Here is a 57154-nt window from a genome sequence, read left to right as displayed (position 1 = left end):
GTGACAGCGCGGTCAAGCCCGAGATCACCGCTCCGGGTGTCGGCATTCTCGCCGCCCTCTCGCGGCACGCCGGCGGAGGCGGTGACTATATGAAGATGAGCGGCACCTCGATGGCGACTCCGCATGTCGCCGGCGCTGCCGCGCTGCTGGCCGCCGAACACCCCGACTGGACCGGGCAGCAGCTGAAGGACGCCCTGGTCAGCACCTCCAAGCCGACCCCGGGCTACACCGTCTTCCAGGCAGGGGCCGGCCGGGTCGACGTCGCGGCGGCAACCAAGGCCACGCTGTTCGCCACTGGCACGGTCTCTCTGGGCGAGCACGCCTGGCCCGCCGAGCCCGGCGCGAAAGTCAACAAGACGGTGACGTACACCAACACCGGCAATGCTCCGGTGGCATTGGACCTCGCGGTCTCGTCGTCGAAGGCCCCGGCCGGCCTGTTCACCCTGTCGCAGAACAAGGTCACCGTCCCGGCGCACGGCACCAGCAGGGTGACCGTGACCGCGAACGTCGACAAGTCAGCCGCCGGAAAGGGTTACGACGCACGTATCGACGCCTCGGCGGCGGGCACCCGTCTCGCCCACACTGCCGTCGGCTTCGCCACGGCCAACCAGACCTTCAAGCTCACGGTCGTACCCAAGGACCGGGCGGGCGAGATCTACAAGAACGTCGGAACCCTGACCGGGGTCTCCGACCAGGAATCCCACCCCTACCTGAGTAATTGGAATATCGACTTCGAGGACTGGAACAACCCCGGCGTCTTCACCCTTGAACTGCCGGCCGGCACTTGGTCGCTGGCCTACTGGATGCAGGTCCAGGGCTCTCAGGGTCCGCAGTCCCGCGGACGCGCCCTGCTCACGGCGCCGCAGATCGAACTCGACCGTGACATGACCGTCGAGTTCGATGCCACCAAGGCTCGCCAGATCAAGCTGTTGACGCCCCGGGAGTCCGAGACGACCGCGCTCAGGGTCGACTACAAGCGGACCTTCTCCGGCGTGAGCGAACAGTACTGGTCCTTCCTCCCGTCGCGCACGGAGAACAGCATCTGGGCGGTGCCGACGCCGAAGGTGACCGACGGAACCTTCGAAGTCCGCACCCGCTGGCGCAATGAGCAGCCCGCGCTGAAGATCTCCGCGGGTGTCGAGACCTACCGCGACCTGCTGGTGCGGCGCGGGACGAAGCCCCTGTCCAAGGGGTCGCACCGGATGGCGGCCGTGTACGTGGAACAGGGCGCCGAAGCGGACTACAAGGGGCGTGACGTCCGTGGCAAGGCCGTCGTGGTCGACCGCAACGACACGGTTCCGCTGTCCTCCCAGGCCGCGACCGCAGCTGCAGCCGGTGCCGGGCTGCTGCTCGTCGTCAACGACGGCCCCGGCCGCGTGGAGCCGCTGGCCTTCGACATTGTCGCGCCGCTGACCATCGCGACGCTGAACTACGAGGAAGGCCGCCGCCTGATCTCCCAGGTCACCAAGGCCGCGAAGTCACTGCACGTGTATTCCAACCCGACCACCGAGTACCTGTACGACGTGGTGGGGAAGTACCACAACAAGATCCCGACGGATCTCGCCTACCGCCCGCGTACCAGCGACCTCGCCCGGGTCGACATGTCCTTCCGCAACTATCGCCCAGCCCAGGCGACGGACTTCCGCTACGACGTGTGGGCGGAGAACGACTGGTGGGCCGTCGGATGGCCGGAGCTTCCGGGGCAGGGCCAAGGCAATCGCACCGACTACGTGTCCCCCGACGTGCAGTACCGGGAGAGCGCAATGGTCATCGGCGAAACCCGGGTCGTCGCCGCGGACAAGCACTACGGTGCGGGAAGCCGCACAGCGCAGAACTGGTTCTCCCCGATCCAGCGCCCGCGCGTCTCGTACGGCAGCTCGATGCTCGGCCGCTTCAGCAACTTCATGACTGCGTGGGTCGACGCCGGATGGGGCGACGCGGGCGCCGACCGCGAGGGATACACAAACCACCCGGGCGCCCGGGCGAGCACCTCGATCTACCAGGGCGACACCCTGCTCGAGCAGGCGCCAACCTATTGGGCCACCGCGGTGGGGCTGAAGCCCGAGCGACTGCCGTACCGGATCGTCTCGGAACAGTCCCGCGGCACCTGGGCGAGCCCCTACTCCACCAGCACCCGGACGGTATGGGACTTCACCTCGGCGGCGGGTGCGCCGCACGACATGGAGCCCCTGCCGCTGGTCCAGCTGGACTACGACGTCGACACGGACTTCTCGGGCAAGGCGCACCACGGTGCAAAGATCACCGTCAAGCCTGCCATGCCGGGCCAGTGGCCGACCGCGTACGCGGAGCTGCCCCCGGTCGCCTTCCAGAACGTGACCCTGCAGTTGTCCTACGACGACGGCGCCACTTGGCATCGAACGTCCTTGAAGCGGACCTCCGACGGCCGCGGCTGGCGGACGGAGCTGGACGCCCCCAAGGGCGCCAAGTTCGTCACCCTGAAGGCAGGCGCTCGTGACGCCGACGGCAATGCCGTGGAGCAAACCATCACCCGGGCCTTCGGCCTGAAGTAGCGTCAGCGAACCTCCGCTGAGAGCAGAGCGAAGTCGGGGGGCGGGACCATGCCACGGTCCCGCCCCCGTTCGATGGGCCGGCACGACCGGATGCCATGGCGTCGCTGCCGGGACTGGGCACCGATGATGGCGAGCAACCAGGTCGCGGTGCCGGCGTAGGACCGTGTCCGGCCGATGTCAGCGACCTTTCATCAGCCGGTTTCGGGTCGCCGAGGGCACGTACCCCAGGTCGAACAGGTAGCGACACCGTGATCCCAGCGGTTGTCGTCGGCATGGACGCCGGCCGTCGGGCGCTGACGGGACGCGGAGTCTGGAGACGCGGCAGAGGCGGTGCCCCCGCGCCGAGAACGACAGCGACCACCACGGAGGAGGCGACACCTGGTTCGCCTTGAACGCCGACGACTGGAATACCAAGCTGCCACGGCGGGAACAGCCGGTCCGGCCGGTAGGTTGCATCGACCGAGGGACCGGTGCCGCACGGTCGGGGAACACGGAGACCGTGAGGTCGTCCGCCCCACCAGGTTCCGGCCCCAGGATCGCGGTACGACCGCCGCGCATTCGGACCAAGACGTATTTCTGCAGGAGGATTGTTTCATGACTGGCCGGCCCTTGACGCTCATGGCGGTACACGCCCACCCCGACGACGAGGCCACCGGAACCGGAGGGGTCCTCGCGCGGTACGCGGCGGAAGGCATCCGCACGGTTCTCGTGACGTGTACCGACGGCGGTTGCGGTGACGGACCCGGGGGTGTCAAGCCGGGGGATCCCGGGCACGATCCGGCGGCGGTCGCCTTGATGCGACGTCAAGAACTCGAGGTGAGCTGTGATGTCCTGAAGGTCAGCGATCTGGAGGTGCTGGACTATGCCGACTCCGGGATGACGGGCTGGCCGAGCAACGACGCCCCCGGATCCTTCTGGCAGACCCCCGTGCAGGAGGGCGCGGCCCGACTCGCGGAACTCATGCGGCACTACCGACCTGATGTGGTCGTCACCTACGACGAGAACGGCTTCTACGGCCACCCCGACCACATCCAGGCCCACCGCATCACGATGGCGGCGCTGGAGATGACCGCGCTGACACCGAAGGTGTACTGGACCACGATGCCTCGCTCGATGATGCAGCGGTTCGGCGAGATCATGCGCGAGTTTCATGAGGACATGCCGGAGCCGGATCCTGCCGAGGCCGCCGCGATGGCCGAGATCGGCCTCCCCGACGATGAGATCACCACGTGGGTGGACACCACCGCGTTCAGCGGTCAGAAGTTCGACGCGTTGGCCGCGCACGCCAGTCAGGGCGAGAACATCTTCTTCCTCAAGATGGGCAAGGAGAGGTTCGGCGAGTTGATGGGTATGGAGACCTTCGTACGTGTCCAGGACGCCACCGGCGCGACCGTACCCGAGAGCGATCTCTTCGCCGGACTGCGCTGACCCGCCCATCCGGCCCCGCCGGGGGAAATCCATCGACCGCAGTGCGCGACCGAGTGGGTCGCACACCCAGAGGCTCATAGGTCGGCCCATTAGGGTCGGGGCATGACACAACCCCTTGCCGGCAGTGCCTTCGACTCGCTCCGCCTCGACGCCGTGACCGATCAGGAGGCGCTGCGTCGGGCATACGAACTCCCCAAGGCCACGGCATTGCGCAAGCAGATGGACGAACTCACCGATCAGACGCGACGGTTGATCGGCTGTTCATCGCTGGTTCTGGTCGCCAGTGCGGACGCCGAGGGCAACTGTGACGTTTCCCCGCGCGGCGGCCCCGCCGGGTTCGTCGCCGTCCTGGACACACGGACGGTGGCGATACCGGACGCGACAGGCAACAAGCGTCTGGACACCCTGCAGAACGTCGTCGCCACCGGACGGGCCGGGCTGCTGTTCATCATCCCGGGGCGCACCACGACGCTCAGGCTGAACGGCCGGGCGTGCGTCTCCACCCGCCCGGACCTGCTGTCGCAACTGACCGCCGTGGGCAAGCCGCCGGCCAGTGCGCTGGTGGTGGGGATCGAGGAAGTCTACCCGCACTGCCCCAAGTCGCTCCTGCGCAGCGGGGCCTGGAAGCCGGAGCAGTGGCTGCCGGCAGACGCCCAGCCGACATCGGCCGAGGTGACGCTGGCCCAGCTCCGGATGCCGGAGCTGACGATCGCCGGCATCGAGCAGGCGGAGGCGGATTCGCTGAAGTATCGGTACGAGTAACGGGCGACCTGCACTTGCCGAACCACCAGCCCGCCGGCCCCGGACCAGCACGCCCCACGATCAATCGCGGGTCAGCCCGTTACTCTCCTGTCATGACCGACCACTCCCTGCGCTCCGTCACCGTCGAACGGACCGGCCCCGGAAACTTCCACGCCACCAATGCCCGCGGTGGCACGATCGTCTTCGGCGGCAGCGCCCTCGATGAGGGCACCGAGTTCACGCCGGTCGAGCTGCTGCTGGCTGCGCTCGGCGGCTGTACGGCCGTGGACGTCGACGTCGCTACCGCCCGGCACAGCGAGCCCACTGGGTTCACCGTCACCGTGACCGGCCACAAGGTCAGCGACGAACTGGGCAACCGGATGACCGATCTCGAGCTGGTCTTCGCTGTCACGTTCCCGGAAGGCGAAGCCGGGGACCGGGCCCGCGCCATCCTCCCGCGAGCGGTCAAGGTCTCCCACGACAAGCTCTGCACCGTCAGCCGCACCGTGGAAATCGGCACCCCCGTTACGGCGAAGGTCACGTAGAACTGACCCACGCGGCTCGGACTCCCCCGGACGTACCGAACGTCATCGACAACACGGCAGACACAGCTCCAGGGGGCCCGGGGGCCCGGACACCACAACCGGCGGCGCCTTCCGTCCGGTTGTCTGTGATGCCCGCCGTCGAGAGGTTCACCGACGCCTACCGGAGCAGGGCACTGTCCCCCGGAGCCGACCCAGCCCCGAGCTGGCTCTGCTCGGCCAAGGGTGCGCTCCCACGTCACGGGAACCATGTGATGGCGACACCGGTGCCGCCGGTGACCGGGTCTATTTCACCAGTCGTGGTTCTGGCTCCACTTCTGTGGTCCGTAACTGTGAGTCACAGCTCAGATCTCGAAGAGAGCTTCCTCTTGTAGCGGGATCGGAGGGTCGAGGACGTCGCGGAGGCGGGTGATGCCACGGCGCCACTTCGGGCCGTCCGGGGCTTCGCCCCACAGCTCGGCGAGTTCAGACAGCTCGGCGACCACTTGGTCCAGGGCGTCGACGGCGAGCGTTCGGAGGTCTGCGGGGAACTCGGGTAGCGGTTCCGACGGGCCGTAGTTCGAACACGCCGGCTCGCCGGCAGGGTGCTGTGCAACAACCAGGGCTGCCGCGGCCACGGCTCGCTCGGCATCGGGAGTGTCCAGGTAGTCCGCAGGGTTCGCGGCGCGCTTGAGTACACCGCGGATCATGGATTCGCGTTCATCCGATGCTGCCTCGTCCAGGTCGCCCGCGAAGTCGGCGGCGGTGTCGTTGTCGAAGGGGCCGATATCCCAAGTGCCCATGCTGATCTCCTTGCGTAGCTTCGACAGGATCCTCGCATCAGCCACCGACAACACATCTGAGGGGCGAGCAGGACTCGCTTGCGTAGGAGTGGAAAGCCTGCGCGGCCGAACATCTGGCGCTTGAGCATCTTGATGCGGTTGACATGGCATTCTACGACGCCGGAGTTCCAGGGAGGGGGTGAGGCCGGCGATGACGGCTTCGCGGTCGCGATGCGCGCGGCGAGAGTGTGAAGGCTGGGGAGAGCGTCCTGCCTGCCGGCGGCGAGCCAGTTCGGCAGGTGCCCGCCCTGACGCTCGGTGAGCATGGTCGCGAAGGACCGGACGTGCCCTGGGGTGAGCGTCGATTTCTGGGCAGTTGGCCCGGACGTTCTTCAGGTGGAGGTGTTCGCTCACAGAGAGGGCTCCGGGCGGCGACGGACCCATCCAGCGACGGTCCGAAGCGAGAGTGGCCGGGCTGTCACGGAGCGCGGCGAGGTGGGCTTCTGGCACCTTCACGACGTGATCCATCAGGTGGCAGGACGGTCCTGTTGCTTCGTATCGGAGTCGTGGACCAGTTCGGCAAGTTGGATGAGGAAACCGTACGCCGCCAGACGATTCCGGAGGCGAAGGAAGTAGGACCTGCTGGAGCACATGAAGATCTCGCGGCGGCGCACCTTCCACAGACCGTGCTCGTATGTGTGCGCCGCCCGCAGGAGAGCCGCTTCCGCCTCTTCCGCGCTTCCTTCGAACTCCGCGATGGTCCGTCCGTCACGACCTGCGTCCGACACGCCGCTGACGGGCACGGCCAGAACTATCCATTGAGGCATCTCGCGATCAGTTCCTTACCCCCTCGACGTCGCATGCCGCGACGCGTACGGCGTCAGTGTGGCAGGGGCGGTGGCAGCGTCGGGCTGCCTGCCGCAGAAGTCGAGCCAGAGCTATCTCGTGAACATTTGCGAGAGCGAGACTCCGCACCAGGCGGAGTGCACAGCAGGCCGGCCGACGGGCCGCGCTCGGGATCGGCCGGGTGGCGTCGCGACGGGGCAGAGGAACCCGCGGGCGGGAGATGCGCGATGCACTGTCAGTCCTGCGTGCAAGGGTGTTCCACATGGCTCTCAAGACGCTGGACATCCCCGCCCCTGCTCAACTCCGTCCGCGGTGGGCCGCCTTCGCAGCCGTGCTCGCGGCACGCGGCTGGGGAGACGGCTGCCGCGCCGACGACGCCCGCTGGCACTACGACGACGGTGGCGGCAACTGGCTCGACCTGCACCACTTCGAGGACGGGCGGGCCCTCATCGTCGGCCACGACCACGAGTACAGCAACACGTACTACGGCCCCGCCGCCGAGTACTTCCAGGAGGAGGAGACCGACCTCCTGGCCGGCACTCCCGCCTGGTGGGAGCCGCCCGTACGGGTCGTACAGGACGCCGGGCAGTGGGTGGGCTTCGTCTACGGCTTCGAGGACGGACGCTGGCAGTGCGCACCGTACGAGCCCGACGACGGCTTCGGCAGCGTCGGCCTACCCGCACTCAACGCGGAGATGACCGTGGAATTCGTCACCGAGTACACCAAGGAATCTCCAGGCAGGCAGGCACGGCCGACGACGGCAGCGATCGAGGCGCTGATCGCAGCGGACTGTCTGATCACGGAAGACCTGCTGACCGCCGTCATCGGCCCCCAACCCGCGACACCCACAGCATGGAACCCGTCAGCCGGCGTAGCCGCAGCACGCGCATTCCGCGCGTGGCCGCGCCACCGACAGTAACGAGCGACCAGTTGCAGACCAGCATCCACCCCTCGGTCTCGACTTCGGCTCGTCCCGTCCGCCGGTGGTCAGCCGCTCGTCACATTCGCCGCCCTCGCGCAGAGCCCTCGGTCTGCATCACTCTTGCTCCGGATGCTGAGCTGTGGCTGACTGGCAGCGGCGCCGAGAGGGAGTGGGCATGGGCAACTGGGTCGTGATCGCGGAGTACTACAGCGACGTGTACAGGACCGAGTTCATCTGCCGTGGGCAGGAAACGAAGGACCAGGCGTTGAAGACACTCCGTGCTGCCCTCCACACGTACGTACCCAGCAAGAATATCGTCGAGAAGTGGCGCCACGTGTACCGCTTCGCCGACCAGGAGTCATACCTGGTGGTGATCAAAGGCAAGCTGACACAGTGGGAGTGCACCCTGCGCATCGCGGAGCTGGTCTCGGACTCGACCGACCCGGACGTGGCCAAGCGAGCGCAGATGGAGGACGGCGCGGCAGAGGTGGCTGACGGTCCGCAGGACCGGATCCCGCCCGGCTACTGAGCCGAGCATCTGCAAGGTCGGCATCGAACGGCTCGGCCTTCGCCACCGCCACCCGGGGTACGACGGTGGGTGTTGGCGACACGAGCCCCGTGCACTGGGGCACCTGGTGCCGCCATTGAGGTCGTAGGGTCGCGGCATGCGCATCGTCTCCCTGCTGCCTGCCGCGACCGACATGGTGGCCGAGCTCGGTCTGTCCGAGCAGCTCGTCGGCCGCACCCACGAATGCGACTGGCCACCGCGGGACGTTGCGTCCGTCCCCGTGGTCACGGGCGCCGACCTGGACCAGGACCAGCTCACCAGCCGGGAAATCTCCGACGCCGTCGGCGGATCGGCGCACTCCGGATCCTCGCTCTACACCCTGGACACCGAGGCGCTCGCAGCCTTGCGCCCCGACTTCGTCCTCACCCAGGACCTGTGCGACGTGTGCGCGGTCTCCTACGAGAAGGTCAGCCGGAGCGTACGCCTCCTCAACGCCGACACCCGCGTCTTGAGCCTGGAGCCCCGCACGCTGGACGACGTACTGGCCTGTCTGGTCACGGTCGGAACCGTGCTCGGCGTAAGGGAACGCGCCGAGCAGCGCCGGGCCGACCTGGCCGTCCGCCTCGACAGGGTCCGCGCTGCGGTCGCGGGCCGTGCCCGTCCCCGGGTGATGGCGATCGAATGGCTGGACCCGCTGTGGCCCGCCGGACACTGGGTGCCCGAGCAGATCACGGCAGCCGGCGGCGAGCCCCTCCTCGCCGCGCCCGGCGAGCACACGAAACCGGTGTCGTGGGACGTGGTATGCGCCGCACGTCCGGATGTGCTGCTCGTCCTGCCGTGCGGCTTTCCACCGGAACGGACGCTGCGGGAGCGGGAGTTGCTCACCAGGCTGCCCGGGTGGGAGGACCTGCCCGCCGTGCGCGCCGACCAGGTATGGGTCCTGGACGGCCCGTCCTACTTCAACCGTCCAGGGCCCCGAGTGGTACGCGGAGCGGAGGTTCTGGCTCATGTCCTGCACGCCGTACGGGCCGGAGCGCCGGTCACGCCGGCCGAGGCACGCCATCTGTGAGCGGACCGGTCAGAACGCCGTCTTCGCTCGCGACCGGCTCCGGCAGCGCGGCCAGGTCTGCCTCGATCCCCACCTGATCCGCCTCCCGATGGAGGTCGGGCTCCACCAGCAAGCCGGTCAGTGAGAAGAGAACGTCCAGTGATGTCACGGGGAAACAGCGGTCCATGTTGCCGAGGAGTTGCGGCTCATGCGTGAAGACGCCAGCGTCTGCTCAGCTTCACGCACGGCCTTCAGCCGTCGCTTCCGGCACCGCGGTCAGGTGCGCTCATGTCCCCCGTCGCGGGCGTGCCGTCGGCGAGGCCGTATCGCAGGTACACGGTGCCCTTCGGGCCGGCTACCGGTGGCGCGAGGAGCGTGACGTTGGAAGGCACCGCGCCATCGTCGAACACCTTCTTTCCGACGCCGAGCACGATCGGATGCAGCCAGAGGTCAAGGCGGTCGAAGAGCTTCTCGCGCAGAAGGGTCTGCACGAGGTTCAGGCTCCCGACGACCTTCACGTGCTCGTGCCGGTCTCGGATTTCGCGCACCGCACGGGCGAGGTCCGGGCCGAGCTGCGTGGACCCGGCCCACGAGAGGTCGGGCCTGCCGCGAGAGGCCACGTACTTCGGGACACGGTTGAAGAGTGTGGCGATCTCGTTGTCCTCGCCATCCTCCTGGTGAGGCCAGTAGGCGGCGAAGATGTCGTACGTCCGCCGGCCGAGCAGAAGGGCGTCCGTGCCCTCGTACGCGGCACTGACCTGCGCGCCTGAGACCTCGTCCAGCAACGGCGCCTGCCAGCCACCGAACGGGAACCCCACCGGGTCCTCGTCCGGGCCGCCGGGCGCCTGCCCGACAAGGTCGAGGGTCGCGAACATCTCGATGTCGATGAGGCCCATGGCGTGCTCCCGATGAGTTGGTTGTCTCCCTCAAGAGATAGACCTGCGGACGCCCGCAGACTCATCGCCACGACCTAACCGCTTTCCGCCGGCTGGGTGAGAATGGCCATGCCGACGCACCCATCCCCCTCACCGGGCCCCCTGAGAGGCGATACCCCCAACGGGTAGCCCCGTGGCCGACACTCGGTAGCACCACACGGCCTCTCAGTAACGGACTGTCTCAGCTGGGTCGAGCCCCGTCGATGCCGTGTGGATCCATTGATGTGTTACGGCGTCGGCCGGCGTGGCGCTCGACGTCGTTCGCTTCGGACCCGGTTGCCTTTTGAGGGGGGGCAGGCCCTTGGAAAACAATCACGAACACGCCACATTCGACGTCTGCGTGAGAACACGTCGTCACAGTGAATTCGCGATCCGGGCTGCTGTGCTGCTTCCGTCGACCGTTTCCGATCTTGCTCCGGGTTCGGGGCGTTTGTGAGAATCCGATCATCGCGAGCTCAGGAGCTTGAGTCTCCAGCAGGGGGAGACCTGAAGGTGGGGACATGAATGGCCATACGCTCTACTCCATCGGCGAGCTGGCGCGACGGACTGGTGCCACGGTAAAGACTGTCCGGTTCTACTCCGACTGCGGACTCGTACCCCCCGCTGACCGCAGCCCGGCCGGCTATCGCCTCTACGACAACGGTGCCGTCGCCCGCCTGGATTTTGTGCGAACCCTGCGCGACCTGGGCCTGGACCTGGCGGCCATCCGGAAGGTCCTGGACCGGGAACTCGCCCTGTCGGAGGTTGCCGAGGCGCATGCCGACGCGTTGGACGTGCAGATCCGAATCCTGCGGCTGCGGCGTGCAGTGCTGACCGCCATGGCGAGGCGCGGGGCGACCCCTGAGGAGGCAACTCTGATGCACCACCTGGCCCAGCTCTCCGAAGTCGAGCGCCAACGGCTGGTCGGTGAATTCCTCGACGCTGCCTTCAGCGGTGTGGGTACTGGCTCCATGCTTGCGGGGATCATGCGCTCAATGACTCCGGAACTGCCGGACAACCCCGATACGGAGCAGGTTCAGGCGTGGGTGGAACTGGCGGAGCTGTCCCAGGACCCGAACTTTCGCGCCCTTCTGCGGCACATGGCCGAGGAAGAGTTGGCTGGGCACATCCACGGTGCTACCCCCGCGCTGCACAGCGACTTGACTGCGATCGTCCGTGACCAGATCGCGCCGGCGCTGGCAGCGGGTATCGAACCGGCCTCGCTGCAGGCCGATCCGATCGTCGCGGTCCTCATGACCCGCTGCGCACATCTCCTCGACTGCGGTGACGACGCCGGGGCGCGGTGCCGGCTCCTGGTCCGGCTGGAACGCGTGAACGACCCACGCAGAGAGCGGTACTTGTCGTTGCTTGCGGTGATCAACGGCTGGCCGGAGCCCGAGAGCCTGCGGCCGGTGCTCGATTGGGCCGTCCATGCTCTGCGGGCTCGGATACACGGATGATGGGGCCGCCGCGGGGCGACACAGACCAGCCAGCGCCGAGGTCAGGGCGAACCCATGGTGCGTATGGTCCGGCCGGAAACGCTCCCGTCGTGCTCAAGGCTCCGTGCAAGGTGCAGGGTGCAGGGTGCAGGCGAGGTAGCGGCGTGCGTGCCCGGGCCGCCGCGAGCACGTTCGGTGTCAGCGCGGGGATTCCTACTGCTCAGTTCACGTAGCCTCGCGCAATATGAAGCTCACAGCAACGGTGTCGGGCCGCTCGTGGCTCGGGTGGTCCAGTACTGGCGTCTCCCGTGCTCAGAAGGTGGTCCTCAACCGCATCCAGGATCTGTTGCAGGCGGGCCGGTACGAGGAAGCCGAGGCCGAGGCTCGTGCGGCCGAGGCGCGGCGAGGCCGCAAGAGCCTCATGTGGGTATGGCTCACCAAGTCCATGACCCTGGCAGCAGGCATCGCTCACGGTCGCGGGGCGGAATTGGAGGCCGAGCTCGACGCGTTGATCGCGGAACTGGACCAGGCAGAGGGGGCCGGCAGAAGTCTGCTGCTGGCGGTCCGCACAATCCGTGCGGCGCTACTCGTCGACCAGGGACAGTATCCGCAGGCAGAGGCCGAGGCGCGGCACATCCTGCGCGGGGCGACCCGTCTCGCGCACCTCACCGAGGTATGGGACGTCGAGTTGTCGGCTTTGGACAGCCTGGCAGATGCGTTGTGTGGGCAGGGCCGCTACGAAGAGTCAGAGGCCATAGCCCGCGGCAACATGTCCCGGGCGGAGGGACACCGTGCGGCGGGGTTTCAGTGTGCCTTGGTGCGCAGCTTGAACGGACAGGGCCGCTTTGAGGAGGCTCTGGCCGAGACCCGTCTGATGACGCAGGATGGGCCCCGCGCCGGCTGTGGAATTCAGGACATGGTCACCGCCACCACCCTTCACGGTCTGGGCCGGCGCACCGAGGCGGAAGCCACAGCCCGTCACGCGCTGAGCGCCTGCGAGCAGTTCCTCCACCCCAATCACCCCCGCATCGGGGAAGCCCGCACGCTGCTGGCCCACGTCACCGCCGAGGACCCACGCCTTTGAAGAGCCCCCACGATCTTGTCTGGGATCTGCCGCGGACGTGGCCTGACGGGGCGGGTTCGCGGCCCGCATCTGGGCTTGGGACGGCGTGATGGAGAGCCCGGGTTGTCCTCGAAGACGACGCCCGTGCGTAGCCGCGAGTCTCTGACCGCGCGGCCGGACCGAGGACTTCCTCATCCCATCGGGCGGGGACAGGATCGATGCCGCGATCATCCGTCAGGTCATCGGTCGAGGCCGTCATGCGGGTCGTTGAACCCAAACCAGCCGGGTTGTTGATGTCGAACGGCCGCTCGCGACGCGGCCCCAAGGGCACATCGTGGTCGTGCGACGGGCAGTTCACGGACGGGGGTGAGGGGGTCATGAGGTGTCACCCTCCCGCGGGTGCGCCTGACCATGCCGCCAGGGCGGCGGTCCTCTCCGAACTGCGGATCTCGGCATCGGTCGCACGGGTGCACCAGGCGATGTGCCCGTCGGGGCGAACGAGCACTTCGGTCACGCCGTGGAGGTCCGCACGCTCGTCGTACTTCGTGACGGCATGAGCAGTGACTCGTGAGCGCCATCCGGGCGCGAGGGCCTGCGGCGGATGCGCATCACCGGCAAGGTCGAGGAGTACGAAACAGCCCCGCGGCATCAGTTCGTAGAGGCGTTCCGACTCGGAACCGACGGCGGTCAGACCGATGTCGGGCATCCGCCGTCCCACCAGTGGGTCGGCCTCGGCGGTTGCAGGCGGGTAGGAGGTACTCAGTGCGGAGATCCGTCCCGCGAGCAGACGGTTGACGTCCTTCAGCGACAGGAGTTCGTCGAGAAGCCTGCGCAGGGCAACGGCGGGCAGCTGGTATTGCGGCAACAGGGGCAACTCGGCGAGCAGGGTCTGGACTTCGGTGTTCTCGGTAACTGCCTGTCCCACGGGGCGGCGTTCGGCCTCGTACGTGTCGAGGAGACCGGAAGGAGCCCAGCCGTTGACCGTGGCAGCCAGCTTCCAGCCCAGATTCATGGCGTCCTGCAAACCCGTGTTCAGTCCCTGACCCGCCGCGGGGAAGTGAATGTGAGCGGCGTCCCCGGCGAGCAGGATGCGGCCGGACCGATAGGAGGCGGCGAGGCGGGTGGCGTTGCCGAAGCGCGAAAGCCAGCGTGGCTGCGCGATCCCGCAGTCGGAGCCGCAGATCCGCGTCAGCGAGGTACGGAACTCCTCCAGAGTCACCGGCTGCCCGGCCGGAATCCGCATCCGCTCCGGATCGATGCAGACGATCCGGGTGATCCCGCCCTCCAGCGGGACGGCCAGCACGCCGCGGGCCCGAAGGGCACCAAGAACCGCTGGATCCGCGTCGACCTCCGCAAAGTCCCCGAGTATGCCGGTCAGTGTCTCGTCGGTGCCCGGGAAGGCGATGTCGGCAGCCTGCCGCACCAGACTGCGACCGCCGTCGCAGCCGACCGCGTACTGCGCCCGTACGGTGTCGACGGCCCCGTCAGGCCCGCGCACCTCCAGTTCGACGCCCGTGGCGTCCTGGCGCAGCCCGGTGGTCTCGTGCCCGCGGCTGATGCGGACGCCCAGCTCTCCCGCCCGCTCCTCCAGCAGCGCCTCGGTGCGGGCCTGGGCCAGGAAGAGGGTGTAGCCGTGGCGGGAGTCGAGCGCGGCAAAGTCCAGCCGGGTGTCCAGACCGGCGAAGTGCCAGCCCGGCACCGGGTTTCCGAGGGCGAGGAAGCGCGGCGCCAGGCCCCTCATGTCCATCAGTTCCACACTGCGCGGGTGCAGGGTCAGCGCCCGTGAATCACGCTGCGGCGCGGTACGCCGCTCCACGATCCGGGTCCGTACGCCCGCCAGCGCCAGCTCGCAGGCGAGCATCAGCCCGGTTGGGCCGGCTCCCACGACCAGTACGTCGGTGTCCGTCAATGTGACCTCCCCTATTTAGTGAACGACGTTCACGTGAACAATGTTCACTATAATGGCGACCATGAGCAACCCGTCAACCCGCACACGGGGGCGCCCCCCACGGCTGGACCAGGCGCGCACCGTCGAGACAGCCCTGGATCTGCTGGACGAGGCTGGGCTCGACGCGCTGACCATGCGGCGTCTGGCTGATGCGATGGGCGTCCAAGCCGGCGCGCTGTACCGCTACTTCGCCACCAAGCAGGAGCTGCTGACCGCCATGGCGGACCGGATCCTGTCCGACGTCGACGCGTCCGCGGTACCGGCCGGCGAAGAGTGGAGCGAGCGGCTGACCGGCCTGGCCAGAGCGCTGCGCACTGCGCTGCTCGCCCACCGCGACGGCGCCCGCGTGTTCGCCGGCACGCACTCGACCGGGAAGCACACCCTGCACTTCGCCGACGCCGTGATCGGCGTTCTGCGCGAAGCCGGTGTCGACGATGCGGACGCGGCGCGCGCCCTGATGGCGGTGGCCAACTTCACCGTCGGCCACACGCTGGAAGAGCAGGCCGCCGCTCGGGAACCGGGAACGGACGCCCCCGCAGACCCGGGACGCCTGGGTGATGCCGTGGCGGCCGGGTCGTACCCGCACCTCACAGCCACCCTGCCCGTGCTCAGCAGCACGGACTTCACCGCCCATTTCGAGTTCGGGCTGCGCCTGCTCATCGACGGGCTGCGCGCCCTGCCGCAACGACGCTGACAGAGCGTCTCGCATGCCCGCTGAGGCAGGCGACCATACGGCTCTCGCATACCGGCAATCCCGGGCGGGATGAAGCAACCGACCGGGCCACCGCGGTCACCGATCGCAGCCAGCCGAGGACACTGAACAGCGGTCTCCACCAGTCCAGATGGCGCCCGTCCACGCGCGGGCCCGCGCCGGAATCCTCCAGGTCACCGGACACATCCTGGCTGCCGAGCAGCCACGCGAAGCACGCACCCCGCTGGCGCCGGAGAGGAACCGCACGCGCACCGGCATCACGCCCTCGTGCCACATTGGTCCGGGACCAGGCCTCCGGAAAGCACCCCAGCGCTATCCGCACGCTGCTCAACGCGCCACGCATAATTCGCTCGGCACCGGAGGGCAAAGCGATGCACAGTGATCCCGTGAGCGAAAAGGGGCTGGACCAGGACGGCACCATCAAGCGCGAAGGCGCACTGGATCGCGTGCCCGAAGCATTCGCCCCCGTCGTCGCCGCGGCCCGTGCTCAGATCACCGAAACATTCGGCAGCACAACACGGCTGCACAGCGCCTACCTCTACGGCAGCATCCCCCGCGGCACCGCCACCCCCGGGGTCTCCGACCTCGACCTCCAACTCGCCCTCCACGACGAGCCCACCGACGCCGACAGCGCCGACGCCAGAGCGATCGCGACCACACTCGACCAGGCGTTCCCTCAGATCGACGGCGTCGGGATCCTGCTGACCAGCACACGCACTCTGCTCAGCGACCTCGAACGTCACGATGGCGGATTCTTCATCGCCTGCCTTTGCACCCCACTGCTCGGCAACGACCTTGCCGAGCAACTCCCCCGATATCGCCCCACTGCCCTGCTCGCCCGCGAGACGAACGGCGACCTGGCCCTCGCGCTGCCCCGCTGGCGCACCCGGGCGGCCGGAGCCGCCACCGACGGCGAACGCAAGGCCCTCAGCCGCGTCGTCGCCCGTCGCATCGTCCGCACAGGGTTCACCCTGATCATGCCCCGCTGGGGCGGCTGGACCAGCGACCTCAGCGATTCCGCCGCGCTCTTCGGCCGCTACTACCCCGAGCGCGCTGAGCAGATGCGCATGGCCGCAGCCACCGGGCGCGCCCCCTCGGCCGACCCGGCAGTGCTCACTCTGCTCATGAACGACCTGGCTCCATGGCTCGCGGCCGAATACACAGCCGTGCACGGCGAGAAGACACCGCGGCCCTGAACGGCTCGTCCCATCGGATTCGGTGATCCTGGCTCGACGTCGGTGAAGCGGACTTCTCCCAAGCTGCCGGCTCGGCGGCCGCCGTCCGGGCAGTAGAGCCCTTGAGAACATCGGCGGCGATCTCCTGCAACCGGCGCTCGGTGGCGCCCTGTTCCTGGGCGTTGCCGAGACGCGCTGCGTACTGCGGTGGGCGGGCGACGGAGAAATGGCTGGCCCCAGGCGACCGCCCGCCGGTCAGCATCGTTCGTCTAGCCTGACACCATGACGAACCTGTTGCCCGACGACCGGTTGGCCCGCTCATCCGTGGTCGCGAACAGCAGCATGAACCGCGAGCGAACGCTGACTGGCGTCAACAGCTACACAAGGGAGCTCGGGTTCGATCCAGCGGGGTGGCTGCTGGATCGCGGCGGTGAGGCGTCCTGGTTGGACCTGTGCAGTGGGGAAGGCCGTGCCCTGAAGGCGGCAGCCGGCCGCCTGCCCGCAGGGGCCGTCCTCACCGGGGTCGATCTGGTCGGTCCCCTGGTCCCCCAAAGCGCCGAAGACCAGGTCGAGTTGATTGCCGCCTCCTTGGCCGAGTGGCGGCCCGACCGTCTGTACGACCTCATCACCTGTGTGCATGGCATTCACTATCTCGGCGACAAGCTGGGGCTCATCGCCCGTGCGGCCTCATGGCTCACGGCCGACGGGCTGTTCGCCGCGCATCTCGATCCGGCGTCGGTACGTCATGCCGACGGGACCAGCGCGGCACGCCCGGTCCTGACGGCGCTGCGGGCTGCCGGATTCTCGTACCACTCCCGCCGGCACCTGCTCGTCCTGCGGGGCAGGCGCGACGTCGAGCTTCCTTTCGACTATCTCGGCGCGGACTCCGGGGCCGGTCCGAACTACACGGGCCAGCCGGCGGTCGCGTCGCACTACCACCGAGATCTGCGGAGTCGCACCGCACGCTGACTGCGGACGTGCGGCGCCGGTGGAAGTGAGCCGTTGGCCGAGGGTGTTCCTCCACACCCGCACGGCCCGCCCCGTGGGCGGCACCGACCTCCCCCAGCTGACCACGGTGCAGTCAGTGCTCACACCTCGCGCAGGCAAAGAGCGTCATCCGGGATATTGCGCCGGGTTTACGAAGTGCCTGATCCCTGTGCGTTCCGCCCTGCGCTGCGCGTACTGAGGCGGCGCGCCTCCGGGCAGATCTCGGATCATCGGCCATTGTCAGGTGCTGACGATCTCCTGGCGGGGAAGTCATGATGTGTCGGCTTCTGACCTCCGTGAATGGACGGCTGCGTGTGAGCACTACCCCCAACGAACTTCCCACCGGCCGTACTCCGGGTCGGACCTGGACGGTGCGGCTGACGGGGCATGCGGACCGGACGGCCAGCGTGTCCTGCTCGACTGGAGCCTGCACGATGCCTCCCAGATCGCGGGACGTGACGTCTCTGCGGCGGTTCGCCGCGCTGCACGCAGCCTCGCATGCGAAGGCGGCCCGGGTCCGCGAGAGGGCTTCCTGCCAATGCTGGGCGCAGAGTTGTGCCGCGCACGAGGGCATGCGCGTGCACTGCGGCGGCACTGCAGTGCTGGTACTGCGTCACGATCCGGCCGTCGGCCGGGTGTGGCATCTTGCCGAGGTCTGTACTGCGTGCGCGAAGCTGATGACCCACACCCGGGTCGTCGGTATGCCCGCGCCCATCACCCGCCCGGCCCCTGCGCGGCGCGCGGAGCACAGCGAAGTGGCCGAGCAGCGCGTGCCGGAGCAGGCGGCACCTGCTGTGGCGGTGGGGTTCTCCTCCCCCACGCCTACGGGCGGGGACGACGGCCCGGGCCGTGCGCCCCGGCAGGCCCGGAGGCGGGCTCCGCGCCGCGGTCATCGCCGCTGAGGTATCGCGGGCCCCGGCGGTGATCTGTCGCTGTCGGGGCCATTCGCTGATGCGGGTGATGGGCTCCACGACCTCAGGAAGCTGCCGCGGTGGCCTTCTCGACGGCCTCGGAAGCAGCAGCCTCGGTCGTGATGGCCGTGTAGTGGACGGCCGCTCCCTGCTTTACCCAGTGCCCGCGGCTGCGGCCACCAGGCGTTCGGTCGTGGTGCGCACGAGCTTGTCGTTGAGGTGCGACCCCACCCGGCGCCATGGGACCGGCGACGGAAGCCGAACCGCCATATCCCTCCTTCCCGACCCAGCGTTTTCGGAACGGCGGGCCGTGGTGGCGGCCCGGTTGGGGGAACTGGCCTTCCTGCACCGGGGCCTGCACGTCTCGCTACCGACGAAGGCCCGCGCGAAGCATCCCGGTCCGAGCGGCTCCGGTTTCCGTGCGGGGGCGCGGGACTTCGTCACCTTCCTCGACGCACCCGCCGGTGAACCCGTTCGTCCGGACGTCATCGGCCTCGAGCGGGAGGCCCCGCCATGGCGGGGACAGTAGAGATAGCCCGCTCCAGACGCAGCCATGAGCCGGGCACCGCCCTCGAGAGGAGGACCGTTGCCCCCTCTCCCCAGTTTGCCGGATTTGCGTGAACTGTGAAGGCGGCGCGATGTCCTGCCCTCGGTTCTGGGGGATTCGCCCCTCGTCCCCCTCGCCTTGGCCCCAGTACCGAGCCCACTCGGAGTCCGCGCCACGGCCTACGCCTAGAGTGATTCGGCGTCAGGTGAGATGATCAAAAGCTGACTGAATATGGACGTTCTGACCGCTCGTGTTCACAATTGCGTGATCACAGTGTCGCGTGCGCTGAATCCGTCATCGGGCAGCGTGTCGCCTGGGACCGATGACAGGTGTCATCTGGGGGGAGCATCGTGAGCGCAAGACCGGCGCCAAGCGCGCCAGGAAGCCATCGCTGCCGTGAGGCAGACATAATTCTGTTCCAGCGGAGCTGACCGGTGCGCAACAGCGACTACTACCTACCCGCTATCGCTCTGGGCATCGCGTTCATCGCCAAGCTGCCCGCGCTGCGCCGCGGTTGGCGTGACCCGCTCGTGCGGTCGGTCAACTTCCTCGTCTTCACCGCCGCGATCTGCTTCTTCTTCGCAGCCCCGCCGACCATCACAGCGGTCAACGACCTCACCGGCATCCCGAACTTCTCCGGCCCGCTGGTGTACTGCATCATGTGCGCCTTCAGCGCAGCGTGCCTCGTACTGATCGTCAACTGGCGGGGCGGCCCTCCCGAGGGAGTCGCCCGCAGTTCCCGCCGCTGGCTCACCGGCTACGGCATCGCCATCGCTGCACTGCCGATCTTCTTCCTCCTCGGGGACGCGCCGGTCGAGCGCCTGCGTGACCTGGACACGTACTACGCCAGCACCCCGTTCATCCGCGAAATGATCGTCACCTACCTCGGCGCGCACTTGGTATCTGCGCTCGTGACCACGTCGCTGTGTGCGCGATGGGCACGTCACGTGACGGGATGGCTGCGCCTGGGCCTTGGCGTACTGATCGTCGGGTTCGTGTTCAACCTTGCGTTCAGCATCACCAAGCTGTCCGCAGTGGTCGCCCGCTGGTTCGACACGGACTGGGACACCCTGAGTACCAACATCGCGCCCCCGATCGCCGCCGCCGGCGGACTGATCGTGACCGTGGGCTTCCTCACCCCACTCGTCGGACCGCGGATCAGCGAGCCGCTGGCCGCCTGGATCACGTACTGGCGGCTGGGGCCGCTGTGGCGGCGGCTGCGGCCCGCGCCCGGAGATCGCATCGTGATGCAGCTGCCGTGGTGGTCTGCCCCGGACATCCGACTGACCGTCCGCGAGACCGGCATCCACGACGAACTGCTGCGACTGCGCCCGTACCTCGACGACGCCGTTCGCCAACGGACCGTGGACTCTGCGATCGCGACCGGTATTCCGTCCGACCGCGCGAACCTGGCCGGGACCGCCGCGATGGTCGCGGTCGCCGCGAAGGCTCGCGCCGCAAGTCCGAACAGCGTCGAGGAACACACCGAGCAGACCTTGGCGGCCGCCGACGCCCTGACCGCCACGCTCGCCTCCGGTCGCGAACGCCTGGTCCAGCTGTCACGAGCCCTGCATTCGCCCGTCGTCACAGCCGCCCAGCTACAGGCGGCGCCAACAGAGAGCAGCACACGATGACTCCGACCTCCCCCAAGCACCGCCGCGCCGTCATCATCGGAGGTGGCATGGCCGGCATGCTCGCGGCCGCGGCCCTGGCCGACCACGCCGAGAAGGTCACCGTCATCGAACGCGACCAGCTGCCCAACAGCCCGATCCCCCGCAAGGGCCTGCCGCAGGCCCGGCACGTCCACGTCCTGTACTCCGGAGGCGCCAGAGCTTTCGAGAGCTTGCTGCCCGGTGTCACTGAACGGTGGCTCGAAGCAGGAGCTCGGCGCATTCCGCTACCGACCGGCCTCGTCTCCTATACGGCGCAGGGGTGGCTCAGACGATGGTCCGAAATGCAGTTCATGATCGCCTGCACGCGTGACCTCCTCGATCTGGTGGTTCGCGACCGCGTCATGGACCAGCATCCGCACGTCACGCTGCTGCAGGAGCATGAACTGCTGCGCCTGAACGGCACCGCCGACCGCGTCACCGGCGTGCGAGTCCTCGGCCCCGACGGCCAGGAGGCCGACCACGAGGCCGACCTCGTGGTCGACGCCAGCGGCCGCGGCTCACGCGCGCCGCACTGGCTCACCGACCTCGGCATCCCGACGATCGAGGAAGCCGAGGTCGACTCCGGTCTGGTGTACGCCTCCCGCCTGTACCGGGCGCCGGAGGGCAGCGAGAGCTTCCCTCTCGTCAACGTCCAGTCCGACCCGAACACTCCCGTGCCAGGCCAGACCGCGACGATCGAACCGGTGGAAGGCGGCCGGTGGCTGGTCACCCTGTCCGGCACCCGCGGTGGTGAACCCACCAACAACCCCGACGAGTTCGAGAAGTTCGCGCGCTCGATCCGCCATCCCGTCGTCGGTGAGCTGATCTCCACGACGACCCCGCTCGACCAGACCGTCACCGTCACCCGCAGCACCGTCAACCGGCGCCGCTACTTCGAGAAGGCCAAGTCCTGGCCGGACGGGTTCGTCGTGATCGGTGACGCCGTCGCCACCTATAACCCGCTGTACGGGCAGGGCATGTCGGTGGCTGCGCAAGGCCTGATCAAGCTACGGAACGAGGTCCGCCTGCAGGGCCTTGCCGCGCACGGTCTCGCCCGCGCCGCCCAGCGAGCGCTCGCAGGGCCGGCCGCCATGGCGTGGGAACTCGCGACCTCGCAGGACATCCTCTACCCCGGCGCCGTCGGCCAGCCGCCCCGGGCCGGGGCCGGCGTGGCCACCCGGTACGTGAACCGGCTGATGCGTACGGCCACAGGTCGACCGGCAGTGTGCGCGGCGTTCCTCGACGTCATCACCCTCTCCAAGCCCGCCACTGCTTGGGGCCACCCGGACACCGTCGTCGCCAGCCTGCGCGGCCCGGGACGTCGCCCGCTGAACGAGCCCCCCCTCACCGATGCCGAGTGGGCCATCGCCGCCGGCAACAGTGATGACCCCACGCCGGTGGGTGTGCCCAAGGGTTGATCTGGCAGCCCCGGCGGGGCCGAGAACCACCTTCGCCCCGCCGGGCCCGTGCGGCACGATGCGCACCGGAGGAACCCCCAGTCTGCGGGGCGTCCTGTTGAGACGACGGACTTCGGTACAGGGCAAGCGACCGTCAACTCCCCCAGAAGCATGCTCAGCCACAACGGCTGGACATCTCGGCCGCCCGGCAGCAGCGGCGAGCAGCTGTCCGGAAGGCCGGACCCACAAGGCCGACTCTCGGGGCAGAACGAATGGGGCGCGGCATGTCGCCGTTCGCCTGAGGACCCCACAGTGCAGCCCTTCTCTGCGGTTCGGTGTGCGTGTTCGGTACGGGCCGCCATCGTGCCGGGGCAGCCAGGCGGAGAGAGTAGGAAGCCGCCGAGCTCGGGCTGCAGCGCGCGCCCGAGCGTGTGCGGCTCTTGTCGCTTGCCTACGAGCGTGGTCATCGGGCCGAAGCGGTGGGCGGCTTGCCGGCCTGCGCCTGCTGAATCCGCTGGACGACCATGGCGGCGAGGGTCTGGAGCCGGTCGGACGGGATGTCGGCGGTCGAGTCAAACCTGTACTCGATCTTTGCAATGACGTTGCCCTGCCGCACGTTGATCCCCTTGCCGGGCAAGATCGGCGGCACGTCCGACGAGGCGTCGATGTCGAAGGCGTCGATCTCATCGCCAGGAGGGTCCTCGCCCACCTCGTCCGGCGAGCCTTCGCCTATGAAGAAGCGGGCTGCGGTCGTGGAGTCGGGGAAAGAGATGTACCGGAACACCACCTCCTGGTCGGCCATGGCAGCGAAGGCGGAACTTCCGACAGAGAGTGCTTCGCCGCACCATTCGTCCGGCCAGCCCTCATCCACGCAGTGCACGGTGTCGCCGTTGCCACGTGCCCTTGGTCTGTCGCGGGCTTGAAGGTCCACCGGGACGCTGTGCTGATCGGGCAGAGCTGCCTCCAGCAGCCGCGTGGAAAGCACACGCTGCGCCTGCGGATTCGCCTTTCCGCCTGCTTCGCTGTTCTTGCTGCTGCTGGTGGCGCGCTGCGGGGCACCGGTACTGTCGCAGCCACCTAACAGCCCGGCAGTCAGCAGGGCGACTGTGGCGTAGGCGGCGGCAGTGCGGTAGTTCGGGACTCGGGTCACCTGACGTTTCCTCTTCCTCACTGTGGCTGCGGATCGCGTACGGGCGCCGGTCTGCCGCCGCAGACGATGCCGATCTTCTCCACCAGCGTGGTGTGCATCGCCCGTACAAGGGAGACACAGGCTGCTGAGAATGGCGTCACTGCGGGCGGGGATGGCGGCGTCGTGCCTCTGCTCCGTTGGATCATCTGTCATGACGTCCTGCATTCCGACGAGGACGTCAGGATGCCGGGCTCGGCAGGCGTCTCGTCACACCCCTATTCCTTCACGAGCTGAACCACTCCCACCCAAGGGGTGTCGTCGCCGGTCGTGTGGAAGGCGCGGATTCGCCAGCGGCCCGCTGGTACGACAACGGGAGCCTGCTCCGGCAGGCGCGAGCTGCCGGGGTAAGGCATGGCGAGATCCGCTCCCGACTCCGCGGAATCCATCAGCACCGCCGGACCATCCGTTTCCCATACCCCGCAGTTCTCCCACGCCGTCTCCGGATCCGCCAGCACCCTCTCGGCTGCGGCGAGCAGATCGGCATCGGTGTCGGCGGCGAGCCAGCGCAGGAAGAGTCGTCGTTCTGGCAGGTAGCAGGTCGTGGCCGGCTCGTCGCCCAGCACGAGCGCGCGGGTGCCGCTTTCGTCGATAGGAATCACCCCAGCAAGGTCATCCACCGCGCAAGCACGGTCGTAGTCGTCGGATTCATCGGTGTCCCGATCACCATTCCGGCTTCCGTGCAACCACCCCAATCCTGAAGGGCCGAGACCGGAACGACGATGAGCGGGCCCCCCATCGACACAACCCAGGTCAGTTCAGGCAGTCCTCGACGCGCGGGGCTCGCTTGGTGGGAGAGGTTCATGGAGGCAGTATGGCCAGGCCCTCTGACAACGCCTCTTGGGCAGCCCCTACGCCGACCGACGAAGCACCGCACCCGATGGACGGCGGGTGCGCAGGTAGCGTGACACGCGCTTGCCCTGTTCACGTCAGCCTGGTGCTGACGGGCAGGAATGACTGCAACCATGCGTCGTTTCCCGGACGTTGCCCGCCGCCGTCACCGCGTCAGAGTCAGACCCTCGCCCTATAGACATGCTTCCGTAGTATTTCGCCGGATGCGTGGCTGGCGGAGCCAGGAGCCCGATCACCAACACGTAGGGATTCTCTGAGGCAAGCGACCACCACGACTTCCTGATCGTGCACGCCGACCAGCAGGGCCTCGGCCTGTGAGCCGTGGCGGCTCGAGCTGTTGAGCCCTGGCGACACGACTGAGTCGCGGCGATCACCGTCGCCCGGACGCGGCCGGGACCCTCTGTCATTGTGGTTCGGTGCATCAGTCACTACTGCGGGAGGGCGGGAACTTGCGGCGTGCGGCGGTGGGTGTCGATATCGGCGGGACGAAAGCGCTGATGCTTGCCGAAGGGCCGGAGCTACGCGGCGGTGCGGTCACCCGGCGCGTGGACACCGGGCCCGAGACCACTCCGGGTGACCTCCATAAGGCTGTCGAGGAGTTCCTTGCGGACCACCAGCTGGAGCCGACGGCGCTCGGGGTAGCGGTTCCGGGGCTTGTCGAGAACGGCCGGGTCGCGGTCTCCGATGTACTGCCACAGCTCGCAGGGTGGGGCGGCTTGGGGAACCACACCATCCCCTCGCTCCTGGTCAACGACATCAGAGCAGCACTCGCCCAGGAGGCCGCCGGACTCGCACGATCCGCCACCGCCGCAGTGGTTGTCTGCGGGACTGCCGTGGGTTCGGCATACCTGTCCGAAGGCCGGGTCGTCCGCGGGGCGCGCGGCTGGGCCGGCGAGATCGGCAGCCTTCCCATGACCACACCCCTGGGCGTACGCCGCCTCGACGAACTGGCCGGCGGCAGCGCCATCGTGCGTGCGGCAGGAATGCCACCGCGGTCGATCCACACCGCGCTCGCCGAGAAGGACCGCCGGGTGCAGGCCGTCGTGCACGCAGCAGGCGAGGCGTTCGGGCTGGCGCTCGCCTCGCTGGTCAATTTCCTCAACCCTGAAGTGGTCCGGGTCGCGGGTGGAACCCTTGGCTACCCGGGCTACTGGGACGCCGCGCTGAGCGCCGCGAAGGAGAATGCCCTCCCTGAACTCTGGTACTCCTGCACCGTCGAGCGGATCGAGAACCCGGACCTGGTCGTCGCCCGCGGCGCCATCCGGCTGGCGACCGCGATGGTTGACGGTCAGAGATGGGTCCATCAGTACGTATAGGTGGTGATGTGCTGCTCCCCCGCGGCCACGTATGGCATCGGCCCTGCAGTGGCGTAATGGGCTGCCGCAGCAGACCGTCCTGCGGTCCTTCAGAACCGGGCGGAGGCGCGTGCCGAAGCCGGACCTACCAGGGTCTGCGCCGACGGCCGAAGCCACTCGGCCGATAGCCGGTCATGGACCGCTCGGGCCGGGGACGCCGTCGAGGACACCCACAAGGTCGTCGAGGATCCTCATCAACTCCTCAGCCGGGATCTCGGCCACGAAAACCTGGCCCGCGTGCTCGGGATGGTTGAGCAGGTGTTCCTCGCGCCAGAAATCCCACGTGATCACCACGCGGCCCGCGTCACGGAAGAGGTGCGCCGTCACGTTGTCGGTCGTGGGCCCCCAGCACAGCGTCTGAAACTGGCTACGGAGCTCGTATCCGGCCTCGGTCTCGGCCTCTTCGTCGGCCTGCGAACCGAGCATGAGGCGCTGGTGTACGGCTTTCGGATCTAAGCCGGCGAACGGCTGAGGCGAACCCCCGGCCGTACGCAGCCAAGCGGCCGTCTCCGACACATCACGGCGGAACTGGGGCACGAAAGCGACATTGTCGTCGCAGGTCAGCCACACCCCAGCGGCCCACAGGTCCACTCGGCGCAGCTGGCCAGGCCCGCCCACTTCGACGGCGAACTTGCTCTTGTCTCCCAGAACCACGCTCACGTCAGGCACGTCGCAGACTCAGCCTCTCGCACACAACCCATTACCTCCCTCGGGACCACCTCGCGTGTCAACTGCACCGCCGATCAAGCCGAACAACCACCGTTGACTACGGTGGCAGCCATGGAGTCACCTTGCACGTTCGGCGAGGACCTGCTTCCTGATCGGCAGCCCTGGGACGTCACGTTCGACGAGCTCACCGTCTCGTACAGCCAGTTCTGGGTCCTGGCCGAAGGTGGTGCCCGCTGCGATGTGGAGTCGGCAACTCCACGGGGCGACTCCGTGTACGGCCACGGCGCCGCGGTGGGCGTCCCGACGCTGGCGTCGCGTGCGAACATCAGCGCCGTTCTGTCGGTATGGGACGACGCGCCGCCCGACGGCATCGGGGTGTACCTCGGCAGATGCCGGATCGAGGTCGCGGAACGAGAGCTGACGCTGGTCAATGTCGAAGGTCGGGAGCCTGGGCCGGCCCTGGTGCTGCCGGACTCCGGGTCCCACGAGGTGAAAGTCTGGCGGCGGTCCGCGGACGGACCGGAGCAGTACGACATCCGGGTGTGGCCGAGCGCGGGCTCAGTGCCAGAGCCGGTCGCGCCTCGTCGTGAGCTCCTCCGCCAAAGGCGGAGCGCCGTCTCTCGGAGAAAGCCGACGACGAACCAGAGTTGGAGCTCGCCGGAGTCGCCACGGGACGACGCGAAGCGAACGTCAGACCGGTGACAGTCCTGCAACTCACAGCAAGGGCCGCCAACTACCCTTACGACAGACCATAAATGCACTCGCTGGGCACCAGGACCTGTCCGGGCGATCACGTGACAGTTCGGTGAGAGCGATCCGGATTGGGCCTCTACAGGAAATGGATCTTCGTCCGCTGTCGGCTGTGGCAAGGTGCTGGCATGTCCAACCCCATCGCGTACCCGATCTTCCGCACCACCGACCCGGTACTCGCTCTGCGCGTGGCGCGTCAGCTCGTGGCAGTGGGCGACCGGCAGTACGCGGAGGTGTCAGTGGACGTCGAGCTGTGCACCGTCCCGGACGTGTTGCGAATACGTGAGGCGCTGCCGGATGCCTGGTTCCGGAAAGAGGATGTCAAGGACTGGGCGCGGGATCCTTCTGACCCGACGGGTTTGCACGGCGGAGTCCGCGCGCCCGAGCTTTCCAACGATCCGGACTTCCTCTCCTCGCACCTGCCGCTCTGGGCGTCGATGGAATACCGGCCCGTGGGCAGCGTCGAGGAGGAGTTCGCGGCCTTGGTAGGCCCGAACATCGGCGAGATCTGGTGGTCCAGCTTGCTGTGGCCCGATGTACCGGACCGTGACATCCACGGCGAAGCCAACAACGCCCGGGTCTCTTTGCTGTTCAACTGCCGAACCCAAGGCCTCGACCAGCGCTCCGGTGAGCACACTGTGCTCGTCCACGTGCGCCGTAGGAATCGCGACGGGTCCGAGGAACGGCACGCCTCCTGGTTGGCAGAGCAGATCGGACAGTCCGTCATCGGCCCACCCCAGGAGTGATCCCCTGATCGGTTCCAGCCAGTCCGGTCGATCACGAGCAACGGCATGCAAGTGCCTTGGTGGTCCGCAGCGAACATGCGTTTGACCATGCGTGAGACCAGCATCCATGACGAACTGCTCCGGCTACAGCCCCTTGACGACGAGGTGCGTCGGACCGCCCTCGCTGCCGCCTTCGCCGGCCGCGCGCCGGCAGCCGAGGCGGACGTCGTCAGCGCCGTTGTGATGGTGTCCGCCGCTGTGGAGAACCGTGCACATCGGCCCGAGGTGGGATCAGCCGATCATGGCTATCGCACCTCCGCGGCCACCGCGGCATTGACCGCCACTCTCGCCCCGGGCGCAGCCGACTGCTGCAGATGTCCGAGGCGTTGCAGTCCCCCTTCGTCGCAGCCACGAGTATGCGGGCGGCGACGGCAGAGAGCCGTTCACGATGGGGCCCCTCAGGAATCATGTGCCTACCTGGCGTTCCCTGTGATGCGGGGCGGACACAACGTCCCGTTCATCGGGCTCATGGGCGTACGGGACACAGAGGCGTGCCGGGCGCACCGGGTCACGAGCATGCCGGGCCATGCGCTTGAGCACAGGGAGCGGTGCGTCTCGGTGTGCAGTCGGTGACGCCTGTCGCCGGTCAGCCCAGCGGCCTGGCGTGCCGGATGCAAGCGGGCGCGCTACTTCGTCAGCTGGTCCGACAGGTCCTGGACGAGCCGCCAGTCGTCCCCGTCCCGTTCGAAGACGAGCCGGTACATCCCTACATAGGGCGTGGTCGGCGCCAGCTTCCTTCCATTCGTGTCGGAGGTGTACGGAGTGGTGAACTCATTGACGTCCACGATGAATCGGACACCCCTTTTCTTCACCTCCGTAACGTCGGCTCTGGCGTCGGCCTGGTTCCAGACCTTGCCCGCCGGCGCGGGGTAGTTCCGCCACTGCGCCCCGGGCGCATCCGCGCGCCGCTGGAAGACATCCTCGGCAGCCTGCTCGAGAGACTTCCGTTCCGCGTCCCGATCGGCCGCCGCTGCCTGGCTCGTCACCAGCAGCCCGCCGGGCACCGTCACGAACACCGCCGCTGCCGCGGCCAGCCCAATCTTGTGCTTCTTCTGCACTTCGCCCCCACCCCTGGATGCATCGATATGTCGATGCATCGATCTGCCCGGAGAGTAGCAACGATCAACCCTCTTGCCCAGACGAATCAGTAGGTAGGGGGCTGGATCACGCAAAGGGGCCAGCCGAGGGCACGCGAGGACGGCGGGGTCTGCCCGATCGCTTCGTTGGTCTCGCCTGCCATCATCTACTCGCCTTCGTCCAGGACGGCGTCGTGCAGGTACTCGCGGTTGCGCCCAGGCGGCACTGTGACCTGCGGGAACACGCGTCTCAACGCCGTGTCGTCGTCGGTCTGTCTCACGCTCGTGTCCGAATCTTAGAACCGGCTACGGGGGACGAGCAGCCGATCTGCGGGTGGGCGCCCAAGGCCCTCCGGGTGCGCGGCCCGCTGACTGAACCAGTCACCCCAACTGGCAGCCGCCTTCCCGCAGGACGGGGTTTTCCGTTGCGTGGCGCGTGAGACAGACTGGGCCGGCCTGGGCACGCAACTACCTCTGGGAGCACGTCGGATGAGCAACAACGTACTGACCATGTACGGCGGGCCGAGACGAGTCGGACGAGTCGAGGGCCAGGGTCAGGCGAAGGTGACGGACCTGGTCAGCTTCTCCGACGGGTCTGGGCCGGCGCCGTCGGTCGTGTACGTGGAGCGCGAACTGCCGCCGGGAGGCACGTCCGCGTACCTCGCGGCCCGGCGCGGCGGGGCCCGTTCCTTCGTTCTGTGGGCCGACGACCAACGCCGGGAACGGGTGGCCACCGTGGTCACCCTGTCGGCCGGCGGCGGCGTCGCGAGGTTTCACGTGCTCGGCGCGCGCGGCGAGGTCATCGGCACGCTCGTGCGCGAGAAGGCGCTCCGCGGCAGGGGCCTGCGCACCCGCTGGACCGTGCACCAGCCCGGCGGCTCCGAAGCGGTCGGCTTCAAGGGGAGGATCGTGTGGTGGTGGATGTGGTGGCTCTTGCTGCCTTTCATGACATTGGTTCTCATGGTCAGTGTCTTCGACAGCGTCCCTGGTAACGAGGGCGGCTTCGCCCGCGCACCCCGCCGCATACGGTGGCGCGCGAACGGGCAGGTCCCGCTGGAGTTCAGGTCCAAGGGCGACAAACTGCACGTACACGCACCTGGTGTCGACTGGCGGCTCGGGGCAGCGCTGATCGCCCTCCTACGCAGCTTCAACGCCGGCGCGTGGGACTCGGTGAAGTGAGCGGGGGACGACGCTTGGGCGCGGTGCGTGCTGTGGCGACGGAAGTTGGTGTTCCGTGGCCGCGCACCGTAGAACTGGGCCTCATGTCTGATCAGCAGCCTACCGGGCACCCGGCGCCAAGGCCCTTGCCCGGTCCACCCGGCGGGTACGGTCCGCCCGGCTGGTACGGTCCACCACGGTTCCAGGCGGTCAGTGCCGGGTACCGGCGTTGGGCCGGCGTCCTGCTCCGGCTCGCGATCGCCGTCGCGGGTCTCATGGTGGTCGCTTTCGTAGCCGGCATCGTCTTCCTGGTGAAGGCGGACGCGGACGACGCCGCCTACGGCTATCTCGCTCTCTTCCTCTGGTTCGGGATCGCCGCCGCGATCCCGGTGCTGCTGGCGCTCGGTATACCCGCAATCGTCATGACGCGGCGTGTACGGCAACAGGAGCGGCTGGGGCACGATGCCGTGCACCCAGGGCTCACAGTCGGCGAACAGTAGTCGAGCCGGGCAAGGGTGCCTGCACACTGATCCCGGACGGTTCGCGCTGCCCCCTCAGCCACCCACAACCAGTCGCGCCGGTACCCCTTGTTCGGGTCGCAGTCAGGTGGAGACAGGATCCGGGGACAGGGCGGTGCGCAGCGCGAAGGCGCCGAGCAGACCGCCTGCCGTGAACCGCTGGGCGGTCATGACGCGGGGCCGGGCGGCCAGAAACCCCGACACCCGTGCTGCGCCCAACATGATCAAAGCGTTCACGGATATCCCCACGATGATCTGCACACCACCGAGCTGGAGCAGTTGTCCCCAGGCCGCACCTGCCTGCGGGTCCAGGAACTGGGGCAGGAGGGCGGCATACATAAGAGCGATCTTGGGGTTGAGCAGGTTGGTCAGCAACCCCATCGAGAACAGGCGGGTGTCGGAGACCGGAGGCAGGTCCTTGGCCGGGGCGAAGGGCGAGCGGCCGCCGGGCCTGAGCATGTCCCAGGCGAGATAGGCCAGGTAGACGGCACCGGCGAGCTTGACCACCGTGAACGCCAGTGGCACAGCGGCGAACAACGCGGACAGGCCCGCAGCCGCGGCCAGCAGATAGCACACGAATCCCACGGCGGTCCCGCTGAGGCTGACCAGGCCCGCCCTTCGGCCCTGGGTGATCGCGCGGGACGCGAGGTGGATCATGTTCGGTCCCGGGGTCAGGGCCATGCCCAGTTCGACCAGGGCCACTCCTCCGACGGCGGTCAGAGTGATCACCGGTCAACCTCCGGGTCGTTCATCGGGCACCTGCTACGAAAGCTACGCAATGGGGTCGCCCAGTTGCGACGGACGGCTACGACGCATCAGCAGCGCCTGCCTCGCCTTGTGCAGAATACGGCCTCGCCGCTCGGTGTCTTCATGGACCCCGACCCCGACCGCGCTCCTCCCCCACCGGAACACCAACGGGCTCTGACGGGGTCGAGCGTCGATGCGGTGGAGCCGCATGACCGGCTTCACCACCAGCAGTCGAGGTCGGCGGAACCGCCACGCACGACCGGATCGGTGCTCGTACCGCTGATCCGCAGCAGACCGCCGCCCCGTCCCCAGTCCAATTCGTACGTGCCTGCGCCGACGGGCCGGTAGCCATCGTCGACCGTCCAGGATGCCGACTCGCCCAGGGCCAGACCGGTGCGCCCCACCGCGTACGCCTCGCCATTGCCGATCACGAGGAAGGACGTCTCCCGCACCACGGCCGTGCAGCCCCCCGGCCCCGCAGGTCGCAGTACGTGGTACTCCGCGTTCGAGACCAGGTCGTCCACCGCTCCCCATGCAATGCCCAGCGCCGCCGCGACGATCAGCAACCTGCTCGCCCGCCGCGCCGACGCGGCTCGCTTCCGCGGGAGGCCCGCAGCATCCGCCCGACGACCCATCCGGGTAAGGGCCCACCGCAGAACGAGCGCGATGACAAGGAGACCCGCGCTCACCCCCCAGCCGGGCACCACCCGCCCCCGCACGACCAACAGAAGGCTGCTCCAGCTCGCCACTGCGGTCAGGGCCAGACTCCCGACGCCTGCTGCTGTGGAGACGGCGGGCGACAACATCACGCGGTGCTGCGTACGTGTTTCGATCACGGGGAGTACGACACTCTCAACGCGCCGACCGTTGCCCTCAAAGGTCGAAACTCTCCGAGAGCCGCGCCAGGCCCATGGCGGCCCGCAGCGCCTTGGCGGAGGTCCTGACGACCTACTTTCTCTTACGGCTCGCAGCGCAAGCCGCGGCAGAGGGCGGAGACCTGACCGATGTACGTCGTCGCTATGCGCTGTATGTCACCACAACGAGGGCAACAGGCCCTGGATCGGCAGGCGTAGGCGGCCCAGTCAGGTGGTGTCACGTCCGAGCGGTCGTCGCAGCTGAGTACCGGGCTTGGTCCACACCGGAGATCTTCCTCAGCTTTTCTGCGACACCGCGACCTTACGGATTGCGTTGACGCCGAGTCGCAGGCTTGAGAGCTACGCGGAAGCCTTCCCCGCCGTAGAGAGACTCGTAGTGGATGGCGATGGCGAGACGCCGGGACAGGATGTCTGCGATCGAGGCGTGAAGATGCGGATCGTAAGCGGGAAGCGACAGCAGGTACTCGCTGTATCCGATCGGAAGCACTTCTCCTTCTCCGAACGTGACCGCGTTGAGGTGTGTCGGCAGATCAGCACGCACTCTGTCGGCGCAGGTCTTGTCCCAGCGGCCGATGAGCTCTCCGTCGAGGGTCACATGAGTGCTCACGACCAGGGCTGGCCCGAGTCCTGCGTTTGTGAGACGGATGCCGGACAGGGCACCCTCATGGGTGCCGCGGTGGAGCTGGAGTACAGGACGCACCGAACGTCGGTTGTGCTCCCTTGTGGTGTGTGCCTGCCAGACTGCTACGCCGAGCGATGCCAAGGCGATGACGACCGCGCATGTTGCGACGACGATCTCTGCGCTCATATTCCCCTCCCAAACCGCCTCAGCGGGACAACCGCTGGTGCCGCACGTGGGCAAACCGTGACCGATCCTGATGAACAAGGGCCCGAGTGGGGCCGGTTCATCAGTCTGCCTGGCAGTGACGGATGCGTGCCCGGAAGCCTCGACGCGGCTTCTGTCCCGCAGACCAGCTCGGCGAGCAACTGTGACTGGCCGTAGGAAGAACGGGACTGGTGCACCTCGGAGGATGAGCATTGCCGGTAGCGTGATCGCCTGCCGCATGGAATGTCCATGTGTCCGGCCGGCCCGTGCGAGGGATTCCGGTAGTGAGCGATAGGACCGTGATGAGCGAACCGACGAAGCCCAGAATCGAGGTCCCGGAGGGTGATGCGCCCACCGAGCTGACGGTCCGGGACCTCGTGGTGGGGGACGGACCCGAGGCGCGGCCGGGCAGGGTCGTCCAGCTTCACTATGTAGGGGTCACATGGGCATCCGGGAGGGAGTTCGACTCCTCCTGGGAGCGGGACCGACCGTTCAAGTTCGCCGTGGGCGGTGGCAGGGTCATCAAGGGCTGGGATCGAGGAGTGAAGGGAATGAAGGTCGGCGGCCGGCGCCAGATCATCGTTCCCCCACGCCTTGGTTACGGCAGGCAGTCACCCTCTCCATTGATCCCGGCAGACTCAACGCTGATCTTCGTCGTGGACCTGCTCACCGTCGTGGGCGCTTGACCGGCTATGCCTGATGAGTGACCTTCAACCTCGGAACCCATATCGGGCATTCCCGGGCAGGGGGGAATGACGGACGCAACGGCGCGGAGCGCAGCTCGGAGACCGCCCAATTCAGTTCAGGCTTGACTCGCGTACGTAGTCGTCCGAACCAGGCCCGCTGCCACCTGCCGTTTGGGGAGTCAGAACCAGCTTCTCTGCAGGCCGACCGCGCCCAACTGGTGAGATCGTCCAGCGAGTGCAGGACGAACGAGTACGGACAAACATAGGTAGAGGCGCTCTGTGCCCCTGACCCCACGCCTGCGGCCAAGCCCCGTGCGACGAGGCGGTCCACCCAGTCCGGGCGCAGCGCCGTAGCCTGACGGGAAATCACCTCGGTTCCGGCGCAGCCGGGATGCGGTGTCCAGCAGCCGGTCCACGCTCCAGTTCATCCACCGCCAGGCCCCGGCGCAGTTTGGTCGCGGACCACTCGGCGCCGTAGCGGCGCGGTACCTCTGGCGATCCCGACGGCGGGGTATCGTCCGCCCGGAAGCCTCGCGTCCGCGGCTCAGCGAACGGGGCGGAGGAGGAACACATGGCCGATCGCCGGCAGGGACCCGCGTCGGGTGACGGGTCCGCATCGCGGGCACCGGAAGCCCGCCATACCGGCGCGCGCGACACGGTGCGCCTCGCTGTGGTCATCGGCGCTCTCGGCGTGGTCTTCGGCGACATCGGGACCAGCCCGATCTACACCCTCCAGACGGTGTTCAACCCGAGCGACCCCCACCCCGTCCCGGTCACCACGGGCAACGTGTACGGGGTGGTGTCACTCGTGTTCTGGTCGGTGATGATCATCGTCACGGTCACCTATGTGCTGCTGGCGATGCGCGCCGACAACGACGGTGAGGGCGGCATCATGGCGCTGATCACCCTGTTGCGACGGTGGAGTTCACAGCGTGGGCGTCGAGGCACCGTCGTACTGGCCGCGCTCGGCATCTTCGGCGCGTCGTTGTTCTTCGGCGACAGCATGATCACCCCGGCGATCTCGGTGCTGTCCGCGGTCGAAGGGCTCAAGGTCGTCGAGCCGTCGCTGGAGGATGCGGTCGTGCCCATCACGGCGGTGATCATCGTCCTTCTGTTCCTGGTGCAGCGTAGAGGAACCGCGGCGGTGGGCAGGGTGTTCGGGCCGGTCATGATCGTCTGGTTCGTGGCCATCGGCGCGTGCGGCGTCGTCGGCATCGCCGATCATCCGGACATTCTCGAGGCGCTGTCGCCCACGTACGCGTTGGGCTTCCTCTTCGGCCATTGGGGTACGGCCTTCTTCGCCCTGGCCGCGATCGTGCTCGCGGTCACCGGCGCCGAGGCGCTGTACGCGGACATGGGGCACTTCGGCCGCCGGGCGATCACCCGAGGCTGGCTGTTCCTCGTCCTTCCCGCCTGCGTCCTGAGCTACATGGGCCAGGGCGCGTTGATCCTCGGAGATCCGGACAACATCAGTAGCCCGTTCTTCCTTCTCGTGCCCGGCTGGGGACGCTGGCCCATGGTCGTACTGGCGACTGCGGCGACCGTGATCGCCTCACAAGCGGTGATCACCGGCGCGTATTCGGTCGCCTCCCAGGCGGCCCAGCTGGGCTACCTGCCAAGGCTGCGCATCGCGCACACCTCCGAATCCACCATCGGTCAGATCTATGTCCCCTGGATCAACTGGCTTCTGATGGTTTCGGTCCTCACCCTGGTCTTCGCCTTCCGCAGCTCCGCGGCGCTGGCCTACGCGTTCGGCATGGCGGTCACCGGCACCATCACCATCACCACCTTGTTGTTCTTCTACGTCGCCCGCGCCAAATGGGGCACGCCCCGATGGCTGCTCGCCACCGGCGCGAGCGCACTCCTCCTTGTCGACCTGCTGTTCGTGGCGGCCAATATGACGAAGCTCGTCCACGGCGCGTGGCTGCCGCTGCTGATCGGCCTCACCGCGTTCACCGTCATGACGACCTGGCAACGCGGCCGCGAGCTCGTGACCACGGAACGAGCACGCCGGGAAGGCCCGCTGCCCGAGTTCATCGACCGCCTCCGCACAGGGCAGGAGCCGACGGTCCGGGCGCCCGGCACTGCTGTCTTCCTGAACCGAGGCAAGGAGACCGCGCCCCTGGCCATGCGGGCCAACGTCGAGCACAACCACGTACGCCACAAGCAGGTCGTGATCCTGTCCATCAAGACCGAGCCGGTTCCCCGCGTTCCGGATGACTCGCGGATCGTCGTCGACGAGCTCGGATATGCCGACGACGGGATCATCCACGTCACTGCCCGGTTCGGCTACATGGAGACACCGGACGTGCCCGGCACACTGGCCATGCTCGACCCGGTCGTCACCGAAGGGCCGCTGCAGCTCGACCAGGCGTCCTACTTCCTGTCGAAGATCGAGCTTCGTCGCGGCAAGGCACCGACGATGTCGCCCTGGCGCAAGCGGCTGTTCATCGCCACCTCCTACATCGCGGCCGACGCCGCCGAGTACTTCAGCCTGCCCCGCGACCGCACGGTCATCATGGGTTCGCACATCGAGGTGTAGCTGCACGGACTACTGACATGCCGCCCGCCGGAACAGCAGTGAACGTGCCGCGAGGCAGCGGCAGGGCAAGGTCGATGCCTGCAGTGCGTGCACGGTGCCGGCGCTGCGGTCGGACTTGCCGGACGTGAGGACCGGGATGCGCTGCGTCCCCCGGCTGATCGGCCGCCTTCCGCCGCTTGCCGCGTCGCAGCCTCAGGTCCGTCCTCCCGCGACCCTTTGCAGCCGACTGTTCGACGCTGCGGATCACGGTCATTGCGGAACATGATCGTGCCGGCGAGCCGTGGGGCGGGATGTCCCGAGAGCGCGCGGCGGGCCTGACTCCCATCATGGGGCGGGGATCCGGGGAAATGGCCCAGAAGATCGTGCGGCAGTTCCCGCGAGGACTTCCCCCATCGCAACGGGCCCACCAGCCGCCAACGGACGGCGAGGTCGTCATCCACCGGCAGGCCCCTCGACTGCTCCGGGCTGCTGCACCGACGTGACCGGCGCCCCGCGGCCGCCGCCCGGCCGGCCGTCACTGTGTCACCGACAGGAGCGATCCGTAGCATCGAGCGTCTGCGTCAAGAACCTGCTAGAAATCCCGCCCCGTTCGTGGCGTGACGAGCGGCGGCGGGCATTCTGCCGTCGTGATGCCTGCATGGCGCCCAGACCGCGGAATCCGCCGCACCACCCTCATACTCGGGGCTGCCGCGGTAGTCCTGATAGGCGTCGGTGCGGCCGCCGACACCATGTGGCTGCTTGGCATCGGGGTCTGGACAGTCATCGCCGCCACGATGATTGAACTCGTCTACCGCCCCTGACACGTTGCCGCAGCGGACCCGGCGATCCTCACTGATCATCAGGAGCAGCAGGCGCGTCCAAGTCGGCAGCGCAGGCGTCCGCGCACTCGGTTAGCGGTGCATCTCGGGGCCGACAGGATGTTCGGCGTGTACGGGCGCGCGGTGGAACCGGCAGCGTCGATACGCCGCGGATCGTGCCGTGGAGCCTCGCGTCATCGGCACCGTCTGCGCGGACCATGCGCCACCGCGTGGCGACCCACATGCCCTGTCCCCCGAGCACCACGGCGCACCTGGCCGACCACTACATCGTGGCGCCCCAGCGCCTTCTTCCGGCCCCTCGGACGGGCCTTCGACCGGATGCACCCCTGGAGCGCACGGTGTGCACGCACCAGGTCGGCGTCCCCTCCCCCGCCCCCCGATCCCCGGCCCCCCGCGCGGTGCAGCCGTGCGACGGCTGCTGACGGCCGATGACATCCCGACGGTTACTGCCCTCGATGCCGAAAGAAGGTTCCGTCGACCGGAAGGGGGTTGGGGCACCCACGCATCGCGCTATACCTTCCCCTCAGGCGACAGCACCACGTCCGCATCGGCCGCAGGCGTCCCCCTCCCGTCCTCGGCCACCCAGCGCAGCAGGTCGCCCGGTTGGCACTCGAGCACCTCGCAGAGCGCGGCGAGCGTCGCGAAGCGCACCGCCTTGGCGCGGCCGTTCTTGAGTACCGCCAGGTTGGCGGGCGTGATCCCGACGCGGTCCGCGAGCTCGCCCACCGACATCTTCCGCCTGGCCAGCATCACATCGATGTCGACGGCGATCGGCATCAGATCACCTCGTCCAACTCGGCCTGCATCTGTGACGCTTCGACGTCGCGCGCGACGGCCTGGGCGAGCAGCATCCGCAGTACGAGCACGAAGAGCGCGACTCCCAGGATGGCCACGCCGATGCCGCCCATGATGACGGTGACGCCCGGGTCGTCCCTCTGGCCCGGCGCGTTGAGGGCCGTGACCGCGAACCACACGAGGGCAGCCGCCACGATCGCGCCGATCACGACGTCCACGTACCGGAAGGCGGCGTCGGAGAACACGGTTCCGCGTCGGACCATCGTCACCAGCTGCCATACGCAGACCAGGGCGACCTGGGCCGCCACCATGCCCAGGATGGTGATCAGGCGTAGCGGAGTCAGCGGGAGCGACCCGTCTTCCGGGTCGGTGGCCAACGCCCACACCATCGATGCCTGTACGAACACGGTGCCGGCGAGCACCACCACGAGCACGGCGTGCAGCGCACTCACCATCAACTTTCCCATGACCCCATCTTCCATCGAATCACGATGGAAATCAATCGAATCTCGATACATGAAGCAAACGGGTGAGGCGGTGGACGGGCGGCGGTTTCGCACCGGGTCTCGGGACGCCGCCCCCGAACATGCTCCCCCTCCGCGGACCGTCACCGCATGCGGGCTCGACTGGCAGCCGCAGTTCGCGGATCGGAGAAGGGCATCAAGATCGGCCAAGACCTGGGAGCCACGGCCATCAGCACGAACCGGCCTGACGCCGTCGGCTGTGCGCACGACTTGGCGGACCGGCTCGACGCACACCGGGCACCGAGGGGCGGGCCAACTCCGAAGGAGGACGCCGCGGCCGGCCATCGCGAAGTGGCACCCGCGCGGCAGGCGGACGTCTCCGCCGTGGGCACTCTGGGCGGCAGGACCTGCGGTGGATGAGCGAGGCGCTTCTCATCTCCGCCCGGCGGATGGCCCCCGGGCGGCCCAGTGAGGTGGCCGAGCAACTGCTCGCCGCGGCGCGTGCCCCACTGCGCGACGACAGCCGCCCCGAGGGGCAGCCCGCACCGGACCAATGGCTCAGCAAGGAGATTCACCCACTGGCACGACAAGGACGCTTCTCAGCGGTTCAGCACCGCACTCTTCGCGCGATGGTCCATCCCTTCAGCCTCGGGCGGCCGCGCCCGAGGCTCCGGCGAGCATCCAGGCGGCCGAGGCGCCGGCGGGCGCGTCATCCCAATGGGGCGATGCGCGGCACGGCGGATCAGGGAAAACTCTCGCGAAGCCCCACTTCGCCCCGGAGGTTCCATGTCGAAAAGCGTCGCGCTTCGCATCGACGTTCCGCATGAGGCCCCGGCGCGGGCGTCGCTCGTTCTGGCGTCCCTGATCATCGTCGCCGCCGTGGCCAACTTGAACCTGTCGGTGGCCAACGTGGCGCTGCCCGCGATCGGGAAGGCCTTCGACTCCTCCCAGACCGCGCTGAACCTGGTCGCCGTGGGGTACTCCCTGGGCCTGGCCGCATCGGTGCTCTATCTGGGTGCGGTCGGCGACCGTCACGGACGCAAGCTGCTGCTGCTCCTCGGCATCGCTCTGTCCATCCCCGCCTGCCTGCTCGCCGCGTACGCGCCGAACGACACCGTGCTCGTGTTGGCCCGGATCCTCGGCGGGCTCTCGGCCGGCATGGCCTACCCGACCACCCTGGCGCTGATCACCGCCCTGTGGGCAGGACCGGGGCGGACGAAGTCCATCGCGTTGTGGTCGGCCCTGGGCGGCGGCATCTCCATGCTCGGGCCGGTGATCGCGGGCGCGTTGCTCGAACGCTTCTACTGGGGGGCGGTGTTCCTGGTCACTCTGCCCCTCGCCGTGGTCGCGCTGGTCATGGCCCTGCTGTTCGTCCCCGCGCACGCCAACGAGTCGGCCGAACCGGTGGACAACCTCGGCGGCATGCTGTCCGTGTTCCTGGTGGCGGGCCTGGTGCTGGCGATCAATTTCGCCGTCGTCCCCGACCAGGGGGCACTGGTCGTCGGCCTCGTCGTGATCGCCCTGGCTGCCGGAGCGGCGTTCTTCTGGCGTCAGCGCGGGGCTCCCAACCCGTTGTACGACCTCCACATCGCCGGCAGGCGCACGTTCTGGGTCGCCGCATGCGCGGGAATCATCGTGTGGGGCTCCATGATGGGGTCGGCGTTCATCAGCCAGCAGTATCTGCAGAACGTGCTCGAGTACAGCCCCGTCGAAGCCGGCGCCTCCATCCTCCCCCTCGTCGTGATGATGGTGCTCGTGGCACCACGGTCCGCGAAGCTGGTCGAGACACGCGGCGCCCGCACGACCCTGCTGATCGGTTACGCGTTCCTCTTCCTCGCCTTCGGCTGGATGCTGCTGTTCTGGGGCGAGGACAGCGGTTACTGGCAGATCGGCTTCGCCTATGTCCTCATCGGTATCGGCGCCGGCTTCGCCGGGACGCCCTCGTCCCACTCGCTGACCGGATCGGTGCCCGTGCGTCGGGTCGGCATGGCCTCCGGCACCGCCGACCTGCAACGGGACCTCGGCGGGGCCATCATGCAGTCCGTCATGGGCGCGCTCCTCACCGCCGGCTACGCCTCGGCCTTCAGCGCGGCGATCGCCGCCTCCGCCGACAGCAAGGACGTGTCCAGCCAGGTCCAGAGCGAGCTGACGAAGTCGTTCGCTTCCGCCGGACAGGTCGCCCAGCAGCACCCTCAATACGCCGACCAGATCGTCGCGGCAGCACGCAAGTCGTTCCTCCACGGCGACGACTGGGCGTACACCGTCGGCCTGGCAGCGATCGCCCTGGGTGCACTGCTGATCTTCTTCAAGTTCCCCCACCGGCACGCCGAGCAGGAACTCCTGCAGCGCTACCACACTGAAGACTCCGCCCCCGCCACCGGGAGACCGAACAGACCGGCAGCCTGAGAGAACGGCCGGTCAGCGGGTCGCCGACCGTGCCGTGCCCGGCCGTGCCCCACGGGCGTCGAAAGCGATCTGCAGAGCGCCAGCCCGGCCGGCACTCGCGGACGTCTCCCCACTGACTTCAGCGCCGACGTCGGCTCGGGTACTAACGGCTCGACGCGCGACCACAGTTCATCCGACTCGGTCCAAGGCCGCGACTGACGTTTCCCCACGGCCCGACCGACGACCACCCGAACCGAAAGTCGCATGTTCAACAGCCTCCTCAGGTTCGGGAGACGACCTTGACCAAGCCTTCCTCCATGACGGAGCAGACGAGAAGGTCTCCGTGCGGACGGCCCCTCACCGCAGGAGCCTGCTCATGGGTCAGGACGCGAGGCAGCAGCCCATTTTCCTACCGGTCACGGACACAGCGGGAGTTTCCCGGCCCGGATAGTCTCACCACGGTTACCGCCCCCATCGCAGGAGGAACGCGTGGCTCAGTTGCTGAGAGTGCAGAACTTCACCGTCTCAAGTGACGGAATTGCTGCCGGTGAGGACCAGACCCTCGACAGGCCGTTCGGTCATGTCGAGCCCGAAAGATTGTTCGCTTGGGCCGGGGCCACGGCGAGCTGGCCCAACCGCACCGACCCCGGGGGCAGCCTGGGCCTGGACGACTACTTCACGCGGGACTTCGCGCGCAACATCGGCGCCGAGATCATGGGCCGCAACAAGTTCGGTCCTCAGCGGGGGCCCTGGCAGGACCACGAGTGGCAGGGCTGGTGGGGTGACGAACCCCCGTTCCACACCCCGGTGTTCGTCATGACCCACCACAAACGGCCTTCGTTCACGCTTTCCGACACCACATTCCACTTCGTCGACGGCGACCCGGCCGCCGTGCTCGAGCAGGCGCGGGAAGCGGCACAGGGCCAGGATGTCCGACTCGGCGGTGGGGTGACCACCATCCGGCAGTTCCTGGACGCCGACCTCGTCGACACCATGCATGTGGCGGTCTCGCCGGTGAAGCTCGGATCCGGTTTGCGACTCTGGGAGGCCCCCGATGAACTGCTCGACCGGTTCCATCTGGAGGTCGTTCCCAGCCCGAGCGGGATGACGCACCACCTGTTCTGGCGAAAGTGACCGGTCCTCAGGGCAGCCCCGGGGAGCTGTTCTGCCTCCCGGGGCTGCCCCGGCAACAGCCTCTCACCGGTGAAAGCACACACGACGCCACTCAGGTAGCCGTCGGCCAGCTGGCGCAGTCCCCAGAGGACTCGGGGGCGCTGTAGCGTCGACAGGCGTCGATGGTCACTTCTCCGTTCCCGCCCAGATCCGCGCCACCTGTCCAGCCGTTCGGCATGCGCCGTTGCTCCGGTCGGCCGCGCCCGCGTGGTCCTCCTCAGTGATACTCCCGCTGCGGCCCGCTGCTCCTCATCAGCAGCCAGGCCGTCGTGAGGAACCGGGCGGCCAGGCGATGAGGCCATCAAGTGCAACCCGGCCCCAGCCATACCGGCGTCTCCGGACATCCAGGACCTGACGACCGACCCCGATCGAACCCATCAACAACGTCGGGCCTACCGACACGTCCAACACCTTGGTCAGGGCCTCTTAGCCCGTTCGCTCACACTCTGCCGTCGCTCTCCACGCGATGTGCTCACTGCGGCGACCTGCGGAAACGCCGAAGAGGAGCGCAGTTCTGAGTCTGACTGAGTGACAGATGCGTCGGCATGTCGCATTGCAGTGATCACGGACTGTCGGTTGGCTCGTGCACGCAGCACACCACAGGCGCCGCGCAGTCAGCCCGGACGCTGCTCACCTGGAGGAACCATGCGCATCGCACGTGTCGGTCTCAAGGCCGTCCTGGTCGTCGGCGCCCTCGCACTGTCCGCGCCGACCGCCGCAGCGGCCGGGGAGGGCGACGGGGACGTCCGTATCAGCCCGGAGAAGGCATCACCGGGCACCACGGTCACCGTCACCACCACCGCCTGCGGCAAGGAGGTCTACGGCAAGGGCGAGTCGGTGGCGGGCGGGAAGTTCCACCTTCTCGAGAGCGACCGCAAGGGCGTCCTGGTGGGTGAGTTCCAGATTCCCGAGGACGCCGATTCCGGCACCGACACGGTCACTCTCAAGTGCCCGCCACGGACCAAGGCCACTGCCGACTACAGCATCGCCGGCCGCCCCAACGGTGCACTCGACGCCGGCTTCGGCGGCACCGACAAGGGTAGCCAGCTCGCCGTCGGTGGCCTGCTGCTCTCCGGGGCGGTCGCCGGAGCAGTCGTCAGAGCGCGCCGCCGCCCTTCCGCGGCCCGGACCTGACGGTACGTTCGTCCCGCAGGGCCCCCGGCTCCGCAGCGGAGCGGGGGCCCAGGGATTCCCGCCCGCGTCGCCGCCCCCGCTCCGCTGCCCAGCAAAGGCCCGTATCGATGGACAACTGCCACGGGACGAGCGAGACCGACGCACCGTCGCCCGGTGTCCCCTCGTTCAAGCTGCTCGCCTGCGCCGCGATCGCCGGGGCCTTGCTGGTGGCCAATGGGGTGCGCGACGACCACCCCCCGCAGCCTTCGACCGCCCGTACCCCGCCCCCGTCCGCACAGCCCGCACTTCGCCACGCGCCCGAGCGTTCCGCCGTACGACCGCTGCCTCCGTCGGATCCTGTACGGCTCCTTATCCCCGACATCGGAGTGGACGCGCCCCTGATGCCTCTGGAGTTGGATGCCGAAGGGACACTGGAGACGCCGCCCGCCGACAACCCCGGCATGGCCGGCTGGTACGCCGACGGAACGGCCCCCGGCGCGGTGGGGACGGCCGTGACGGCCGGGCACGTGGACACCCCGGTCGGGCCCGGCGTCTTCTACCAGCTCGGCGCTCTTGAGCAGGGCGACACCATCGAGGTCGTACGGGAGGACCGGCGCACCGCCGTCTTCACCGTCGACGCGGTGGAGGTCCATGACAAGGAGGACTTCCCCGACGACAAGGTCTACGGCAACTCCGGCCGGCCGGAACTGCGGGTGATCACCTGTGGTGGCGACTACTCCAAGGGCACCGGATATCAGGGCAACATCGTCGTCTACGCGACGCTCGACCCGGAGAACTGAACGCTCGGCCCGGAGAACCGGACGCTGGGGACAGCTGCTCCACGGCGCCGGCAGCCGCCGAGAAGGCAGAATGCGACGACGCACTGCACCAGGCTTTGCCGGACCGCATGGGGCAAGACCGGGATACCGGACGCATCCGAGCGGCAGGCGCTCGCGGATGCCGCATTGCCGGGCAATCGGGCAACGACGCAGCGTCAGGCCCGGCGGATCCGCGAGCCCTGGCCGAGCCTCATCAGCAGCCTCGACGTGCATCGCCCTGCTCGATGGAGGCGTGGGAGCCATGGGCACTCGCCGGCGGGCCCGATGTCTGCTCCGAGCAGGAACGCCCGGCCGGTGAACCTCCCGTACCGGGCCGGCGTCTTCTCTCCCGATCGCGACCACTCGCACAGGAGAAGAGAGCGTTGACCGACAAGGACGTTGAGCGGACCGACGAGCGGGGTTACGGCCCGGGGCCCTGGTGGGCGGATCTCGGGACGTGGGGGGCTGTCGGATTGGTCCTCTTCGGGGTTCTCTCGGCAGGGTGGGTGTTCCTCCGGCTCCCCGGCACCCCGGAGAACCTGGCGACCGGCTACTACCAGGCCGCGAAAGTCCTCGCCATCGGCCTCGTACTCGCAGGAAGCGCCCTGCTGGGCCGCCGTCGTCAGGGCGCCCGGTGAGCAACGCACCGCTGTCCCGGGCTCCCGCGAGCGCGACCATGTGCTCGATCTCCAGCGTGCCGAGCGGAGTGACCGGGCGCTCGTCGTAGCAGAACCACCACACCCCGACGAACAGCGTGCAGCCCGGACCCGTCTGCTTGTCCGGAGGCCCGCCCCACACCGGTGAGCGTGAGCGGGGCGGGCTCCGGTTTTCACATGGCCAAGGACGACGGGTCGTCCACGCCGGCTCTGTCTAGGACGCCTTCCACCACGCGGCCGACGCGTCCCGCAGCGTGTTCGTCCCGCAGTGCACCTCGCCCGCGCCGAGGTGGTAGGTGTACCAATCGTCGATGTACGACACCTTCATGCCCGCCTGCGTGTACGCGGCAGTCACGGCCGCGGTGAAGATGTCCTTCCCGCCGATGACCGGTCCCCACTGCTTCGGCGCCAGATACCGGTCCCGGCCGAGCAGGATGCCGTTGACCGCGCCCGGGACGTACGCGCTGGTCATGACCGTCTCCACGGCCGCGCCCCGCGCGTCCTTCGAGGGCTTCGCATCCTTGTGGCGTCCGAGCTCCTTCTGCTGCCCGTACTCGCGCACGGACTCCGGCACCTCGCCCGCACCCAACCGCTGCAGCCGCGGCATCATGCTCTCGCCCCGCGGTCCCCCGTTGCCGCGGGTGTAGAGCGCGGGCACGCGTACGACCTCGGCGTCTGTCACCCCGGTCTCCCGCTGGAGGATCTCCAGGTTCGCGGCGATCCGCTGCGCGGCCAGCGTGTTGTCCTTCACCAGGTACGTCGAGGCGAGTGCCTGGGCAATGGTCTCCTTGGGGGCAAGCATCTCCTCGCTGTCGGGCACCGAGAACATGCGGGTGGCCCCGTGTCCGGCCTTCTGCGCCTCGCGTAGCAGCCGCAGCCCGGCCTCAGGATCGGCGATCCCGATCTTCCAGCCGCGCGGGGTGTCGGCGGGCAGGAACTGCACGAACTCGTCCACATGCCCCACGTGCAGCCACGACGTGTCCAGGAGCAGCGGGTCCTGGAGGCCCTGGGACTTGAGCAGGGTGCGCATCGCCAGCGCGGGCTTCGAACCGCTGTCCTTGCGCTCGCCCTGGATGATGCGCCCGGCGGGGAAGCTGCGGCCGTTGTGAGCGTACGGCGGGATGGTCTCCAGGTTCCCCATGGAGTTGAGCGTCCACTCCTCCGAGTCGCGCACCCCGGACACCTGGACCACGCCGACACCGTTGCCGCGCATCTTCTCGAACAGCTCGCGGCCCGCCACCCGGTCCGGCTGGGCGCTGCGCAGCATCACGCGCATGACCTGACGGCGCCCGCCGGAACCGGACATGCTCACGTATCCGGGCTCGACGAAGTCCTGCGCCCAGATGTCGGAGTACTTGTCGAAGGTCACCAATGGCGTGTTGATCCCGGCCGACTTGGCCTCGGTCGCGAGCCCCTTGACGAAGGCCTGCTGACGGCGGGCCCAGTCGTCGCTGCCACCGACCTTGGTGACCATCAACTGCTGTGCGTTCTGCAGATGGTGGTGGGTGAGCAGCGGCGCGACGCGCAGGGTGATGTCGTCCGCCGTGCTCCTACCGTCGGCGGTCACGGTCAGGCGTATGACGGCGCGCCCGTCCCAGACTTTGGTGTCGCGTATGACGTCGTTGCTCTCCACGCCGAACTCGACGCCGGCACGCAGCTCGGCGGCGGTGAGCCGGGTGGCGGGGGTGACCATGGCCCACCCGGCGGGGCGCTTGACGAAGACCCGCGTCCTGCGCCCCCCGTTGACCTGCACGGTCCCGATCGCGCCCGCGGGCACCTCGGCCATGGGCAAGGACCGCACACGGGCGAGGTCGGCGAGGTCGGCGGCGCCGTTGATGATGTTGTCGGCCGCGTCGTTGCAGGCGGCGAGCCTGGCGTCCGAGAGCGGCTTGCCGTTCGGCGCCTTGGTCGGGCACCGCTTGGTGTCGTCGTCGATATTGGGGAGGAAGACGGCTCCCCTGTCAGCCGTCCACGTGTCCTCACCGGCGGTGTCCGTGCCCCCGGTGACGTCGACCTGCCCGTCCCGGTTCACATCCGCCCGCAGATCCACCAGCGGCGGTCCGGCGGCGAACGCCGGTGCGGCGGGGGCGATGACGGCCCCGATGACGGTGAGGGCGAGCGCGGCGTGTCGTGCGTGGCGCACGTGTCTCGTACCCAAGGTGCTTACCTTCCCGAAGAGTTGAGGTTGGCTCTCGGGACGCAAGAGGGCGGGGAGGGGTTGGGCGTTGCCTGCGGCAGGCGGGATGCCTGCCGCGGGGGGCGGGTCGCGACTGAGGGAGGAGGGGGCATCAATCCGTGGGAGGTTGAGGACGGCGGCCCACTCGGGTAGGGATCCGTCTTGCCAAGGGCTACCGCCTGCCGACCCATATCCGGCCGATCATGCTGGTCCGCTGTCAGTTCCGCCTTGTCACTCACCTGGCGACTGCGGCGTCCAGGAGTAGAGGAAGCCCGTGCCGCACCGCGGAGCATTGTCCGGGTGCTCGTGCGGCAGCGGATCCCGAACCAGGTGAGCGCGGCGTTCCTCCGAGGCGCCCATGGCCCGGACGTTCGCACGGCCCTGAGACAAGCTCAGGCCACGGTTCGGGCCGCCCTTGACCTCGTCGGCATCATGGTCATCCTGCCCGTCATCCTCCCAGAAGCAGACCGCGCAGATCTCATGGCCACCGCGCTCGGCGAGTGTCACGTAGCCACAGCACGGACACCGGTACGGGCCGTCTTCCACCCTGCCGAGCATCTTCATGAAGGCCATGGCGGCACTGTGGCAGACGGATACGCCTGTGGGCCCGCGAATTTGCGCGTCAGGCGGGACACGCCAGGGGCACGAAGCCCCTACCTACCCGAGCCACGGCCGGCCCCGCCTCTCCCGGTAGTGTGGCGATCTTCGGCAGGCGAAAGCCGTACGGAGTCCTCGAAGGCCGGGCACATCATGCATCTCGCCGACCATCCCGCGCGCCGCCGCCTCAGTGCCGCTCTGGACAACCTCGCCGTCACCTTCCACGGCATGACCGCACGTCCGGACGAGCACAACTGCGAATGCCACTGGGGCAGCCCCGAGGAGCTCTCCCTTCTGAAGACACCGAACGTGGAGCTGGAGCCGGATCTCTTGCGCCGTGCCTGGCAGGCCACCGACTGGACCGATCACGCGGCCGTGCTGCGCCGCGTCCTGCCGCAGTTCGCCACGGCACTGGTCGCCGGTCGCACGGAACATTGGTTCGGACTGGAAGACGCCGGGTACTCCTTCGCCCGCGGCCGCTGGCAACAGTGGCCCGACCATCACGCGGGTCCGGTCCGTGAGTTTCTGCATGCGTGGTGGGCGCAGAGCCTCACCGATCCGGATGCGATCGTTCCGGCGCACCAGGTCTTCGTGATGTGTGCCGAGGCGTCCGGAACGCTCCGGCCCTGGCTCGCGGAATGGGAGAAGCAGACCGGGTATCTCAGCGACCGGCATCTCGCCGAGGCGGCGGCGACATGGGAGTACGAGCTCCTCGGAGACAGCCTGCCGTGGAGGGTCGGCTGGTACGAGCACGACGAGGAGGAGATACTCGCCGAATTGGTCGCCTGGCTCCTCGACCCCGCCTCGGTGCGGCTCCGGGAGTCGGGCGCATCGGCGGATCTGCGGCACCGGATACGTCTGCTCGGACTCACCGGCGAGGACCGCTGGACGGATCCGCATTGGCCCGGCCACCGCTACTGACGATCGGCGGGCGCGACCTCGGCGCCGGACCGCGTCGCCAACGGGCTGTGCGGATGCGCTACTCGGCGGCCAAGAGTCCGGGTGCAGGGAGTGGTCCCCCGCGGATTCTCTGATGTCGCCCGGCAGTTGAGTGCCCCAGGGGCCGGCCCTCACCGGTGGTGTGAGTGAGGGCCGGCGCCTGGCCGGTTGGTGGAAGGGGCAGGCGCGTCATCCGGCGGGCAGGCTGGGGCTCGGTCAGGGTGTCCAAGCCGCAGGTCGCTTTTCGCAGAAGGCCAGGGCTCCTTCGGCGGCCGAGTCCGTGTCGAAGACGGGTGCGGTGTACGGGTCCTGGACGGTGAATGCCGCATGGTCGTCGAGGCCGCGGGTGGCGTCGACGACCTGGCGGGTGATCCGGACCGCGTGGGGGGAGTTGGCGCTGATCCTCCCGGCGAGGGCGATCGCGGCGTCCAGGGCTTTGCCCTCGCCGGTGAGCTGGTTGACGAGCCCGTGCCGGGCGGCGTCCGCGGCCGGGAGCGGGGATGCGGTCAGGAGCATTTCCATCGCCAGGTGGTGAGGGAGGCGGCCCGGTAGGCGAATGGCTCCGCCTTCTGAGGCGATGAGGCCGCGGGCTACTTCGGGCAGCGCGAAGAAGGCGGTGTCGGCGGCGGTGACCAGGTCGCAGGCGAGGACGAGTTCGAAGCCGCCGGCGACCGCCGCCCCTTCGACGGCGGCGATGAGCGGCTTCGAACGGCGGGCGCGGGTCAGTCCGGCCAGTCCACGGTCCGCGACCCTCGGCACTCCTTCGTCAGGGAAGGCTTTGAGATCCATGCCGGAGCAGAAGTGGCCGCCCGACCCGGTGAGGACGCCGACCGCTAGGTGGGGATCGTCTTCCAGGGCCGTCAGTGCGGCGTCGACGGCGTCGGCCAGCGCCTGGTTGATCGCGTTACGGACGCGGGGCCGGTTCAGGGTGATGACCAGGACGCCGTCGCGGCGCTCGGTCAGCACCACGGGCTGCGTGGATTGCGTGCTCATCATGTCCTTCCGGATCGGGAGGTGGTGCAGTCGGAGAGAAGAGGGGTCAGCGCCGGACGAGGGGCAGGGCAGCGAGTCCGCGCATGACACGGGCCGGGCGCCAGGGCAGTTCGTCCGCCGGCTTGGCCAACTCCACGGTGGCGAGCCGCTTCAGCAGCAGGGGGAAAGCCACGGCGCCTTCCAGACGTGCCAGGGCCGCGCCGATGCAGAAATGGGGCCCGTACCCGAAGGCGAGGTGATCGTTGGGTGTGCGGCCCAGGTCGAGAAGGTCGGCATCGCGGAAGCGCTCCTCGTCGCGGTTGGCGGACCCGATCAGGAGACTCACGATGTCGCCCGTACCGACGGTCCGGCCGTGCAGACCGATCGGGGCAGCGGCGCACCGGAATGTCGCGTCCCGGACAGGCGAGTCGTAGCGCAGGAGCTCCTCGACCGCGGTGGTGACAAGACGGGAACCGGCATCCTGCGCGGCGAGGCGGGCGGCCTCGGCAGGGTGGCGCAGCAGGGCAAGCATCCCGTTGCCGAGCAGGTTCATGGACGTGTCGTGGCCGACCAGCAACAAGAGGTAGGCGGTGGAGCGCAGTTCCTCCTCGCTGATCGTCCCGCTCTCGTCGCCGGCGCGCACGAGGGCGCCGAGCAGGTCCATGGTGCCGGGCCCCTCACCGGACCGCTTCTGGGCGATCAGCGCGTCCAGCAGCCTGTGCAGCTCCCGTACGGCGCGTGCCGGATCGGCGGACACCTCGGGGGCGATGGTGGCCATGAGAGTGTCTCTGGTTTCCGCCGTGTCCAGGTGTTCGGGAACGCCGAGGATGGCGCAGATCATCCGGAACGTCAGCGGCGCCGCGAAGTCCGCGATCAGATCGACATGTGTGTGGTGCTCGACCCGATCCAGCAGCCGGTGCGCGACCTCGTCGATGAAAGGTTCCAGCATGGCGATGCGGCGGGGCACGAACGCGGTGTTGACCAGGGTCCGCAGCCGGGTGTGGTCCGGCGGGTCGGCGTGGACCAGGTGCCGGTTGAAGCCGGCCGGGCCCGGCACGTATCCCGGAACCCGGTCCGGGTCCTTGCTCAGACGGGCATCGGTGAGCAGAGCGCGTACGTCCTCGTAGCGGGAGACCTGCCACACCACGGGCCGTCCCGGCCGCCGCTCGACATACGCGGGCGCATGGCGGCGCAGCCACGCAAAGTACGGGTAGGGATCCCGTACCCGCGCGGCCACAAGGTCGGCCGGCGGGTGGGCGGCGTCAGCAGGCACGGCTTCTCCAGCACAGTGTTGATCAACAGACACCCCACCAACGAAGCCCCTCACCAGGAGATACGGCAGCACACAACCCTGCTGGCGCACCCGATCCCGCCGGGAGGAACACGTGCAAGCCCAGCGCACTCGATCACGCGTCCTCCTCGAGGCCGCGCTACCCTCCCCGCACTGCCACCACCCCCCTGACCCGGGCCCTGCATCCGATCCGGGATCGGACGGACGGGTCAGCCGCAGTCACCTCGCTGCGCCCACCACCGTTGAAGCACTGACTGTCCCCCGGCCCTCGGTTCCGGCCACTCCTGACGGTGCTGCACGCGCCGCGTTCGGGCAGGTAGATAGGCCTGCGGCGCCGTTCATTCTTTCGCCGGAACACCCCTCTTTCTTCAGCAGGGAGAGCCGAGGAGTGCGGTTGAATGTGCGAGGTGACAGCTTCCTCAAGTCGGTCGTGGTGAGAGGCTCCGGCGGCGGACCGTGGCATGGTCGGCCACGGCGACACCGTGTGCCGGTGCTCGTGGTCCTGTTGCTGTTCCCTCTGGTGGTGCTGGTCGTGGACCTGCTCACCCCGCCCGACATCCGGCTCGGCCCCGTAATGGTGGCGGCACCGGTCCTCTCGGCCGCCTTCCTGGGGCCGGCCGGTGTGCTGCTGGTGGTCCTGGTGACGACCCCGTGCGTGGTGCTGGCCGCCGCCGCCAACCTCCAGTTGAGCGCAACCAACTTTCCCTTCCAGTTCGGAGCGTTTGTGCTCCTGAGCCTCGCCGCTCTGGCCGCGAGCGACGTCCGCCGGCGGCGGGAGCGCGAATTGGCGAACTCCCGCTGGGTTGCCCAGGTGACCCAGCGCATCCTGCTCCGTCCGCTGCCGCGCCGAGCGGGCACCTTCACCCTGGCATCGCTCTACCGCGCCGCCGACGAAGAGGCCGCGATCGGCGGTGACCTGTACGCCTCTGTCGAGCGCGACGGCTGCATCCGGGTCCTGCTGGGGGACGCTCAAGGCAAAGGCCTGGCCGCGCTGGAGATGGCCAACTCCGTCCTGAACTCGTTCCGGCGGGCGGCACGGCACCACAGCCGGCTGGACGTCCTCGTCGCCGAACTCGAAGCCGAATTCGGCGAGGACATGCGCGACTGCGCCGCCGCACGTGCCGAGGACGCCGACATCCGCGGCAAGCATCTGGACGAGAGCTTCGTCACCGCCGTCATCCTCGAGGCCGCCGACCACGACAGCAGGATCTCCCTGATCAACCTCGGACACCCGCCGCCGCTGCTCGTGATGCACGGCACGGTCACCACGCTCGAGCCGACCGTCTCCATGCCACCGATCGGCCTGGCCCGCTTCAACGGGCAGGACCTCCAGGTGCGGACGCTCGACTTTCCCTCAGGTGCCACCGTCCTTCTCTACACCGACGGCGTCATCGAGGCCCGCAATACCGCCGGCGTCTTCTACCCGCTCGCCGACCGGATGCGCTCGTGGACCCATTTGGCACCAGGTGATCTACTGACCGCCGTCCACGACGACCTTCGGCAATACGTAGGCACCCGATTCGCCGACGACGTGGCGATGGTGGCCATCCGCCGCACAGACCCGCCGGTCGCGTCACAGCACCGCGAGACGGCCCATCGTTCGGACGCGTCGCCGCACGGTGCGCACTGCGTCGACACGGTCACGAGGGACGACCGGGACGCGCGCTCGGCTTCCTGACGACATGCTCTACTCGGTGGTCCAGTGCGCACGTGCGCGACGGCCTTGCTGCCAGTCGACGATGATGCGATTCAGCAGGGTCTTGAGCGTGAAGGCCCGCCCGCGAACGGCCGGCCGGGGCCTCGAGGGCCCTGGGTTCGAGGACAGCCCTCAGCTGGAGAGGGTGTAACGGAACATGTGCAGGGTCCAGGATGGCTCGGCGGTCGGCTTCGTCGCATACTGCACGGCTCCCATGGCTGCGTAGAACGGCGCGGCGTTCGGATCCGAACCAACGATGAACTCCGATTGCCCGAGCTCGCGCGCAGTCCGGATCGCATGCTGCCAGAGACGCTTGCCGTAACCCTTGCCGATCTCGTCGGCGTCAACGAAGAGCTTGTCCAGGAGCAGGTCACCGTCCTCCTCCGTGAAACCGTAGAAGCCAAGCCTCTTACCGTCCTCCTCCAGGACAAAGACCGGGTTGTTCCGCACATAGGCATCCGGAATCGCGCGAGCATCACCCGCCCAGTCGAAGTAGCCCGGTGGGTACCCCCAGTGAGTCGACGATCGGTCCTGGAGCCTTTCAAGCTCACCGGCCTCGTCAGGTTCGGCGCGTCGGATCCGCCTTGCACCGTTGGTTGACACGGCACGGACCACCCTTCTCGATCACTGCCTGTAGGCGTCGATCCGACTAGATCACGGTTCCATGCCGGCGAGCCACACCACCCGGAACAGAGGACCGGCGTCGTCCACCACGTGAGCCGACAGGGAATCAGGCGGCAACCACGCATCGGTGCTCAGGCGCCACATCCGGGAAGACCTCCCACAGGCCGTCCTGCCGGCCGGCGGCAATGGCACCAACTGTGCATAGTGTTCATCCGGCGCGTGAAGGTGGCCTACGCCCCACCAACGTGATGAGCGACTTCATCAAGGGGTCCGGGCTCCATCTCGTACTCGAAGTCCAGGGCTGCGACTTGCACTTGGAGGGCTCCGCGGGGATTGGCGGAGGCATCGGCGCGGTCACCGCCGAGGCCGACATCACGATCGAGAGGGACTACGCCAAGGCGTGGACCAAAGACACCACCTGGACCTACCGGCTGGACATTGCCAGCGGGAAGACCCAGCGAATTGCGCAGGTTCCACGCGCGTACGTTCCACGTGTCGAAGTCCGTCTCCGTGGCCAAGAAGACATTCAACTCCGGCCACGGATAGTTTCCGAGGGCGTCGTGGACCGCACAAGGTCCGCGGCGCCCTCTGGGCGTCCGCGTCCGCTACCGGTTCACCACGATCCCGGCGCCCACCCGTAGTGACCATGTGCGAATGCCAGGGCCCGGCCCGCATCCGCCTCCCGCTCATCCGGAAGGCGCACCATCTGGTGGCTCGTGATGCAGTTGGCACCGTGAGCCCGCCGCCTCCTGCGAGCCGGCGTGCGGGACGGTCGTACACCTCATTCGCCGTGCAGGTGCGCGAGCGTCGTGATGATGCGTTCGGCGATGTCCGGCGGCCATGGGAAGGCGACGGTCACCGACCGCTGGTGGGCGAGCCCGTGCAGGCCCAGCCACAAGGCCACGGAGTCGGCGACCAGGTCGGTGCTCGTGGCGCAGCCCGCCGCGACACAGTCGCCGAGGGCGCCGCGGAGCAGTGCCAGGTTGGCATCGCCGAGGGAGGAGATGTCGGTGTCGGTCAGGGTGCCCTCGCTCAGATCAGGCATCCAGAGGCCACCGAACATCGTGCGGTAGCGCCCCGGGTGGTCCTCCGCGAAGGTCAGATAGGCATGGCAGACGGTGTACAGCCGCTGCCGCGGATCCTCGCCGGCGGCGTCGAGGGCGGCGCTCAGCTGCCCTGCCAACTCGGCGAAAGCCTGTTGCGCAACGGCCAGCATGATGGCCGGCTGGTCCGGGAAGTGGCGGTAGATCGAAGGGGCGGCGATCCCGACCCGCCGGGCGACGGATCGCAGCGTGATGGCGCTTTCGTCGCCGGTCTCCTCGAGGAGTTCGACGGCTGCGGCCACGATGTCGTCCCGCAGACGGGCACCCTCCCCCCGCCGGTTGCGCGTGCGGGCGGGCGTCGGAGCGGTCGTCGCGGTGCCGTCTTCTTCCATCCCGTTATCTTACACAAACAACCTTACAGCTGTTACCTCTTGCCTGAGTGACCTCTCATGCGTAGCCTTACGACTGTAAGCAAACGCAGCGAGATGTGGAGTCCACCATGACCAACGGCGCCCTCACCACCACCGTCACCGAGGTCCTCCTGCCCGGGAAGGTCGAGCCGAGCGGGCTGGAGGTCCGCACCCGCGAGCTCCCGGCCCCGGCTGCGGGGAAGGCCGTTCTGCGTATGGATGCGACCGGCATCTCCTTCGCCGAGCAGCAGATGCGTCGCGGCAAGTACTACGACCAGCCGCCCTTCCCCTTCGTGCCCGGATACGACGTGGTCGGCACCGTGACCGCTGTCGGCCCGGATGTGGATGCCGCGATGATCGGACGCCGGTTCGCCGCGGTGACCAAGGTGGGCGGCTGGGCCAGTTCCCTGCTGGTCGATGCTGCGGACCTGGTGGCCGTGCCGGACGAGGTCGGCGCCGCCGCCGCGGAGACCATGCTGGTCAACGGGATCACGGCCTGGCAGATGCTGCACCGGACCGCGAAGGTGCGCTCCGGCGCGACGATCGTGGTGCTGGGCGCCAACGGCGGCGTCGGTTCCACGCTCGTGCAGCTGGCCCGGCATGCCGGCATCCGGGTGATCGGCACGGCGTCCGCGCGTCACCACGAGACGGTGCGCGAGCTCGGCGCGGTCCCGGTCGACTACCGCGACCCGGACATGTACCAGCGCATCCGCGAGATCGCGCCGGACGGTGTCGACGCGGTATTCGACCACGTCGGCGGCGCCGGCCTGGAGGAGTCGTGGCGGCTGCTGCGCCGCGGCGGGACGCTGGTCTCCTACGGCACCGCGGCCACAAAGGACGAGACCGGCAACTCGCGGTTGCCCGTGCTGAAGTCCTTCGCGCGACTGGCCCTGTGGAACTGCCTTCCCAACGGCAAGAGCGCGCACTTCTACAACTTCTGGGCGGGAAAGCGTCGCCTGGACGTCTTCCGGGCCCGGCTGAGCGAGGACCTCACCCAGGTGTTGCGGCTGCTCGCCGGGGGCGTACTCACCCCGCAGATCGCGGCGGAGTTCCCGCTGTCCGATGCCGGTTCGGCGCTGGCGCTCGCCGAATCGCGCACCGTCGCCGGCAAGATCGTCATCGTCCCGGACGTGCCCGGGCGTTGACCGCAACAGCAGATCACCCTCACACCCACGGGAACCGCCGAGGCGATGGGCACCTGCTGCGCGGGGAAACCCTGTCCCCGGCAGCCGAGTTGCTCGACTCCGGCGGCGGCAGGGCGGTGACCTTGCGTGCCGTGGCCCGGCGGACTGGGATCGCCTCGATGTGGCGCCCGGCCATTACCCCAGAGGTAATCGCACTGCGCAACCACCCTCGGCTAGGTTCCGGGTCATCGCTCACATGCCCGGAACGAAAGGAGCCCGTGGTGCCCGCTTACGGATTCGCTCATCTCCGCAGCCGACGGAATCACTCCGACGTCATCGAGTACCTGGAGCGCATCCAGGCAACCCTCGACCCCTTCGCCGGCCACTTCGTCATCCACGGTCCGCCGACCGAAGTCGTAGAAGGTACGTGGCCCGGCAGCATGGTGCTGATCGAGTTCCCCAGCCTCACCGAAGCCCGTTCCTGGTACGACTCCCCCGCCTACCGCGCCATCCTGCGTTTGCGTACCGACCACATAGAGGGCGACCTGGTGCTGATTGAGGGCGTCGGTCCGAACTACGACCCGGCCGAGCGAGCGCGCACGCTGCGAACAGAAGCCGACCGAGCGGGCCGGTCGACCGCGTAATCCTGCTGCCGCTTCCTGGGGCAACGAGGTACCACGCACTCGTAGTACACATCAGTATCCGGAGGCCGTCACCGGCGAAACGGCTCTCCCACGGCTCCGTCAGGCGCAGCCAGGACGCTTCCGGCTGGGAGCAGCCCGGACTCATGCTGTGTGCCGTCACGCGCCTCACATCAGAACCCTGCCCTGGCCCCCGACAAGTCGCTGCGCCACTACGAGCGCGTCCGCAGCAGCGTGAGGGAAGGAGGATCACGTACACGCGTCCGGCGTCCACTAGGGGCCATCCCCCGCGCAGCGGGCGGCAGTTGGGGCGGCAGAACCACTGCACCATTGCCAGGTCTTGCGCCCCGAGCCGGACGGTACCCGACGGGTCCGTGCCCTCCTGCCGCGAACTGCCATCGAAGCCGGTGGAAGGTAAATACGTCGACAACGCCCCTCGACGCCCGGCAAAGTGGCCGTCCGTGACGAGCAGTGAACTGTGGACCCGTGCGACCGCCGACCGTTACGACGCCGAGGAGACCGAACGGTCCTCGGCTGCGGTTCTGGGACCGACTCTCGCCTTCCTCGCCGATCTCGCCGGAGAGGGCCGGGCACTGGAGTTCGCCATCGGAACCGGACGAGTGGGCGTCCCGCTCCGGGAACGCGGCGTGCCGGTAGTGGGCATCGAACTGTCCGAGCACATGGCCGCGGTCCTGCGGTGCAAGATCGACGAGAGCATGCTCCCGGTCACTATCGGAGACATGGCCACCACCGTCGTCCCTGGGCGGTTCACCCTGGTCTATCTCGTCTACAACACCATCACGAACCTGCTCACGCAGGACGAACAGGTCGAGTGCTTCCGCAACGCCGCACGTCATCTGGAGCCCGGCGGGCGGTTCGTCATCGAGCTGGGCGTGCCGGCGCTGCGGTTCCTTCCGCCCGGCCAGTTCGCGGTACCGTTCGACGTCTCCGAGCAGCATCTCGGCTTCGACACCTTCGACCTGGTCGAGCAGATTCTGGTCTCGCACCACTTCACCCGCGACGACGAAAACGGCCACTACCGTCGTGGCACCTCGCGGCACCGGTACGTCTGGCCGGCAGAGCTCGACCTGATGGCGCGGATCGCCGGGCTCGAGCTCGAACGTCGCGTCGCGGACTGGGACGGAGGCCCGTTCGCCCAGGACTCCCAGAAGCACGTCTCCGTGTGGCGCAAGCCCATCTGAGGTCAGCCACCGGGTTGTCCGTGCGGGCCGAGCCCGGCCTGTAACTCCCAGCGGCCAAGCCATGCTTCTGAGCTGAGGCCGAGTCAGAGCGCTCGCACACCTCCGCGTGAACGTCCCGCA

Annotated in this window: 51 protein-coding genes and 1 pseudogene (1 of these 52 cut by a window edge); 31 read left to right on the top strand and 21 right to left on the bottom strand. The window is 68.4% G+C overall.

The window, feature by feature from the left end; translation table 11 throughout:
- The 4 genes from RPQ07_RS36510 to RPQ07_RS36495 all read left to right on the top strand — a co-directional run.
- Window positions 1-2531, top strand: the 3' portion of a protein-coding gene (locus RPQ07_RS36510) for a S8 family peptidase (RefSeq protein ID WP_313948565.1). Its footprint begins 1279 nt before the window's first position; 2531 of the gene's 3810 nt are visible here — the last part of the coding sequence; the start codon falls outside the window, past its left edge; the stop codon is at window positions 2529-2531.
- A 594-nt stretch (window positions 2532-3125) separates the two neighbouring features.
- A complete protein-coding gene (locus RPQ07_RS36505) occupies window positions 3126-3959 on the top strand; it encodes a PIG-L family deacetylase (RefSeq protein ID WP_313948564.1) in 834 nt (277 codons plus the stop codon).
- 102 nt (window positions 3960-4061) lie between these two features.
- Entirely contained in the window at window positions 4062-4721 is a 660-nt protein-coding gene (locus tag RPQ07_RS36500; RefSeq protein WP_313948563.1) for an MSMEG_1061 family FMN-dependent PPOX-type flavoprotein, read from the top strand.
- Window positions 4722-4813: 92 nt separating this feature from the next.
- On the top strand, window positions 4814-5245 hold the full coding sequence (locus RPQ07_RS36495) for an OsmC family protein (protein ID WP_313948562.1): 432 nt from the start codon (window positions 4814-4816) through the stop codon (window positions 5243-5245).
- 341 nt (window positions 5246-5586) lie between these two features.
- Here the strand turns inward: RPQ07_RS36495 and RPQ07_RS36490 are convergent, their stop codons facing one another.
- A complete protein-coding gene (locus RPQ07_RS36490) occupies window positions 5587-6069 on the bottom strand; it encodes a DUF4259 domain-containing protein (protein WP_313948561.1) in 483 nt (160 codons plus the stop codon).
- 461 nt (window positions 6070-6530) lie between these two features.
- Window positions 6531-6830, bottom strand: a complete 300-nt coding sequence (locus tag RPQ07_RS36485) for a hypothetical protein (RefSeq protein ID WP_313948560.1) — start codon at window positions 6828-6830, stop codon at window positions 6531-6533.
- Between the two features lie 281 nt (window positions 6831-7111).
- Here RPQ07_RS36485 and RPQ07_RS36480 point away from each other — a divergent pair, with 281 nt between their 5' ends.
- The 3 genes from RPQ07_RS36480 (at window position 7112) to RPQ07_RS36470 (ending at window position 9348) form a co-directional block, all read left to right on the top strand.
- The gene (locus RPQ07_RS36480; RefSeq protein WP_313948559.1) at window positions 7112-7768 is read left to right on the top strand and encodes a proteophosphoglycan 5; all 657 of its coding nucleotides are present in this window, start codon (window positions 7112-7114) and stop codon (window positions 7766-7768) included.
- Between the two features lie 178 nt (window positions 7769-7946).
- Window positions 7947-8300, top strand: a complete 354-nt coding sequence (locus RPQ07_RS36475) for a hypothetical protein (protein WP_313948558.1) — start codon at window positions 7947-7949, stop codon at window positions 8298-8300.
- A 136-nt stretch (window positions 8301-8436) separates the two neighbouring features.
- On the top strand, window positions 8437-9348 hold the full coding sequence (locus RPQ07_RS36470) for a cobalamin-binding protein (protein ID WP_313948557.1): 912 nt from the start codon (window positions 8437-8439) through the stop codon (window positions 9346-9348).
- 230 nt (window positions 9349-9578) lie between these two features.
- On the opposite strand, the gene RPQ07_RS36465 is transcribed toward RPQ07_RS36470, so the two are convergent.
- Complete coding sequence (locus RPQ07_RS36465; protein WP_313948556.1) at window positions 9579-10223, bottom strand: dihydrofolate reductase family protein; 645 nt, start codon at window positions 10221-10223, stop codon at window positions 9579-9581.
- Between the two features lie 539 nt (window positions 10224-10762).
- Here RPQ07_RS36465 and RPQ07_RS36460 point away from each other — a divergent pair.
- Entirely contained in the window at window positions 10763-11701 is a 939-nt protein-coding gene (locus RPQ07_RS36460) for a MerR family transcriptional regulator (RefSeq protein WP_313948555.1), read from the top strand.
- 223 nt (window positions 11702-11924) lie between these two features.
- Window positions 11925-12764, top strand: coding sequence for a tetratricopeptide repeat protein (locus RPQ07_RS36455; protein ID WP_313948554.1), 840 nt, complete (start codon window positions 11925-11927; stop codon window positions 12762-12764).
- A gap of 364 nt (window positions 12765-13128) precedes the next feature.
- Here RPQ07_RS36455 and RPQ07_RS36450 read toward each other — a convergent pair whose 3' ends face one another.
- Window positions 13129-14652 carry a monooxygenase gene (locus tag RPQ07_RS36450; protein WP_313948553.1) on the bottom strand — a complete coding sequence of 508 codons (1524 nt, stop codon included), beginning with the start codon at window positions 14650-14652 and terminating at the stop codon, window positions 13129-13131.
- Window positions 14653-14713: 61 nt separating this feature from the next.
- Here RPQ07_RS36450 and RPQ07_RS36445 point away from each other — a divergent pair, with 61 nt between their 5' ends.
- Together RPQ07_RS36445 and RPQ07_RS36440 are read left to right on the top strand one after the other, a co-directional pair.
- The gene (locus tag RPQ07_RS36445; RefSeq protein WP_313948552.1) at window positions 14714-15385 is read left to right on the top strand and encodes a TetR/AcrR family transcriptional regulator; all 672 of its coding nucleotides are present in this window, start codon (window positions 14714-14716) and stop codon (window positions 15383-15385) included.
- 404 nt (window positions 15386-15789) lie between these two features.
- Window positions 15790-16599, top strand: a complete 810-nt coding sequence (locus tag RPQ07_RS36440; protein WP_313948551.1) for a nucleotidyltransferase domain-containing protein — start codon at window positions 15790-15792, stop codon at window positions 16597-16599.
- 32 nt (window positions 16600-16631) lie between these two features.
- Here the strand turns inward: RPQ07_RS36440 and RPQ07_RS36435 are convergent.
- Window positions 16632-16807 (bottom strand): annotated as a pseudogene (locus RPQ07_RS36435) (XRE family transcriptional regulator); the annotation flags it as partial.
- A gap of 53 nt (window positions 16808-16860) precedes the next feature.
- On the opposite strand from RPQ07_RS36435, the gene RPQ07_RS36430 reads away from it, so the two are divergent.
- From RPQ07_RS36430 to RPQ07_RS36420, 3 genes are all read left to right on the top strand, one after another.
- On the top strand, window positions 16861-17547 hold the full coding sequence (locus RPQ07_RS36430) for a class I SAM-dependent methyltransferase (RefSeq protein WP_313948550.1): 687 nt from the start codon (window positions 16861-16863) through the stop codon (window positions 17545-17547).
- 1910 nt (window positions 17548-19457) lie between these two features.
- Window positions 19458-20657, top strand: coding sequence for an MAB_1171c family putative transporter (locus tag RPQ07_RS36425; RefSeq protein WP_313948549.1), 1200 nt, complete (start codon window positions 19458-19460; stop codon window positions 20655-20657).
- On the top strand, window positions 20654-22093 hold the full coding sequence (locus RPQ07_RS36420) for an FAD-dependent oxidoreductase (protein ID WP_313948548.1): 1440 nt from the start codon (window positions 20654-20656) through the stop codon (window positions 22091-22093). Before RPQ07_RS36425 ends, RPQ07_RS36420 begins: the two co-directional genes overlap by 4 nt.
- Window positions 22094-22535: 442 nt before the next feature.
- Here RPQ07_RS36420 and RPQ07_RS36415 read toward each other — a convergent pair whose 3' ends face one another.
- Window positions 22536-23222 carry a hypothetical protein gene (locus RPQ07_RS36415; protein WP_313948547.1) on the bottom strand — a complete coding sequence of 229 codons (687 nt, stop codon included), beginning with the start codon at window positions 23220-23222 and terminating at the stop codon, window positions 22536-22538.
- Window positions 23223-23476: 254 nt separating this feature from the next.
- Complete coding sequence (locus RPQ07_RS36410) at window positions 23477-23944, bottom strand: Imm21 family immunity protein (RefSeq protein ID WP_313948546.1); 468 nt, start codon at window positions 23942-23944, stop codon at window positions 23477-23479.
- 663 nt (window positions 23945-24607) lie between these two features.
- On the opposite strand from RPQ07_RS36410, the gene RPQ07_RS36405 reads away from it, so the two are divergent.
- On the top strand, window positions 24608-25426 hold the full coding sequence (locus RPQ07_RS36405; protein WP_313948545.1) for an ROK family protein: 819 nt from the start codon (window positions 24608-24610) through the stop codon (window positions 25424-25426).
- A 171-nt stretch (window positions 25427-25597) separates the two neighbouring features.
- On the opposite strand, the gene RPQ07_RS36400 is transcribed toward RPQ07_RS36405, so the two are convergent.
- Window positions 25598-26125 (bottom strand): hypothetical protein, encoded by a 528-nt coding sequence (locus RPQ07_RS36400; RefSeq protein WP_313948544.1) that lies wholly within the window; start codon window positions 26123-26125, stop codon window positions 25598-25600.
- A gap of 120 nt (window positions 26126-26245) precedes the next feature.
- On the opposite strand from RPQ07_RS36400, the gene RPQ07_RS36395 reads away from it, so the two are divergent.
- Complete coding sequence (locus tag RPQ07_RS36395; RefSeq protein ID WP_313948543.1) at window positions 26246-26836, top strand: hypothetical protein; 591 nt, start codon at window positions 26246-26248, stop codon at window positions 26834-26836.
- Window positions 26837-27012: 176 nt separating this feature from the next.
- Complete coding sequence (locus tag RPQ07_RS36390; protein WP_313948541.1) at window positions 27013-27630, top strand: hypothetical protein; 618 nt, start codon at window positions 27013-27015, stop codon at window positions 27628-27630.
- A gap of 123 nt (window positions 27631-27753) precedes the next feature.
- On the opposite strand, the gene RPQ07_RS36385 is transcribed toward RPQ07_RS36390, so the two are convergent.
- Together RPQ07_RS36385 and RPQ07_RS36380 are read right to left on the bottom strand one after the other, a co-directional pair.
- Window positions 27754-27885, bottom strand: a complete 132-nt coding sequence (locus tag RPQ07_RS36385) for a hypothetical protein (RefSeq protein ID WP_313948540.1) — start codon at window positions 27883-27885, stop codon at window positions 27754-27756.
- A gap of 410 nt (window positions 27886-28295) precedes the next feature.
- Complete coding sequence (locus tag RPQ07_RS36380; protein WP_313948539.1) at window positions 28296-28727, bottom strand: hypothetical protein; 432 nt, start codon at window positions 28725-28727, stop codon at window positions 28296-28298.
- Window positions 28728-29234: 507 nt separating this feature from the next.
- Here RPQ07_RS36380 and RPQ07_RS36375 point away from each other — a divergent pair.
- Window positions 29235-29924, top strand: a complete 690-nt coding sequence (locus RPQ07_RS36375) for a hypothetical protein (protein ID WP_313948538.1) — start codon at window positions 29235-29237, stop codon at window positions 29922-29924.
- 257 nt (window positions 29925-30181) lie between these two features.
- On the top strand, window positions 30182-30403 hold the full coding sequence (locus tag RPQ07_RS36370) for a hypothetical protein (RefSeq protein ID WP_313948537.1): 222 nt from the start codon (window positions 30182-30184) through the stop codon (window positions 30401-30403).
- Window positions 30404-30505: 102 nt separating this feature from the next.
- Here the strand turns inward: RPQ07_RS36370 and RPQ07_RS36365 are convergent, their stop codons facing one another.
- The 3 genes from RPQ07_RS36365 to RPQ07_RS36355 all read right to left on the bottom strand — a co-directional run bounded on the left by RPQ07_RS36365 (window position 30506) and on the right by RPQ07_RS36355 (window position 32851).
- Window positions 30506-31150: a LysE family translocator gene (locus RPQ07_RS36365; RefSeq protein ID WP_313948536.1), complete on the bottom strand. Its 645-nt coding sequence runs from the start codon at window positions 31148-31150 to the stop codon at window positions 30506-30508.
- A gap of 236 nt (window positions 31151-31386) precedes the next feature.
- The gene (locus RPQ07_RS36360; RefSeq protein ID WP_313948535.1) at window positions 31387-31977 is read right to left on the bottom strand and encodes a hypothetical protein; all 591 of its coding nucleotides are present in this window, start codon (window positions 31975-31977) and stop codon (window positions 31387-31389) included.
- A gap of 367 nt (window positions 31978-32344) precedes the next feature.
- The gene (locus RPQ07_RS36355; protein WP_313948534.1) at window positions 32345-32851 is read right to left on the bottom strand and encodes a hypothetical protein; all 507 of its coding nucleotides are present in this window, start codon (window positions 32849-32851) and stop codon (window positions 32345-32347) included.
- A gap of 320 nt (window positions 32852-33171) precedes the next feature.
- Here RPQ07_RS36355 and RPQ07_RS36350 point away from each other — a divergent pair, with 320 nt between their 5' ends.
- Both RPQ07_RS36350 and RPQ07_RS36345 read left to right on the top strand, forming a co-directional pair.
- Entirely contained in the window at window positions 33172-33555 is a 384-nt protein-coding gene (locus RPQ07_RS36350; protein WP_313949136.1) for an FKBP-type peptidyl-prolyl cis-trans isomerase, read from the top strand.
- 571 nt (window positions 33556-34126) lie between these two features.
- Window positions 34127-36097: a potassium transporter Kup gene (locus RPQ07_RS36345; protein ID WP_313948533.1), complete on the top strand. Its 1971-nt coding sequence runs from the start codon at window positions 34127-34129 to the stop codon at window positions 36095-36097.
- Between the two features lie 1328 nt (window positions 36098-37425).
- On the opposite strand, the gene RPQ07_RS36340 is transcribed toward RPQ07_RS36345, so the two are convergent.
- Window positions 37426-37692 carry a helix-turn-helix transcriptional regulator gene (locus tag RPQ07_RS36340; protein ID WP_313948532.1) on the bottom strand — a complete coding sequence of 89 codons (267 nt, stop codon included), beginning with the start codon at window positions 37690-37692 and terminating at the stop codon, window positions 37426-37428.
- On the bottom strand, window positions 37692-38177 hold the full coding sequence (locus RPQ07_RS36335) for a DUF2975 domain-containing protein (protein WP_313948531.1): 486 nt from the start codon (window positions 38175-38177) through the stop codon (window positions 37692-37694). The genes RPQ07_RS36340 and RPQ07_RS36335 overlap by 1 nt, the downstream gene beginning before the upstream one ends.
- Before the next feature lie 783 nt (window positions 38178-38960).
- Between RPQ07_RS36335 and RPQ07_RS36330 the strand changes: the two genes are divergently transcribed.
- The 5 genes from RPQ07_RS36330 (at window position 38961) to RPQ07_RS36310 (ending at window position 44301) form a co-directional block, all read left to right on the top strand.
- Complete coding sequence (locus tag RPQ07_RS36330) at window positions 38961-40580, top strand: MFS transporter (RefSeq protein ID WP_313948530.1); 1620 nt, start codon at window positions 38961-38963, stop codon at window positions 40578-40580.
- Between the two features lie 468 nt (window positions 40581-41048).
- Window positions 41049-41693: a dihydrofolate reductase family protein gene (locus tag RPQ07_RS36325; protein WP_313948529.1), complete on the top strand. Its 645-nt coding sequence runs from the start codon at window positions 41049-41051 to the stop codon at window positions 41691-41693.
- 684 nt (window positions 41694-42377) lie between these two features.
- A complete protein-coding gene (locus RPQ07_RS36320; protein WP_313948528.1) occupies window positions 42378-42866 on the top strand; it encodes a sortase in 489 nt (162 codons plus the stop codon).
- Window positions 42867-42973: 107 nt separating this feature from the next.
- Window positions 42974-43645, top strand: coding sequence for a class F sortase (locus RPQ07_RS36315; protein WP_313948527.1), 672 nt, complete (start codon window positions 42974-42976; stop codon window positions 43643-43645).
- Window positions 43646-44046: 401 nt separating this feature from the next.
- Window positions 44047-44301 (top strand): hypothetical protein, encoded by a 255-nt coding sequence (locus RPQ07_RS36310; protein ID WP_313948526.1) that lies wholly within the window; start codon window positions 44047-44049, stop codon window positions 44299-44301.
- A gap of 232 nt (window positions 44302-44533) precedes the next feature.
- On the opposite strand, the gene RPQ07_RS36305 is transcribed toward RPQ07_RS36310, so the two are convergent.
- Both RPQ07_RS36305 and RPQ07_RS36300 read right to left on the bottom strand, forming a co-directional pair.
- Entirely contained in the window at window positions 44534-46477 is a 1944-nt protein-coding gene (locus RPQ07_RS36305; protein ID WP_313948525.1) for a protein-arginine deiminase domain-containing protein, read from the bottom strand.
- Window positions 46478-46726: 249 nt separating this feature from the next.
- Window positions 46727-47068: a CPCC family cysteine-rich protein gene (locus RPQ07_RS36300; protein WP_313948524.1), complete on the bottom strand. Its 342-nt coding sequence runs from the start codon at window positions 47066-47068 to the stop codon at window positions 46727-46729.
- A 177-nt stretch (window positions 47069-47245) separates the two neighbouring features.
- On the opposite strand from RPQ07_RS36300, the gene RPQ07_RS36295 reads away from it, so the two are divergent.
- The gene (locus tag RPQ07_RS36295) at window positions 47246-48013 is read left to right on the top strand and encodes a hypothetical protein (RefSeq protein WP_313948523.1); all 768 of its coding nucleotides are present in this window, start codon (window positions 47246-47248) and stop codon (window positions 48011-48013) included.
- 234 nt (window positions 48014-48247) lie between these two features.
- Here the strand turns inward: RPQ07_RS36295 and RPQ07_RS36290 are convergent, their stop codons facing one another.
- The gene (locus RPQ07_RS36290) at window positions 48248-49024 is read right to left on the bottom strand and encodes a crotonase/enoyl-CoA hydratase family protein (protein WP_313948522.1); all 777 of its coding nucleotides are present in this window, start codon (window positions 49022-49024) and stop codon (window positions 48248-48250) included.
- A gap of 46 nt (window positions 49025-49070) precedes the next feature.
- The gene (locus tag RPQ07_RS36285) at window positions 49071-50276 is read right to left on the bottom strand and encodes a cytochrome P450 (RefSeq protein WP_313948521.1); all 1206 of its coding nucleotides are present in this window, start codon (window positions 50274-50276) and stop codon (window positions 49071-49073) included.
- 508 nt (window positions 50277-50784) lie between these two features.
- Here RPQ07_RS36285 and RPQ07_RS36280 point away from each other — a divergent pair.
- Window positions 50785-51972, top strand: coding sequence for a PP2C family protein-serine/threonine phosphatase (locus RPQ07_RS36280; RefSeq protein ID WP_313948520.1), 1188 nt, complete (start codon window positions 50785-50787; stop codon window positions 51970-51972).
- Between the two features lie 150 nt (window positions 51973-52122).
- Here the strand turns inward: RPQ07_RS36280 and RPQ07_RS36275 are convergent, their stop codons facing one another.
- Both RPQ07_RS36275 and RPQ07_RS36270 read right to left on the bottom strand, forming a co-directional pair.
- Window positions 52123-52593, bottom strand: coding sequence for a GNAT family N-acetyltransferase (locus tag RPQ07_RS36275; RefSeq protein ID WP_313948519.1), 471 nt, complete (start codon window positions 52591-52593; stop codon window positions 52123-52125).
- A gap of 802 nt (window positions 52594-53395) precedes the next feature.
- Window positions 53396-54049 carry a TetR/AcrR family transcriptional regulator gene (locus RPQ07_RS36270; protein ID WP_313948518.1) on the bottom strand — a complete coding sequence of 218 codons (654 nt, stop codon included), beginning with the start codon at window positions 54047-54049 and terminating at the stop codon, window positions 53396-53398.
- Between the two features lie 107 nt (window positions 54050-54156).
- On the opposite strand from RPQ07_RS36270, the gene RPQ07_RS36265 reads away from it, so the two are divergent.
- From RPQ07_RS36265 to RPQ07_RS36255, 3 genes are all read left to right on the top strand, one after another.
- Complete coding sequence (locus tag RPQ07_RS36265; protein WP_313948517.1) at window positions 54157-55212, top strand: medium chain dehydrogenase/reductase family protein; 1056 nt, start codon at window positions 54157-54159, stop codon at window positions 55210-55212.
- 260 nt (window positions 55213-55472) lie between these two features.
- Window positions 55473-55835 carry a DUF1330 domain-containing protein gene (locus RPQ07_RS36260; protein ID WP_313948516.1) on the top strand — a complete coding sequence of 121 codons (363 nt, stop codon included), beginning with the start codon at window positions 55473-55475 and terminating at the stop codon, window positions 55833-55835.
- 458 nt (window positions 55836-56293) lie between these two features.
- A complete protein-coding gene (locus RPQ07_RS36255) occupies window positions 56294-57034 on the top strand; it encodes a class I SAM-dependent methyltransferase (RefSeq protein WP_313948515.1) in 741 nt (246 codons plus the stop codon).
- Window positions 57035-57154 lie beyond the last annotated feature (120 nt).

The sequence above is a fragment of the Streptomyces sp. AM8-1-1 genome (assembly GCF_032229325.1).
Lineage (GTDB): Bacteria > Actinomycetota > Actinomycetes > Streptomycetales > Streptomycetaceae > Streptomyces > Streptomyces achmelvichensis.
This window is presented reverse-complemented; position numbering and strand designations above follow the sequence as displayed.

Bases quoted from the DNA above. Each gene is read 5' to 3' on its own strand.
- RPQ07_RS36505 (WP_313948564.1), top strand. From the start codon at position 3,126: ATGACTGGCCGGCCCTTGACGCTCATGGCGGTACACGCCCACCCCGAC.
- RPQ07_RS36500 (WP_313948563.1), top strand. From the start codon at position 4,062: ATGACACAACCCCTTGCCGGCAGTGCCTTCGACTCGCTCCGCCTCGAC.
- RPQ07_RS36495 (WP_313948562.1), top strand. From the start codon at position 4,814: ATGACCGACCACTCCCTGCGCTCCGTCACCGTCGAACGGACCGGCCCC.
- RPQ07_RS36485 (WP_313948560.1), bottom strand. From the start codon at position 6,830: ATGCCTCAATGGATAGTTCTGGCCGTGCCCGTCAGCGGCGTGTCGGAC.
- RPQ07_RS36480 (WP_313948559.1), top strand. From the start codon at position 7,112: ATGGCTCTCAAGACGCTGGACATCCCCGCCCCTGCTCAACTCCGTCCG.
- RPQ07_RS36475 (WP_313948558.1), top strand. From the start codon at position 7,947: ATGGGCAACTGGGTCGTGATCGCGGAGTACTACAGCGACGTGTACAGG.
- RPQ07_RS36470 (WP_313948557.1), top strand. From the start codon at position 8,437: ATGCGCATCGTCTCCCTGCTGCCTGCCGCGACCGACATGGTGGCCGAG.
- RPQ07_RS36465 (WP_313948556.1), bottom strand. From the start codon at position 10,223: ATGGGCCTCATCGACATCGAGATGTTCGCGACCCTCGACCTTGTCGGG.
- RPQ07_RS36460 (WP_313948555.1), top strand. From the start codon at position 10,763: ATGAATGGCCATACGCTCTACTCCATCGGCGAGCTGGCGCGACGGACT.
- RPQ07_RS36455 (WP_313948554.1), top strand. From the start codon at position 11,925: ATGAAGCTCACAGCAACGGTGTCGGGCCGCTCGTGGCTCGGGTGGTCC.
- RPQ07_RS36445 (WP_313948552.1), top strand. From the start codon at position 14,714: ATGAGCAACCCGTCAACCCGCACACGGGGGCGCCCCCCACGGCTGGAC.
- RPQ07_RS36430 (WP_313948550.1), top strand. From the start codon at position 16,861: ATGACGAACCTGTTGCCCGACGACCGGTTGGCCCGCTCATCCGTGGTC.
- RPQ07_RS36420 (WP_313948548.1), top strand. From the start codon at position 20,654: ATGACTCCGACCTCCCCCAAGCACCGCCGCGCCGTCATCATCGGAGGT.
- RPQ07_RS36405 (WP_313948545.1), top strand. From the start codon at position 24,608: ATGCTTGCCGAAGGGCCGGAGCTACGCGGCGGTGCGGTCACCCGGCGC.
- RPQ07_RS36395 (WP_313948543.1), top strand. From the start codon at position 26,246: ATGGAGTCACCTTGCACGTTCGGCGAGGACCTGCTTCCTGATCGGCAG.
- RPQ07_RS36390 (WP_313948541.1), top strand. From the start codon at position 27,013: ATGTCCAACCCCATCGCGTACCCGATCTTCCGCACCACCGACCCGGTA.
- RPQ07_RS36385 (WP_313948540.1), bottom strand. From the start codon at position 27,885: ATGTGCACGGTTCTCCACAGCGGCGGACACCATCACAACGGCGCTGAC.
- RPQ07_RS36375 (WP_313948538.1), top strand. From the start codon at position 29,235: ATGAGCAACAACGTACTGACCATGTACGGCGGGCCGAGACGAGTCGGA.
- RPQ07_RS36355 (WP_313948534.1), bottom strand. From the start codon at position 32,851: ATGAGCGCAGAGATCGTCGTCGCAACATGCGCGGTCGTCATCGCCTTG.
- RPQ07_RS36350 (WP_313949136.1), top strand. From the start codon at position 33,172: ATGAGCGAACCGACGAAGCCCAGAATCGAGGTCCCGGAGGGTGATGCG.
- RPQ07_RS36345 (WP_313948533.1), top strand. From the start codon at position 34,127: ATGGCCGATCGCCGGCAGGGACCCGCGTCGGGTGACGGGTCCGCATCG.
- RPQ07_RS36340 (WP_313948532.1), bottom strand. From the start codon at position 37,692: ATGCCGATCGCCGTCGACATCGATGTGATGCTGGCCAGGCGGAAGATG.
- RPQ07_RS36335 (WP_313948531.1), bottom strand. From the start codon at position 38,177: ATGGGAAAGTTGATGGTGAGTGCGCTGCACGCCGTGCTCGTGGTGGTG.
- RPQ07_RS36330 (WP_313948530.1), top strand. From the start codon at position 38,961: ATGTCGAAAAGCGTCGCGCTTCGCATCGACGTTCCGCATGAGGCCCCG.
- RPQ07_RS36320 (WP_313948528.1), top strand. From the start codon at position 42,378: ATGCGCATCGCACGTGTCGGTCTCAAGGCCGTCCTGGTCGTCGGCGCC.
- RPQ07_RS36315 (WP_313948527.1), top strand. From the start codon at position 42,974: ATGGACAACTGCCACGGGACGAGCGAGACCGACGCACCGTCGCCCGGT.
- RPQ07_RS36300 (WP_313948524.1), bottom strand. From the start codon at position 47,068: ATGGCCTTCATGAAGATGCTCGGCAGGGTGGAAGACGGCCCGTACCGG.
- RPQ07_RS36295 (WP_313948523.1), top strand. From the start codon at position 47,246: ATGCATCTCGCCGACCATCCCGCGCGCCGCCGCCTCAGTGCCGCTCTG.
- RPQ07_RS36290 (WP_313948522.1), bottom strand. From the start codon at position 49,024: ATGAGCACGCAATCCACGCAGCCCGTGGTGCTGACCGAGCGCCGCGAC.
- RPQ07_RS36270 (WP_313948518.1), bottom strand. From the start codon at position 54,049: ATGGAAGAAGACGGCACCGCGACGACCGCTCCGACGCCCGCCCGCACG.
- RPQ07_RS36265 (WP_313948517.1), top strand. From the start codon at position 54,157: ATGACCAACGGCGCCCTCACCACCACCGTCACCGAGGTCCTCCTGCCC.